The following is a 56,351-nucleotide window of genomic DNA, read 5'->3' as shown; positions in this document are numbered from 1 at the left end:
TGCGGTGGGCAAGCCAGAGAAACCCCGGGTGGAGCACTTGGCTGCGCTTATGACGCCCACCTTGATTGTGCAGGGCGAGCGCGATGCCTTGGGCAATCGTGCGGCGGTGCAGAGTTATGACTTGTCAGAGAGCATTGAGGTGATGTGGTTGGCGGCGGGGGACCATGACTTGAAGCCGCTGAAGGCTTCGGGGTTTAGCCATGAGCAGCACTTGGAGGCGGCGGCGGTGCAGGTGGCTGAGTTTCTCCGGACCTGTTAGCGCCCTATCGGGGGCAAGCCCCCTCCCACATTGGGCTGGGTTCACCTATTTCTATCGGTGAATACCGTCCAGTGTGGGAGCTGGCTTGCCTGCGATAGCAGTTTATCGGTTAAAACGCTCTACCAGCGAATACTGGGTATTGGCGGTATGCGTCAACTCTTCACTCAGTTGCGCCGAGTTCATCGCCTGCTCCGAGGTCTGGTCCGCCAACAGCGCAATGGTGCTGATGTTGCGGCTGATCTCCTCGGCCACCGCACTTTGCTCCTCGGTTGCGGCTGCGATCTGAGTGGTCATGTCGGTGATATTGGCCACCGCCTCACTGATACCCACCAAGGCCTGGTCTGCTTCCATCACCCGTGCCACACCTTCTTCGGCCTGGCGGTGCCCGGCGTCCATGGTTTGCACGGCCGCAGCCGCGGTGTGTTGCAGCTTGGCGATCAGGGTATGGATCTGCCCGGTGGATTCGGCCGTACGCTGCGCCAGTTGGCGCACTTCATCGGCGACCACTGCAAAACCACGGCCCATCTCACCGGCACGCGCGGCTTCGATAGCGGCGTTAAGTGCCAGCAGGTTGGTCTGGTCGGCAATGCCTTTGATCACATCAACCACGCCGCCGATTTCATCGCTGTCTTTGGCCAGTTGCGTGACGGTCACACCGGTCTCTCCAACGGCTGCCGAAAGACGCTGAATCGCCTCGCGGGTTTCCCCGGCGATATCGCGGCCGCGGCCGGTCAGGCGGTTGGCTTCCTGGGTGGCGTCGGCGGTGCGCTGCACGTGGCTGGCCACTTCTTGGGTGGTCGCCGCCATCTGGTTTACCGCAGTGGCCACCTGTTCGGTTTCCATGCGCTGGCGTTCCAGGCCGCTGGAGCTGTTGTGCGCCAGGGTGTTGGATTGCGCGGCCTGGTCGTTGAGGTGCTCGGCGGTGTCCTGCAGGCGGGTAAGACAGGTCTTCAGACGCGCTTCCTGGCTGAGGATCGACATTTCCAGGCGCGCTTGTGCGCCACGGCTGTCGGTGTACATCTGCGCGATCAACGGGTCGGACGTGGTCTGTTCGGCCAGGCGCAGCAAACGCTTGAGACCGCGCTGTTGCCAGCTCAAGCCCAGCAGGCCCAACGGCACCGACAGCGCCGCTGCCAGGGCAAAGCCCCATTGGGAGGTGAGGGTGGCGCCGATCATGAAGCTTAACTGGCTGACCAGGATAAACGGCAGCCAGTCCTGCAACACCGGCAGCCACTTGTCCCGTTGGGGGACGGCCGACTTGCCTTGGTTGATGCGTTGATAGAGCGCTTCGGCCCGGCGGATCTGCTCGGCGGTGGGCTTGATGCGCACCGATTCGTAGCCGATCACCTGGTTACCGTCGAAGACCGGCGTCACATAGGCGTTAACCCAATAGTGGTCACCGGTCTTGCAGCGATTCTTGACAATGCCCATCCATGGCAAGCCTTGTTTGAGCGTGGACCACATATGCGCGAACACGGCCGGCGGCACATCCGGGTGACGCACCAGGTTGTGTGGCGCGCGCACCAGTTCTTCGCGGGTGAACCCACTGATTTCGACAAAGGCGTCGTTGCAGTAGGTAATCACACCCTTGGCATCTGTGGTGGAGATCAACCGTTGCTGAGCGGGGAAGGTACGTTCGCGCTGGGTAACGGGTTGGTTATTACGCATGATTGTTCAATCCGCAAGGCTTTCAGGGGGTATCGGCCATGCGGGGCATTTATTTAACTTATTTTTGCAACAATCCTGCGAACAGCGTTGCCTCTGTAGAAGGCAGGCTTAGCCGGCGAGCATCGGGTAGGTAAACAACCCGAAGTGCAGCAGATTCAAGCCAAAATGCGTGGCAATCGCCGCGCCTAGCCCGCCGAACCGATACGCCAGGCCGTAGCCCACGCCCGCAATACCCGCCAGCAGCATCCACTGCCAACCCGCAGCAAAATGCACCAGGCCGAATAACAGCGAGGCCAGCAGCAGCGCGAGGTTCTCGCCATAGGGCAGGTGTTTGAAGCGTTGGCTCAGGCCGCCCTGGATATACCCGCGAAACAGCGCTTCTTCGACCAACGTCACCAGCAGCAGGTTATTCAACACCCACAGCCACGCCTCGTCCGGCCACTTGGGCGCCCAACTGATCATCCCCAGCAGGGCCGCGCCACCCAAGGCGGCGATGGCGGCCAGAGTCAGGGCCATGGCTGTGACGCAGATCGACAGGCGCAATGAACGCCGCGCCACAATCCACGGGCAGGCCAGCAACAGCCAGAAGCCGATCAGGGGTTTGTCCTGGTTCAGGTACATCGAGAAGGGCACTGAGTCCGGAGTAAATCGCTGGGGCGCAATACCGCGGCCGTTATAGAAGCCCGGTAGCCAGTGCATCGCCAGGCCCAGGGCCAGGACAATAAACAAGCCGTGGCCAAGGTAGCGTGCCCAAGGGTTGCGTTGCTGGCGTACGGCATACCCGGCCACCAGCAACAGTGCGATGGAGACCGCCGCCAGTACGCCCAGTTGGCCGTAGATCAAAGCCACGACATAGCCAATGGAAAGTAGGGTGAGGTACAGCCAGGGCAAAGCAATCATGTGAAATCCTTGGAAAAAAACTGGGCGGCATTATAGCGAGCGGTCTGCCTGGACGGCATGAAAACTCCTCCACCCACAGGGTGAGGGGAAAGGATTGCAAAATGTATTTGCGGCTGGTTATAGTCATCGCGTCTTCATCCCTTCAAAAAGATCAGCACATGCCAGCTTCCCAGCGCATAGCGGTAGTCGATTCAGCGGTCAACGCTGTGGTCGTGCCGTGCCGTGGCAAGCAGCCTGCGCAGATCAGTCACTACCCCCCCACCTGTCAGTAGCACGCCGGTGTACGCAGTCGTATCACCGCCGGGTGTTGGCATTTCGGGCTGATCAGCGATTCGCTGTTGCCCCGTGCCTGCCTGAAAAAAACCTACTGAAATTCAGTTTTTACTGAGTCGGCTTTTTAGCCTGATAACAGGTGGTAACCATGTCTGTGCTTTCGAAACAATCCGTGGCCGCGGCGGCCTCGACGAGCGTGTTTGTCCTGCTGTGGAGCAGCGGGGCGATCTTCTCCAAGTTGGGCCTGGCCCATGCTTCGCCCTTTGCCTTTCTGCTGATCCGCTTTGCCATCGCCCTGATGGGGTTGGTGGTGTTGGTACCCATCCTCAAGTTGAAGCTGCCTCGTCCCGGCAAACCCTTGCTGTATGCGGCGGCGACGGGCCTGGTTTTGCTGGGGGCCTACCAGATTTTCTATCTGCTGGCCCTGGACCTCAACGTCACCCCCGGGGTGATGGCGACCATCATGGGCGTGCAGCCGATCCTTACCGTGGTACTGATGGAGCGCCAACGCTCCTGGCGCCGGTTGTTCGGCCTGGGGTTGGGGTTGGCGGGCTTGATCATGGTGGTGTACCAGGGCATCGGGTTGGCGGGCATGTCCCTGGCCGGGATGGTGTTCGGGCTGCTGGCGCTGGCGAGCATGACGTTTGGCTCTATCATGCAAAAGCGCATCACCGACAACCCCTTGGGCACGCTGCCACTGCAATACCTGGCCGGGTTGCTACTGTGCGCGGTGTTCGTGCCGTTCCAGCCGTTCCACTTTGAACACAGTGCGCGTTTTTACCTGCCGGTCCTGTGGATGGGGCTGGTGGTGTCCGTGCTGGCGACGTTATTGCTGTACCGCCTGATCGCCCGGGGCAACCTGGTGAATGTCACCAGCCTGTTCTACCTGGTGCCAGCAGTGACGGCGGTGATGGACTACCTGATCTTCGGTAATCGCCTGGCCTTGTTGAGCGTGCTGGGAATGGCGTTGATCATCGTCGGCTTGGTGTTTGTATTCCGTAAGCAATAAACCCACCCCTGTAGGAGCGAGATTGGTCGCTCCTACAGTTTTTGCGGGCGCAGCACCAACCACAACGCCCCGGCAATCAGCACACCGCCATACAGGTGGGCCATGGACAGCGGCTCATCCAACAGCAACGCACCCCACAACACGCCGAACGGCGGAATCATGAAGGTCACGGTCATCGACTTGACCGGGCCGATGGACGACAGCAGGCGGAAGTACAGAATGTAGGCGAACGCCGTACATACCAGCCCCAATCCCAGCAGCGACGACCACACCTGCCAGCCGCCCCAGCTCGCCGGTGGATGGCTGATGGCGCTGTAGGCAAAGAACGGCAACAGAAACAACGTCGCCCCCAACATGCTGCCCAAGGCCGAGAGACGGCTGTCCAACCCGCCGCGCTGGTCCAGCCAACGCCGCGCCAGGAAACCGGCAAAGCCATAGCACGTGGTTGCCAGCAGGCACGCCAGTGCGCCCATCAATAATTCCAGATCAAAGGCCACCGGCCCCGCACGCGTGAGCACGGCAACGCCAAACAGCCCCAGGGCGACCCCTGCGATTTTCGATGGCGTCAGGCGCTCACTGAAGAACAGCCCGCCAATCAGCACGCCCATCAGCGGCGTGGTGGCGTTGAAAATCGCCGAATAACCCGCCGGCAGTACCTGTGCCGCCACCGAGTACATCGTCGCGGGAATCCCCGAGTTGATCACGCCCAGCAACAGGACCGTCTTGAACTTGCCCTTGAAATCCCAGCTCACGCGCATCATCGCCAGGATCACTAATAAGCCCGCGGCGGCAATCGACACGCGGAAAAACGCGGTGGGCACTGTGCCGATTTCCGGGGCGATGATGCGCATAAACAGGAAACTCGCGCCCCAAATGGCGGCCAGCCCCAGCAGATACAGGGTGTCAACAGGTCTCACGGAAAACTCCTACGCCAAATGGGGCGCAGAAGTGTTGCCCAGCGGGCAGGTCGGCACAATGGCTAATTGCAGTCAGTTCACCCCTGCGCAAAATCATTCTTCTCCTGCCTCGGTTCACTGGCTAAGCTCTGGGCTTCCAGATACCCGTTCGAGGTTTCCCGCATGTCGCAGTCCGCCCTCGCTATCGCCCGGATGATCCTCGACGGTTTCGACGATTACCGTGAGCATTTCCGCCAGATCACCGATGGTGCCCGTGAGCGCTTCGAGAAGGCCCAGTGGCAGCAGGGGCAGGCGGCGTCGGCCGCGCGCATCAACCTCTATGAAGAGAAAGTCGCTGAGGTCACGACCCGCCTGTGCGCCAGTTTTGACCCTGCGCCGTTGCAGGACATCGGCCAGTGGCCCCTGGTAAAAAGCGCCTATATCGACCTGATCGACCTGCGCTTTGACGATGAACTGTCCGAGACCTGGTACAACTCGATCTTCTGCGGCCTGTTCAGCCATGACCTGATCAGCGACGGCTGCATGTTCATTCACACCACCCGGCCAAGCCTGCGCCGGGCGCGGGCGGCGCAAACCCGTATCTACACGCCGGCCGGTAAAATAGCGGACATGCTCGCGCAGGTTTTCTCTGACTACCGCTTCAGCGAGCCCTACGCCGACCTGCCCGCCGACCTGCGCCGCCTCGAAGCCCAGTTGCGGGAAAACCTGCCGGATTGGGTGTGCAAGGACCCGGACCTCAAGGTCGAGTTGTTTTCCTCGGTGCTGTACCGCAACAAAGGCGCCTACCTCGTGGGGCGCATCTACACCCGCGACGAACAATGGCCGTTGGTGATTCCGCTGCTGCACCGCGAAGGGCGTGGCATTCAGATCGATGCGTTGATCACCGACGAAGCCGACGTGTCGATCATCTTCTCGTTCACCCGTTCCTATTTCATGGTCGACGTGCCCGTGCCAGCGGAATTCATTGGCTTTCTCAAGCGCATTCTGCCGGGCAAGCACATTGCCGAGCTGTACACCTCCATCGGTTTCTACAAGCACGGCAAATCCGAGTTCTACCGCGCGCTGATCAACCACCTGGCCACCACCGATGACCAGTTCATCATGGCCCCCGGCGTGCGCGGCATGGTCATGAGCGTGTTTACGCTGCCGGGTTTCAATACGGTGTTCAAGATCATCAAGGACCGCTTCTCGCCGTCGAAAAACGTCAACCGCGCCACGGTGATCGAAAAGTACCGCCTGGTGAAAAGCGTCGACCGGGTAGGGCGCATGGCCGACACCCAGGAGTTCGCCGACTTCCGCTTCCCCTTGAGCAAGTTCGAGCCCGAGTGCCTGGCCGAGCTGCTGGAAGTCGCCGCTGGTACCGTCGAAGTGGAGGGCGATACCGTGCTTATCCGCCACTGCTGGACCGAGCGACGCATGACCCCGCTCAACCTCTACCTCGACAACGCCAACCCCGCCCAGGTGCGCGAAGCATTGGAGGATTACGGCCTGGCGATCAAGCAACTGGCGGCAGCGAATATCTTCCCCGGCGACATGCTGCTGAAAAACTTTGGCGTCACCCGCCACGGCCGCGTGGTGTTCTACGACTACGACGAAATCTGCTTTCTCACCGAAGCCAACTTCCGCCATATCCCCGCGCCGCGCACCCCCGAGGATGAAATGGCCTCCGAGCCCTGGTACTCCATCGGCCCGCTGGATGTGTTCCCCGAGGAATTCCCGCCGTTCCTGTTTGCCGACGCCGGCCAGCGCAAGTTGTTCGACGAGTTGCATGGCGAGTTGTACAACGCCGATTACTGGAAGGGCCTGCAGGACGCGATTCGTGCCGGTAAGGTGATCGACGTATTCCCCTACCGCCGCAAAGACCCGCTATAACCTATTGCCCCTGTGGGAGCGGGCGTGCTCGCGAATACGGTGGTTCAGTTGATACATCTGTGACTGACACACCGCTTTCGCGAGCAAGCCCGCTCCCACATTTTGGTTCGGTTTACACCCGTTGAAGCTCAACTGCCTGCCAGATGGGCTGCTTTTCTGCCACACTTGCCGGCCGTGCATAAATAGATGACCGTCGAAATAGCTGATGACAGACCAAGCACCCACCCTCGACCAACTGCTCAAAGCCCTCGATCACGCCATGCTCGCCGACCGCCACCGCTTGCGCCGGCAGTTGCTTGAGCTGCGCAAGAAGCCCGATGAGGACAAGCTGGCGCAGTGGGTGGCGCGCATGCAGGCATCGTGCGCCCAGGTCACGGCGCGGCGCGCCAGCCTGCCGGTGATTCGCTACGACGACAGCCTGCCGATTGCTGCCAAGCGCGATGAGATCAAAGACGCGCTGAACAAGCACCAGGTGCTGATCATTGCTGGCGAGACCGGCTCGGGTAAAACCACGCAGTTGCCGAAAATCTGCCTGGAAATCGGTCGCGGCCAGTACGGTCTGATCGGCCACACCCAGCCACGCCGGATCGCAGCGCGCAGTGTCGCCAGCCGTGTCGCTGAAGAGCTGGCCACGCCATTGGGTGCGCTGGTCGGTTACCAAGTGCGCTTCGAAGACCAGAGTGACTCCAACACCCTGATCAAGCTGATGACCGACGGCATCCTGCTGGCCGAAACCCAGAACGACCGCTACCTCGAGCGCTACGACACGATCATCGTCGACGAAGCCCACGAACGCAGCCTGAACATCGACTTCCTGCTCGGCTACCTCAAGACCCTGTTGCCGCGCCGCCCCGACCTGAAGGTTATCATCACCTCGGCGACCATCGACCTGGAGCGCTTTTCCAAGCACTTCGACGATGCGCCAATAGTCGAGGTGTCGGGCCGTACCTTCTCGGTGGACACCTGGTATCGCCCCCTCACCCTGGAACAGGACGAGGAGGGCAACCGCGTCGAGGACGACCTGACCGTCGACCAGGCGATCCTCGCCACCCTCGATGAAATCGCCGCCTATGAGCGCAGCGAACGGCGCAGCCCTGGCGACGTGTTGGTGTTCCTGCCCGGCGAGCGCGAGATTCGTGATGCGGCCGACATGCTGCGCAAGGCCCAGCTCAAGCACACCGAGATTTTGCCGTTGTACGCACGGCTGTCACCGGCCGAGCAACAGCGCATTTTCCAGTCCCACCCAGGCCGGCGCGTGGTACTGGCGACCAACGTTGCGGAAACCTCGCTGACGGTGCCGGGCATTCGCTATGTGATCGACAGCGGCACGGCACGCATCAGCCGCTACAGCTACCGCGCCAAGGTGCAGCGCCTGCCCATCGAGGCGATTTCCCAGGCCAGCGCCAACCAGCGTAAAGGCCGTTGCGGCCGGGTTGAACCGGGTATTTGCGTGCGCTTGTACAGCGAAGAAGATTTTATCGGGCGCCCGGAATTTACCGACCCGGAAATTCTGCGCACCAACCTCGCGGCCGTGATCCTGCAGATGCTGCACCTGCGCCTGGGCGAGATCACCGATTTCCCGTTTATCGAACCGCCGGATGGCAAGGCCATCAGCGACGGTTTCAACCTGCTGCAAGAACTCTCGGCGGTCGACCGCAACAGCCAGCTCACGCCGTTGGGCCGCCAGCTCGCCCGCTTGCCGGTGGACCCGCGCATGGGCCGCATGTTGCTGGAAGCGGCCAAGCTCGGCAGTTTGCAGGAAGTGTTGATCGTCGCCAGCGCCATGTCGATCCAGGACCCGCGCGAGCGCCCACCAGAGCGTCAACAAGCGGCCGACCAAGCCCACGCACAGTGGAAAGACCCGGATTCGGACTTCGCCGGGTTGGTCAACCTGTGGCGCGGTTTCGAGGAGCAGCGCCAGGAACTGACCGCCAGCCCGTTGCGCAACTGGTGCCGCAAAAACTTCCTCAACTACTTGCGCCTGCGCGAGTGGCGCGACTCCCATCGTCAATTGAGCCTGATCTGCCGCGACATGCAGCTTAGCCTCAACAAAGAGCCCGCCGACTATCCGAAGCTGCATAAAGCGGTACTGTCCGGCCTGCTCAGCCAGATCGGCCAGAAGACCGAAGACGGCGATTACCTCGGGGCGCGCCAGCGTCGCTTCTGGATTCACCCGTCGTCGGGCATCGGCAAGAAGCGCCCGCAATGGCTGATGACCGCCGAACTGGTGGAAACCACCAAGCTCTATGCACGCATGGTGGCGAAGATCGATGCCGACTGGATCGAGCCGCTGGCGGGGCATCTGATCAAGAAAAACCACTTCGAACCCCATTGGGAGAAGAAGCGTGGCCAGGTGGTGGCCTTTGAGCAGATCACCCTGTTCGGGCTGATCGTGGTAGGGCGTCGGCCGGTGCATTACGGGCCGATTGACCCGGTGGTGTCCCGTGAGTTGTTTATCCGTGAAGGCCTGGTGCGCGGCGAGATTCAGTCCCGGGCCAAGTGCCTGACGGCCAACCAGAAACTGCTGGAGCAACTCGACGAGCTGGAAGCCAAGGCCCGCCGTCGCGACATCCTGGCCGACGAAGAAACCCTGTACGCCTTCTACGATGCGCGCCTGCCCGCAGAGATTCACCAGACCGCCACCTTTGACAGTTGGTACAAGGTCAACAGCCAGAAAGACCCGCAACTGCTGATCATGCGTGAAGAAGACGTACTGGCCCGCGAGGCCAGTGAAGTCACCGCCGCGCATTACCCGGACACCTTGCACCTGGGCGACCTGGCCCTGGCCTTGAGTTACCACTTCGAACCCAACCACCCCCGTGACGGCGTGACCCTGCGGGTGCCGGCGCCGTTGTTGCCGGCGTTGCCAGCCGAGCGCCTGGAGTGGCTGGTGCCGGGGTTGATCGAAGCCAAGTGCATCGCTCTGGTGCGCAACTTGCCCAAGGCGCTGCGCAAAAACTTCGTGCCGGTGCCGGACTTCGTCAAGGCTGCGCTGCAACGTATCGAATTCGGCCAGGGCTCGCTGCCCCAGGCGCTGGGGCGTGAATTGCTGCGCATGACCGGTGCGCGGGTCAGCGATGAGGCGTGGGCCGAGGCGGCGCAACAGGTGGAAAACCACCTGAAGATGAACCTGGAAGTGGTCGACGGCCAAGGCAAGTTCCTCGGCGAAGGCCGTGACCTGGCCGAGCTGACCGCACGGTTCGCCGAAGCCAGCCAGGCCGCCTTGGCGGTGCCGCAAACCGCGAAAAGCCAGCAGCCGGTAGAGGCCAAGGTGTTTGCGGCGGTGGCGCAAAAGACCCAGCAGAACATCGCCGGCCTGTCGATGACGGTGTATCCGGCACTGGTGGAAGAGAACGGCACGGTCAAGGAGGGGCGCTTCTCCACCGCTGCCGAAGCCGAGTTCCAGCACCGTCGCGCCTTGCAGCGCCTGCTGATGCAGCAATTGACGGAGCCGGCGAAATTCCTGCGCGGCAAATTGCCGGGCCTGACCGAACTGGGGTTGATGTACCGTGAACTGGGGCGAATCGACGCGCTGGTGGAAGACATCCTGCTGGCCAGCCTCGATACCTGTGTACTTGAAGGCGAAGCCAGCCTGCCACGCGATGGCGCTGGCCTGGCGGCCTTGGCTGAACGCAAGCGCGGCAGTTGGACTGAGCACGCCGAACGCCTGGCGCGCCTGACCCTGGAAGTGCTGAAACTTTGGCACGGCCTGCAAAAACGCTTCAAGGGCAAGATCGACCTGGCCCAGGCCGTGGCCTTGAACGATATCAAGCAGCAACTGAGCAACCTGGTGTATCCAGGTTTTGTGCGGGAAACCCCGGCCCAGTGGTTCAAGGAACTGCCGCGTTTCCTCAAGGCTATCGAACTGCGTCTGGAAAAACTGCCGAGCCAGGTGCAAAAGGACCGCGTGTGGAGCAGCGAATTGGGCGGCCTGTGGGCGCAGTACCAGAACCGCGTGAACAAACATACCCAGGAAGGCAAGCGCGACCCGCAGTTGGAGCTGTACCGCTGGTGGCTGGAGGAGTACCGAGTGTCGCTGTTTGCCCAGCAGTTGGGTACCAAAGTGCCGATTTCCGATAAACGCCTGAGCAAGCAGTGGAGCCAGGTAGAGCCCTGAAGACCTTGCCGCAAGGTGTTTGTTTGGCCTATAGCGCCAAATCCCCGGTGTTGTGGCAAACTTCGCGGTCACAAGATTGAATAAAAGCATTGCCAGTTTGATGCCCGCTGGATGACATCAAACGACTTTAATTTTGGTACGACGGTACCAATATCTTCTGCCTGACAGATTTAGAGGAACGACCGTGCATAACGTCGTCATCAGCGGCACTGGCCTGTACACCCCGGCCAACAGCATTTCCAACGAAGAGCTGGTGCAGTCTTTCAATGCCTACGTACAACAGTTCAACGCCGACAACGCCGCCGCTATCGAACGTGGCGATGTGCAGGCGCTGACCGAGTCGAGCGCGGCATTCATCGAAAAGGCATCCGGCATCAAGAGCCGTTTTGTGATGGACAAGGACGGCATCCTCGATCCACAGCGCATGGCTCCGCGCCTGCCCGAGCGCAGCAACGACGAATGGTCGGTGCTTTGCCAGATGGCCATCGGTGCCGCCGAACAAGCCCTGCAGCGCGCCGGCAAGACCGCCGCCGACATCGACGGCGTGATTGTCGCCTGCTCCAACCTGCAACGCGCCTACCCGGCTATCGCCATTGAAGTCCAGGAAGCCTTGGGTATCCAGGGTTTCGGTTTCGACATGAACGTGGCGTGTTCCTCGGCCACCTTCGGCATCCAGAACGCGGCCAACAGCATCCAGTTGGGCCAGGCCCGGGCGATCCTGATGGTCAACCCGGAAGTCTGCACCGGCCACCTGAACTTTCGTGACCGTGACAGCCACTTCATCTTCGGTGATGCCGCCACGGCGGTGATCCTGGAGCGTGCTGACCTGGCGACGTCCGAACATCAGTTCGACGTGGTGAGTACCAAGCTGCTGACCAAGTTCTCCAACAACATCCGCAACAACTTTGGCTTCCTCAATCGCACGGCGGAAGAGGGCATCGGCGCCCCCGACAAGCTGTTCGTGCAGGAAGGCCGCAAGGTGTTCCGTGATGTCTGCCCGATGGTGGCCGAATTGATCGGCGAGCACCTGGCAGAAAACCAGCTGAGTGTTACTGATGTGAAGCGTTTCTGGCTGCACCAGGCCAACCTGAGCATGAACCATCTGATCGTGAAGAAACTGCTGGGGCGCGACGCGTCAGTAGAAGAAGCACCGGTGATCCTCGATACTTACGCCAATACCAGCTCGGCCGGCTCGGTGATTGCGTTCCACACTTATCAGGATGACCTGCCCAAGGGCGCGGTTGCCGTACTCAGCTCCTTTGGCGCCGGGTATTCGATTGGCAGTGTGATCCTGCGCAAACGCTGAGTATGTGGCCGGACGCGGTCAACTGTGGGAGCTGGCTTGCCTGCGAAGGCATCGGCTCGGTGTGCCTGAATCACCGAGTTGTCTGGATCGCAGGCAAGCCAGCTCCCACATTGAGCGTATTTCCACGGCAAGATTGAGGTAAACGATGGCCGCAGCGGACGATGCGCACCTGCTTGAACGCCTGCTCAAGGGTGAGCAGCGGGCTTATAAGGATTTGGTCAACACGTACCAGAGTGCGATGCGGGCAGTGGCGTATGCCATCGTCGGCCAGCGCCATGCCGATGAGGTGGTGCAAGATGCCTGGCTCTCGGTGGTGCGCAACCTGGCCAAGTTCGAAGGGCGATCTAGCCTCAAGACATGGTTATTGACGATCACTGCCAATTCCGCAAAGAGCCGTTACAAACAAAATCGTCGGGAAGTCCTTCTCGACGATTTACCCTCGCCTCACGGCACTATCGGCGATGACCGCTTCAGCCCGGATGATGGCCATTGGGCTGTCGCCCCTTACGCTTGGCACCAGGACACCCCGGAAGCGCTGCTGACCGAAGATGAATTGCGCAAGTGCCTGGAGCATACGATTCTGAGTTTGTCCGAATTGCAAAGCAGTGTGCTGGTACTGCGTGAACGCCAGGGCCTGGAATTGGAAGAAATCTGTAATCTTCTGACCCTTTCACTCTCCAACGTCCGTGTGCTGTTGCATCGAGCGCGGCTTAAAGTCTTCGCCACGGTGGAGCATTTTGAGGAAACGGGCGAATGTTGACCTGTAAAGAACAAGTAGCGCGTTCCAGTGACTACCTCGATGGGCAATTGACCTTTCGGGAGCGTCTGCTGGTGCGTCATCACTTGATGTTCTGCCCGAACTGCCGGCGCTTTATCCGTCAGATGCGCCTGATGCAGGCAACGCTCAAGCGTATGCCCCAGGAACCGGTGGAGGGGGTTGATGCGCTGGCCGAACAACTGGCCGCCGAGCGGCTTAAAGACATCATGTAGGAGCGAGCTTGCTCGCTCCTACATGTTAAGCGTTAGAACTTGGCTTCAGCATCCAACTGCAAGGTGTTGGTGTCGGCATCGCGCTGGGTCCGGCTGGCAAAGTCAGCCTTGGTCAGGAAGTAGGTGGCGCCGATGGCGAAGTTCTTGTCGATGTCGTAGCTGACTTTCATCTTGTGACCGCGCGAGCCGGTGGTGCCGTTGGCGAAGTCCGAATCGGTGAAGGCGCCGACGACGGCATTACGTTGAACGTCGCGGTAGTTGTAGTCCAGGTTCAAACCGAACACCTTGGACTTGGCACCCAGCAACCAGGCGGTGTCCTGGTCGGTCACCGCATCGTTGTTTTTTACGTACTGGCCGTAGAACGACAGCGGCACGGCCAGGCCACCGATGTCTGCTTGCGCAAAGCCTTCGTACAAGCGGAATTCATTGTTGGCCGAGTTGCCGTTGACCGCCAATGCGCAAGGCGTGGTGGTGGTTGTGCAGCGGCTGTCTTCGTCGTTCTTGTAGGCGTAGATGCTGCCGCCCAAGGTCATTTTCAGGTTGTCGGTGACCGAGAAACGCGTACCCAACTGGCCGGACGTCAGGCGCAGGTCATGGCGAAATTGCACGCCGTCACCGTCGACGTTGTCCTTGAGGTTGTAGTTACCCAGGCTACCGAACAGCTCCGCGCTGCTACCCAGTGGGTATTTGTAGGTGACGGCCAGGCCTTCAGGGTTGATGTCGCTATCCCAGATCACATCGCCCATGTTCACCCACGGCTGCAGCATCTTGCCGCCGATCACGTGCAGGTTCTTGATCTGGTCCGGGTGGTAGTCGATGTAGCCGAGGTCCAGCCAGATCGACTTCTTATCGAAGTAGCCATCCTGGTCCTGGTTGGTGGAGCGTGCATCATCGCCGCCGCCGGTGGCGATACGGATACCGGTGTCCACCTGCGGGTTGATTTCGGTGTAGGCACCCAGGCGGGCACGAATGCGTTGACGGTCCTTGTCACGCCCACCGTTGTTGGGTTCGCCGTCGATCTTTATGGTTTCCTGGCGGAAGCGCACGTCACCCTTGAACTGGGTCTTGGCTGCCCAAGCCAATTTCTGGTCGAAGCTGCTCAGCTCGTTGGTTTTTTTCGCGGTGGCCGCGATCTGCTCGTTGGTCTCTTGTTGAGCCTGGCGTGCGATCTGCTGCTCTTTCTGATCTCTGGCCAGTTCCATTTGCAGTTCGGTGTACTGCGCCGCGGTGATCTGGCCGTTGGCCTTGAGCATGTCGAGCAATTTAGCGTCGACTGCAGCGCTGGCCGGAACGCTCAGTGCCAGCAACAGGCCGCCACACAGGACCGCCGCAGTTTTAGTGGAAGCAAGACGCATATCAATCTCCGAAAGTGAGGAGGGAGGGCAACACCCTCCAGGACACAACCGACCCATGACGGACGGAAAAAATGTCGCCCGGTAGACCCGGACGCTCTAAAAACTGGCGTCAGTATCGCGACCGTTTATGACGGAGTAGTGGCTAAGTGATTTCATCTAGATGACAAATCGTTACGCTACGGAACTAAGGGTTTTGAGCCCTGTCCGCGTGTTTTGAGGATGTGCGCGCGGCTGTGATCAGCGATACTCGCCAGGTTTTCATGCCAAGAAACAATGAGGATGCCGATGCCGCTGCAACGCCTGGACAGCTTGTCCGATATCGCTGCGCACACGTGGGATGCCCTGATGCCACAGGCCCAGCCGTTTATGCAGCATGGGTTTCTGAGTGCGCTGGAAGACAGCGCCAGCATCGGCCCGCATTCGGGCTGGCAGACGGAGCACTTGCTGCACTGGGAAGGCGACCGGTTGATGGCGGCATTGCCGGGTTATCGCAAATGGCATTCTTATGGCGAGTACGTGTTCGATCATGGTTGGGCCGACGCCTGCGAGCGCGCCGGCATCGACTATTACCCCAAGTTGCTGACGGCCGTGCCGTTCAGCCCGGTCGGTGGGCCGCGGGTATTGGCTGCCAGTGCCGCCGACGCTTTTGAGTTGCTCAATAGCCTGCCGGGTTATCTGCAGATCGAAGGCCTGTCGAGCGCCCATATCAACTTTACCGATGCCTTCGCCGATCAAGCCATGGCCCAACACCCCGGCTGGTTGCAACGCTTGGGTTGCCAGTTTCATTGGCAAAACCGAGGCTACCGCGACTTCCAGGATTTCCTCGACGCGCTGAGTTCACGCAAGCGCAAACAGATGCGCAAAGAACGTGAACAAGTGGCAGGGCAGGGTATCGAGTTCGAGTGGTTGCAAGGCCATGAGCTGAGCGAAGCCCAGTGGGATTTTGTCTACGCCTGCTACGCCAACACCTACGCGGTGCGCCGGCAATCGCCCTACCTGACCCGCGCATTTTTCAGCCTGCTGGCTGAGCGCATGCCCGCAGCCATCCGCGTAGTCTTGGCCAAACAAGGCACGCGCCCGGTGGCCATGGCCTTCAGCCTGCTTGGCGGCGACAGCTTCTATGGCCGCTACTGGGGCTGCCTGGCTGAATTCGACCGCCTGCATTTCGAAACCTGTTTCTACCAAGGCATGGATTACGCCATCGCCCACGGCTTACAGCGCTTCGATGCAGGTGCCCAGGGGGAGCACAAATTGATTCGCGGGTTTGAGCCGGTGATTACGCGGTCATGGCACTACTTGCGCCACCCGGGGTTGAAGAGTGCCGTGGAGGATTTTCTTGAGCGAGAGCGGGTGGGGGTTCTGGCGTATGCCGAAGAGGCGAGGGCGGCCCTGCCTTATCGGCACTCTGACGGCACGTGAAACACCCTGTAGGAGCGAGCAAGCTCGCTCCTACAGGGATTGGGTCAAGCTGTTTTTTCTGCACCCAACCATCGGTACGTAATGCCGCCGATCACCGCGCCGAGGATCGGCGCGAGCCAGAACAGCCACAATTGTTGCAGCGCCCAGCCGCCGACAATCAACGCAGGCCCTGTGCTGCGGGCCGGGTTGACCGAGGTGTTGGTCACCGGGATGGAGATCAGGTGGATCAGCGTCAGCCCCAGGCCAATGGCGATGGGCGCGAAGCCTGCCGGGGCTCGACGGTCGGTGGCGCCAAGGATGATCAGCACGAACATCGCCGTCATCACCAGCTCACAGACAAAGCCTGCCGCCATTGAATAACCTCCGGGTGAATGCTCGCCATAACCATTGCTTGCCAGCCCGGACGCTAGCTCGAACCCAGGCTTGCCGCTGGCGATGAAGTACAGCAGTGCGGCGGCGATGGCGCCACCGATCACTTGCGACACGATGTAGGCCGGCAACTCCCTGGCCGGGAATCTGCCGCCGACCACCAACCCCACCGAGACGGCCGGGTTAAGGTGACAGCCGCTGATATGCCCGATGGCAAATGCCATGGTCAGCACCGTGAGCCCAAAAGCCAGGGACACCCCGAGCAGGCCGATGCCAACGTTGGGGAACGCTGCGGCCAATACCGCACTCCCGCAGCCACCCAACACCAGCCAAAACGTACCCAGTCCTTCCGTTACGGAACGTTTGAACAGTGACATGAACACTTCCTTAGATTGCTCTATCTGATTAACGGTCTGTGTGGCTTCCCTGCCGCCTTAAATCAGGGCCCTCCTGGGGCCTGATTGCAGTACAGCAGGATTGTGTCGCAAGACCAGCCAGATAGAGAAAGCTGTCAGAATTGTTCGGAATTGAGCGGGGCTTTACCCAGCGAAATCAGTCTATGCCGACAAAACCCCCGGTCTGATGCTGCCATAACCGCGAATAAAGCCCGCCGTATGCCAGCAACTCGGAATGGCTGCCGCTCTCGGCAATCTGGCCTTTTTCCAGCACCACCAGGCGGTCCATTCGTGCGATGGTCGACAACCGGTGTGCAATTGCGATCACCGTCTTGCCCTGCATCAAGGTTTCCAGGCTCTCCTGGATCGCCGCTTCTACTTCCGAGTCCAGCGCGGAGGTGGCTTCGTCCATGATCAGGATCGGCGCGTCCTTGAGCAGCACGCGGGCGATAGCGATACGCTGGCGTTGCCCGCCGGAGAGTTTCACCCCGCGTTCACCCACATGGGCATCCAGCCCGGTGCGGCCCTCGGAATCCGACAGCAGCGGGATGAACTCATCGGCGCGGGCCTTGTGCACCGCCGCCCAGAGTTCTTCGTCAGTTGCGTCGGGCTTGCCATACAGCAGGTTGTCGCGGATCGAGCGGTGCAGCAACGAGGTGTCTTGGGTGATCATGCCGATCTGCGCGCGCAGGCTTTCCTGGGCCACTTCGGCGATGTCCTGGCCGTCGATGAGAATGCGTCCGCCCTGCAGGTCGTACAGGCGCAGCAGCAGGTTGACCAGCGTCGACTTGCCCGCGCCGGACGGGCCGATCAAGCCGATCTTTTCCCCGGCCTTGATCTCAAGGTTGAGGCCGCCAATGATTCCGCTCTTCTTGCCGTAGTGGAAGTCCACCTGCTCGAAGCGCACCTGGCCGTGGGGCACCGTCAGGCGCGGAGCGTTTTCACGATCGACCACGGCCAGTGGCTGGGCGATGGTCTTCAGGCCGTCCTGCACGATACCGATGTTTTCGAAGATGCCGTTGACCACCCACATGATCCAGCCGGACATGTTGACGATGCGGATCACCAGGCCGGTGGCCAGGGCAATCGCGCCCACGGAAATCAGCGACTGTGTCCACAGCCACAGGGCCAGGCCGGTGGTGGTGACGATCAGTAGGCCGTTCAGAATACAGATTACGGTGTCCATGCTGGTGAGCACGCGGGCGGCCAGTTGGGTTTTTTCGGTCTGCTCGATGATCGCTTGCTTGGCGTATTCCTGTTCATTCTGGGTATGGGCGAACAGCTTCAAGGTGGTGATATTGGTATAGCCGTCAACAATTCGGCCCATCAACTTGGAGCGCGCCTCCGAGGAGACCACCGAGCGTTCTTTCACCCGAGGCACGAAGTAACGCAAGGCCAGGCTGTAGCAAACGATCCAGGTGATCAGCGGAATCATCAGCCGCCAGTCGGCCTCGGCAAACAACACCAGGGCACTGATGGCGTAGATCGACACGTGCCAAATAGCTTCTGCGGTCGCCACCGCCGAGTCACGCAAGGAGTTGCCGGTTTGCATGATCCGCTGGGCGATGCGCCCGGCAAAGTCGTTCTGGAAGAAATTCAGGCTCTGTTTGAGCACGTAGCTGTGGTTCTGCCAGCGAATCAGGCTGGTCATGCCGGGATTGATGGTCTGGTGCACCAGCAAGTCATGCAGGCCGTTGAAGAGCGGGCGCAACAACAGGGCCACCACGGCCATCCAGATCAGCTCGGCGCTGTGGATCTGGAAGAAATTCGCCGGTGGCGTGCCCTGGGCCAGGTCGATGATGCGGCTCAGGTAGCTGAACAACGCAACTTCGATCAGGGCTCCGACCAGTCCCACTACCAAGAGCGCGGCGAAGCACGGCCACACCTGACGCAGGTAATAGAGATAGAAGGGCAGGACTTTTTCGGGAGGGGCCGCGCTGGGGGCGTCGCGGAAAATATCGATCAGTTGTTCAAAACGACGATAGAGCATTAGGTTTGACGCCCGCCGGGCGGGCTCTCCTTTCAAAGGTGCACGGTGCCATGCGGGCACCGTGCAAAGCTGCCTGCGGACCTCAGTCGATGCGCTTGGCCGACTTGATGATCACAGGATCGATAGGCACGTTCTGCATGCCTTGCTTGGTGGTGGTCTGGGAGTTGACGATGATGTCGACCACGTCCATGCCCTTGACCACTTTGGCGAACACGGCATAACCGGCATCGCGGCCCGGATCGAGGAAGGCATTGTCGGCCACGTTGATGAAGAATTGGCTGGTGGCCGAGTTCGGGTCATTGGTGCGAGCCATGGACAAGGTGCCACGCACGTTATGCAGGCCATTGCTGGCTTCGTTCTTGATCGGTGCTTCGGTCGGCTTTTGTGACATTTGCTGGGTGAACCCGCCGCCCTGGACCATGAAGCCCGGGATCACGCGGTGAAAGATCGTATTGGTGTAGAAGCCCTTGTCGACATAGGCCAGGAAGTTCTTGGTGCTGATCGGCGCCTTGACCGGGTCCAGTTCGATTTCAATCTGGCCGTTGGTGGTGTCGAGCAAAACATGTGGCGCCTTGGCCGGCTCAGCTGCCATCAGGTTGGCAGCAAACAAGGCGGAACCGGCAAAGAAGGCGATTTTTTTCAGCATGGGTCAGTGGTCCTGGGTAGTGGTTTCGACGGTCTTTAGAAAGTCGAGCAAGGTCGCGTTAAAGACCTCGGGTTGATCCAAGGGCGTGGCATGGCGGGAATCTTCGATGACCACCAGCCGCGCATCGGGCAGCAGTTTTACATAGATTTCTTTCTGCGCCACGGGGGTGTAGTCATGGTCGGCGCTGATGACCAGGGTTGGACAGGTAATTCTCGACAGTTGTTCCTGCACGCCCCAGCCCACAATGGCGTCGAAGCTGGCGAGATAAGCACGTTTGTCGTTTCTTGCCCAGCGCTCGGCCATCTTGCGGCGCAGGTCGGCCTGCTCAGGTTTGGGGAACAGCCGATCGCCCAGGGCCTTGCCGATGGTGCCCAGGCTGAGCACACGGGCCAGGGTCCAGCGTTTGGCCCACTGCCAATAGTCATCGGCACTGCGCACCTTGACCTCAGGCGTGCTGTTGACGATGCACAGGCTCTTGACCCGCCGGGGTTCATCCACCGCCAGTTGGAAGGCGATCATGCCGCCCATGGATAAACCCACCACGTGGGCCGCTGGCAGGTCGAGGTGTTCGATCAGCGCGATCAGGTCGAAGGTAAACCCCTTGATGCTGTAGCGCTCCCGGGGTTTGGCCGAGCGACCATGGCCGCGCACGTCAACCACGATCAGGTGGTAGTGTCGGGCGAGTACCGGTACTTGCAGTTCCCAATCCTGGCTGCTGGAGCCCAGGCCGTGGATCAGGATCAGCGGGTTGCCATGGCCATATTCTTCGTAATGCAGGCTGCAGCCTTCATGGTCGAACCAGGCCATGGATGAACTCCGTTTCAGGCTTGTTGAGGAGCGGCGAAGGGCGCGTCCAGGGGAGCGGTGTCAAAGGTGCGCAGCAATTCCACGAGGATCTGCGTGGCGGGCCCCAAGGGTTTGTCTTTGTTGGAGTACAGGTAAAACGTCGGGTTGCGACTGCCACCTTTTTCCAGGGGAAGCTGCTTGAGCACGCCCTCCTTGAGTTCGCGCTCGATCATGTGCCGGGGCAGCCAGGCAAAGCCCAGGCCGCTGGCGACGAAGGTGGCCGCGGTAGCGAGGCTGCCGACGGTCCAGCGCTGTTCGGCGCCGAGCCAGCCGACGTCGCGCGGTTGTTGGCGGCCGGAGTCACGGATCACCACCTGCATCTGGCTCTCCAGGTCGTGGAAACTCAGCTCACGGTTGAGGCGATGCAGCGAGTGATCGGGGTGGGCCACGGCGACGAACTCCACATCGCTCATTTCCGTGCCCAGGTAGCCCGGGATGATAAAACCGCAAATGGCCAGGTCCGCCATGCCGTCGAGCAGCAACTCTTCGACGCCGGACAGTACTTCTTCGCGCAGGCGCACCCGGCAGCCACGGCTTTGCGGCATAAAGGCGGTTAATGCGCGAACGAGACGTGCGCTGGGGTAGGCGGCGTCCACCACCAAGCGCACTTCGGCTTCCCAGCCCTGTTCCATATGATGAGCGAGGTCTTCCAGCTGGCTGGCGTTTTTCACCAATTGGCGGGATCGGCGCAGCAGCACCTCACCGGCCTCGGTCAGCACCGCCTTGCGCCCGTCGATACGCAGCAAGGGGACGCCGAGTTGGTCCTGCATGCGCGCCACGGTGTAGCTCACTGAAGATTGCGAACGATGCAGCGCTTCGGCGGCTTGGGCAAAGCCGCCATGGTCGACCACGGCTTGCAAGGTGCGCCATTGATCGAGGGTAACGCGGGGCGCTTTCAAGATGAGCTCCTCTTGTCCTAAGCTGGCGGTCCTTATTGGAGACTGCCGAATGAGAAAATTGTGTTGTGTGTTGCTGGCGCTGCTGCCGATGAGCGCGTTTGCCTATCCTATCGACGTGACGAAAAAGATCGATGGCGTGAGCATTGATTACACCGCCTCCGATGTGGACGGCGACATCAGTTCGATCCAGCTGAACAACTACGGCGCCCAGGACGCGGTGTGCAAGGTCACCTTTACCAACGGCCCGGAATCGCCACGCCGTCGTACCGTGACCGTGCCTGCTGGCAAAAGCACTAACACCACGGTCAAGTTCAACCGCGCCATCATCAAGATGCGTATTGCCCTGGACTGCGCGCCAAAATAAAGCAACAGCGGAGCGTGCTCACAGGAATACTCCGCTTATAAACAAATTTCTAGATGGGTTGTAGCAGTTTTTTGCGCTTTTTTATCGAATAGGCCCTGGTTAACCTTCTCTCCATCGACTTACAGCAATTACCGATGGAGCCTACGAAGCCATGTCCAATGTCCTGATCATCGAAAGCAGTGCGCGCCAGCAGGATTCCATTTCCCGCCAGCTCACCCAACAGTTCATCAGCCAATGGCAAGTCGCCCATCCGGCAGACCGCATCACCGTGCGCGACGTAGCGCTCAATCCGGTACCCCATCTGGATGCCAACCTGCTGGGCGGCTGGATGAAACCGGCGGAGCAGCGTAACGACGACGAACAGGTGTCCCTGGACCGCTCCAACGAGTTAACTGACGAACTGCTGGCCGCCGACGTGTTGGTGATGGCCGCGCCGATGTACAACTTCGCCATTCCGAGCACCCTTAAAGCCTGGCTGGATCACGTGTTGCGGGCGGGTGTGACCTTTAAATACACCGCCACCGGGCCCCAGGGTCTGTTGACCGGCAAGCGCGCTATCGTGCTCACCGCACGCGGTGGTATCCACACTGGCGCCACCTCGGATCACCAGGAACCGTACCTGCGCCAGGTCATGGCATTTATCGGCATTCATGACGTTACCTTCATTCACGCCGAAGGCGTCAACCTGGGCGGCGACTTCCAGGAGAAGGGCGTCAATCATGCCAAGGCGCAACTGGCCCAGGTCGCCTGAGGCGTTAATCGTCAGATAATCCCGTGCTGCTTATATAGCGCCACGCAAACCCTTCAAGTACGCGTATCGAACCTCCCTTTGCACTTTTGCTCCTGAGTGCTCCCGCCCGACTGCCGCTTTAGCGAGGTCGGGTTTTTTTTGCGCCGAGTTTCTTCAAAAACCAAAAAGCTTTAATGTCGCGCCCATTCGAAACGAGGCGCGCATGGGCTATCTACTGGTTGTCACCCTGATTCAGGCATTTTCCTTCAGCTTGATTGGCGAATACCTCGCCGGTCACGTCGACAGTTACTTTGCGGTGCTGGTGCGCGTGGTGCTGGCCGGGCTGATCTTTATTCCGCTGACGCGCTGGCGCTCGGTGGAGCCCGCGTTCATGCGCGGCATGTTGGTGATCGGTGCATTGCAGTTCGGCGTGACCTACGTATGTCTGTACCTGAGCTTTCGTGTGCTGACGGTGCCGGAAGTGCTGCTGTTCACCATCCTCACGCCGCTGCATGTGACCCTGATCGAGGACGCGCTTAATCGCCGCTTCAATCCCTGGGCGCTTGTGGCGGCCCTGGTGGCGGTGGGCGGTGCGGCGGTGATTCGTTTCGATCAGATCACCCCGCATTTCCTGATGGGGTTCTTGCTGCTGCAATTGGCCAATTTCACCTACGCCGCCGGGCAAGTCATGTACAAGCACCTGGTGGCGCGTTATCCCAGTGACCAGCCGCACTTCCGGCGTTTCGGTTATTTCTACCTGGGCGCCTTGATGGTGGTGTTGCCGGCGTTCCTGCTGTTCGCCAAGGCTGACTTCCTGCCGCAAGCGCCGCTGCAATGGGGCGTGCTGGTGTTCCTAGGAGTGGTCAGTACCGCGCTGGGCATGTACTGGTGGAACAAGGGCGCCTGCCTGGTCAATGGCGGCACCCTGGCGGTGATGAACAACCTGCATGTGCCGGTGGGGTTGCTGCTGAACCTGCTGATCTGGAACCAGCACGAACCGCTGGGTCGTTTGGCCCTGGGCGGTCTGGTGATTCTGGGGGCGGTGTGGATCAGCCGGCTGGGTGTGCGTCGGGCGGTGCCGTCTCCATCGTGATCACCACTTTGCCTTTGGCACGGCCTTGTTCGACGTAGTCCAGGGCCGCGGCTGTGGATTCGAAAGGGAAGGTTCGGTCGATGACCGGCCGGATAATCCCCGACTCGACCAGCGTGGTGATTTCATCCAGTTGCGCGCCACTGGCGCGCATGAAGACAAAGTCATAGCTCACGCCTTGCTTGCGCGCTTTCCTGCGGATACCGCTGCTCAACACGCCCACGACCAGGCCCAATACCCAGGGCAGGTTCTGGGCGCGGGCGAAGGCGGGTGTCGGCGGCCCGGAGATGGAGATGAGCTGACCGCCGGGCTTGAGAATCTTCAGTGACTTGGCCAGCGCATCTGGGCCCAGGCTGTTCAGCACCACATCGTAATCCCGCAGCACGGTCTCGAAGGCTTGCTGTTTGTAGTCGACCACCACATCTGCGCCCAACGCTTTGACCCACTCCACATTGGCGGTGCTGGTGGTGGTCGCGACAAAAGCGCCCAAATGCTTGGCCAACTGGATGGCGATACTGCCCACCCCGCCTGAGCCCGCATGAATGAACACTTTCTGGCCTTTCTTCAGCTTCGCGGTTTCCACCAGCACCTGCCACGCCGTGAGCGCGACCAGGGGCAGGGCCGCGGCTTGCTCCATGGTGATGTTGTCGGGTTTGCGCGCCAGTGCGTCTTCGTGCACGGCAATCCGCTCGGCGAAGGTGCCGATACGTTGCTGGGGCGGGCGAGCGTAGACTTCGTCCCCCGGCTTGAAGCGTCGTACCGCCGCGCCGACGCTGAGCACCACGCCGGCCAGGTCATTGCCCAGTGTCAACGGCAACGCATAGGGCAGGATCAGTTTGAATTCGCCCTTGGCGATCTTTGCATCCAGCACATTGACGCTGCTGGCCCGCACCTGAACCAGCACGTCATGCTCACCCACAACAGGCGCGGGGGCCTCGGTGAGGCGGCCGGGCTGTTTGCCGTACCGTTCGATGGAAAATGCCTTCATGGTTCAACGCTCGTTGCTTCGGTGAGAAGGGGCAGGCGCGCAGCACGCCTGCTACCGGTTGTTCAGGCGTTGGCCAGGTAACGCTCGGCAACCTCGGACTGCTTGATCTGTGCCAGCAAGCCTTGCCGCGCAGCCTGCAACGCGTCCCAACGGGCGCCGTCCTGCAACGGCGGAATCGTCACCGGCTCGCGGCGATCAAAACCCACCAACGCCGCGTCCACCAGATCGCCCACTTCCATCACGTCCGTGAGGGTGTTGATGTCAATGCCCGCCCGCTCCCAGATCTCGGTACGCGTGGCGGCGGGCAGCACGGCTTGCACGTACACGCCTTTGGGCGCCAGCTCCAGGCTCATGCCCTGGGACAGGAACAGCACGAACGCCTTGGTCGCGCCGTATACCGTCATGCCGAATTCCGGGGCCAGGCCCACTACCGAGCCAATGTTGATGATAGCGCCGTTGCCCGCTGCCGCCAGGCGCGGGGCGATGGCACTGGCCAGGCGCACCAGTGCAGTGGTGTTGAGGGCGACCAACTGCGCGACGCTGTCGGTGGACTGTTCGATAAAACCGCCAGACTGCGCGGCGCCGGCATTGTTGACCAGGGTGCCAATGTTGGCGTCCTCGCGCAGGCGCGCTTCAACTGCTGCCAGGTCAGCGGTCTGGGTCAGGTCGGCGGGGAGGATATCAATGCTGACGGCATGCTGTTCGCGCAGTCGGGCAGCGAGCGCTTCCAGGCGCGTGATGTCACGGGCGACCAGTACGAGGTCGTGGCCGCGTGCGGCAAAGCGTTCGGCGTAGGCGGCGCCAATGCCGGTCGAAGCGCCAGTGATCAGAACGGTGTTGGAAGTACTCATGGTGTGATGCTCTGTGAGTGCGAGGAGGTTTTATGATGTCGATCATAATCAAAGCTGTCAACGGTTTTGATTATGATCGACATCATAGTAATATGCCTATCTCGCACGCTGTCAGGACCACAGACATGAAGATCACCAAGGCGCAGTCACAGAGCAATCGGGCCCATATCGTCGCGACAGCTTCCGAGTTGTTTCGCGAGCGGGGTTTCGATGGGGTGGGCGTGGCCGAGTTGATGGCTGCGGCCGGTTTTACCCAAGGCGGCTTTTACAAGCACTTCGGTTCCAAGGCGGACTTGATGGCGGAAGCAGCCGCTAACAGCCTGGCGCAGTCACTGGCCGACAGCGCGGAGAGGGAGGTGGAGCAGTTTTTCGAGGTTTACCTGTCCAGGCAGCACCGCGACCATCGCGGCGGCGGATGCACATTGGCGGCGTTGTGTGCCGATGCCGCCCGTCAGTCGGACACGCTGAAGGCGACCTTTGCCGAGGGTTTGGAAAATACCCTGCAGGCCCTGGAGGCAAAGTACAACGCGGCTCATGACGGGCCAAAAGAAGACGTGCGGGCGAAAATGCTCGACAGCATGGCCCATGCCATCGGCGCAATCATGTTGTCGCGGGCGTGCCCGGATGATTCCGCCCTGGCCGATGAAGTGCTTGAGGTGTGCCGCAAGGAGATTACGGCATCACTGCCGTAATCCCGCGTGCATCACCTCATGCCGTTTCGGCCACGGGTACCTGAGTGGCCCCGGCCAATGCAGGCAGCACGCCGGCCCGCAGGTCGTTGCCGCTCGGTTGTTGATACAGGCTCAGCCCGAACTCCGGCAACACTGCCAATAGATAATCGAAGATATCGCCCTGGATCCGCTCGTAATCGCCCCACGCCGTGGTGCGGGTAAAGCAGTAGATCTCCAGCGGCACGCCCTGGGCGGTGGTTTGCATCTGGCGCACCATGCAGGTCATGTTCGGCTGGATGTCCGGGTGGCTTTGCAGGTACGCCAGGGCGTAGGCGCGGAAGGTGCCGAGGTTGGTCATGCGCCGACGGTTGGCCGACAGTTGCGCGCTGTGGCCCTGGGCCTCGTTCCAGGCCTTGAGTTCGGCCTGTTTGCGGCTGATGTAGCCGCTGAGCAAGTGCACCTGGGTCATGCGCACTTCTTCCTCATCGTTCAGGAAGCGTACGCCGCTGGCGTCGATGTACAGGCTGCGCTTGATACGGCGCCCACCGGAGGCCTGCATGCCACGCCAGTTCTTGAACGACTCGGACATCAGGCGCCAGGTGGGGATGGAGACGATGGTCTTGTCGAAGTTCTGCACCTTCACCGTGTGCAGGGTGATATCCACCACATCGCCATCGGCCCCGACCTGGGGCATTTCGATCCAGTCACCGACGCGCAGCATGTCGTTGCTGGTCAATTGCACACTGGCGACGAACGACAGCAGGGTGTCCTTGTACACCAACAGAATCACCGCCGACATCGCACCCAGGCCTGAGAGCAGCAACAGTGGCGAGCGGTCGATCAGGGTGGCGACGATGATGATCGCGCCGAACACGAACAGCACCATTTTCGCCAATTGCACATAGCCCTTGATCGAGCGGGTGCGTGCGTGTTCGGTGCGTGCGTAGATATCCAGCAGCGCGTTGAGCAGGGCACTCATGGCCAAAACCATGAACAGAATGCTGATCGCCAGGGCGACGTTGCCGATGAACAGGATGGCGGTCTTGCTCAGGTCCGGCACCAGGTACAGACCGAACTGGACCACCAGCGACGGCGTCATTTGCGCCAGGCGATGGAAGACTTTGTTATGCCGCAGGTCGTTCAGCCAGTGCAGGGCCGGCTGCCGGCCGAGCAATTTGACCGCGTGCAGGATGAGGTAACGGGCGACCCGTCCCACCACCAATGCCACCACCAGCAACACCAGCAAGCCGAGGCTGGAATGCAGGACCGGGTGTTCATCTAGGGCGCCCCAAAGGTCTTGGACGTTGAGCCAGAGCTGTTTGATATCCATGCGTGAACCGATTCTTCTGTAAGACAACACGGGGCGATTAGAGCATTTAAGTGCAACAAAGTTGACGCTCTGGACAAAATCGCTGACAAAAAAGCAGCTGATTAGCCCCGTTCGCGTAAAGAAACTCGGTTTGGGCGCCCGAAACCGGTAACCTATGCAGCTGATATTTGTATTTCTTCGAGGTAGCACCCGTGTTTTCCCAATTCGCCCTGCACGAACGCCTGCTTAAAGCCGTGGCCGAGCTTAAATTTGTCGAGCCTACGCCTGTGCAAGCAGCGGCCATCCCGCTCGCGCTGCAAGGGCGTGACCTGCGGGTGACGGCGCAAACCGGCAGCGGCAAGACCGCCGCTTTCGTCCTGCCGGTACTTAACCGCCTGATCGGCCCGGCCAAGGTGCGCGTCAGCATCAAGACCCTGATCCTGCTGCCGACCCGCGAGCTGGCCCAGCAAACCCTGAAGGAAGTCGAACGCTTTTCGCAGTTCACCTTCATCAAGTCCGGCATCATCACCGGTGGCGAAGACTTCAAGGTCCAGGCCGCGATGCTGCGCAAGGTGCCGGACATCCTGATCGGCACCCCAGGGCGCATGATCGAGCAACTCAACGCTGGCAACCTTGATCTCAAGGAAGTCGAAGTGCTGGTGCTCGACGAAGCCGACCGCATGCTCGACATGGGCTTTGCCGATGATGTGCAACGTCTGGTCGGCGAGTGCGTCAACCGCCAGCAGACCATGCTGTTCTCCGCCACCACCGGTGGTTCGACCCTGCGCGACATGGTCGCCAAGGTGCTGAACAACCCTGAGCACTTGCAGGTCAACAACGTCAGCGACCTGAACGCCACCACGCGTCAGCAGATCGTTACCGCTGACCATAACGTGCATAAAGAACAGATCCTGAACTGGTTGCTGGCCAACGAGACCTACCAGAAGGCCATCGTGTTCACCAACACCCGTGCCGCCGCCGACCGTATCTACGGGCGCCTGGTTGCGCAGGAATACAAGGCGTTCGTGCTGCACGGCGAGAAAGACCAGAAGGACCGCAAGCTGGCCATCGACCGTCTCAAGGCGGGCGGCGTGAAGATCCTGGTGGCCACCGACGTTGCCGCGCGCGGCCTCGACGTGGACGGCCTGGACCTGGTGATCAACTTCGACATGCCCCGCAGCGGCGACGAATACGTGCACCGCATCGGCCGTACCGGACGGGCCGGCAACGATGGCCTGGCCATCTCGCTGATCTGCCACGGCGACTGGAACCTGATGTCGAGCATCGAACGCTACCTGAAGCAGTCGTTCGAGCGCCGCACCATCAAGGAAGTCAAAGGCACGTACACCGGGCCGAAGAAGGTCAAGGCGTCGGGCAAGGCCGTTGGCGTGAAGAAGAAAAAGACCGACGCCAAGGGCGACAAGAAAAAAACCGCCGCCAAGTCACCGACCAAGCGCAAGATCGCCAACCGGCCGAAGACCGACAACCTGTCGCTCGTCAGCAAGGACGGCATGGCCCCGCTCAAGCGCCGCAAGCCAGAAGCTCCGGCTGCCGAATAAGCAGGCGGGCCTAAAAAAACCGGACGATGTCCGGTTTTTTTTCGCCATCAGCGTCGCGCTGTGCTCAACGCTTCCCCGCAGCTTCTCTGAGCTCCTTGAGCCGCGCATCGATCAACTGGCACTTGTCGGGAAACTCGGCGCTTTCGGTATCCAGGTCCATCTTCTGTAACTGGTCATTCATCTCCTTGGCCTTGGTCGGGTTCTGCTCGGTGAGCTTGGTCACTTCCTTGGCCAGTTCCTCCCGCTTGGCCGTGGCCTCCTCGGGCGTGCAGCCCCAGGCGGGCAGGGCGCTTATCAGCGTGGCGGCGAGAGTCAGCTTCATCAAGGTTTTCATGGTCGGACTTCCTTGGCAGTGATGTGCAGTTGAGGTGGCAAACCTCTGCAAAGTTCAGAGAAATGACGCCCGTCCGTTTGGTTGAACGGCCCGTGCCGGAACGTGTCACTCCCTAAGACGGGCTAACTCCATCGGCCTGCAGGAGGAATCAGGATGACGACTTACAATTGGGATCTGATCGAACGTCTGCTGCATGAAGTGCAGAACGGCGAGGGCAGCTTTGCCCCGCGCAAATACGCCGAACAGGAAGCGGCCGAGAAGGCGACGGCCGGCGAGGACACTGGCAACCTGGACGCGCTGAAGAAGACCGCTGCCGACTACGAGGCGCTGCTGTTCAAGCGTGGCTTTATTGAGTCGCGGCCTGAGGAAGAGGGCGGCAATGGCGAGAACTTCATCCTGACGGCGCTGGGGGCGCAATTGCTGGCGCTGATCGACAGTTCGATTCCGGGCAATGATCATCCGCGTCAGGTGTTGGATGAACAAGCGGATGCGCTTGATCCGGCAACGTTCGCGGAAGTGGCCTCAAAAGCCCAGATCGCCTGATCCTCTTATGCCCCCGGCGCCCCTGAGGGTGCCGGGTGAACCTGTCGAATCGGTAATCTGCCGCTAAGGTTGCTGACAGCCGGCGACTCCTAATCTGCTGCCATTCAACTCACGGACTTGAATCGGCATGCACTCCACAACCTCCAGACGCACATTCGTCAAAGGCCTGGCCGCAGGCGGCCTGTTGGGCGGGCTCGGGCTTTGGCGCCCCCCTGTGTGGGCACTGATCAGCCCCGGCCAGCCCACGGTGCTCGCCGGCAGCGAGTTTGACCTGTTTATTGACCAGACCCCGGTCAACCTGACAGGCCAACCGCGCACCGCGTTGACCGTCAACGGCAGCCTGCCCGGCCCGCTGTTACGCTGGCGGGAGGGCGACACCGTGACCCTGCGCGTGAAAAACCGCCTTGGCGAGCCCACTTCGATCCACTGGCACGGCATCCTGTTGCCATCGACCATGGACGGCGTGCCCGGCCTGAGCTTCAAGGGCATCGAACCGGGCGGCCTTTACGTTTACCAGTTCAAGGTCAAGCAGTACGGCACCTACTGGTACCACAGCCATTCCGGGCTTCAGGAGCAGCAGGGCGTGTACGGTCCGCTGGTTATCGATCCCAAGGAACCCGAGCCTTATAGCTACCAGCGCGATTACGTGGTGATGCTGTCGGACTGGACCGACGAAGACCCCGTCGCCCTGATGAAAACCCTCAAGAAGCAGTCCGATTACTACAACCTGCACAAACCCACCCTGGGCGATTTTATCCGGGATGTGGGCAAGCAGGGCTGGTCGGCCACGGCTGCCGACCGGCTGATGTGGGCGCAAATGAAGATGAACCCCACCGACCTTGCGGACGTCAGCGGCGAGACCTACACCTACTTGCTCAACGGCCAGCCGCCTGGACAGAACTGGACCGGAGTGTTCAAGGCGGGGGAAACGATTCGCCTGCGTTTTATCAATGGCTCGGCGATGACCTATTTTGATGTGCGCATTCCAGGGTTGAAAATGACCGTCATCGCCGCGGATGGTCAGCCGGTAAAGCCGGTAAGTGTCGACGAGTTCCGTATCGCCGTGGCGGAAACCTACGACGTGCTGGTCGAGCCTGTGGCAGAGGCTTACACCCTGTTTGCTCAGTCCATGGACCGCACAGGCTATGCCCGTGGCACCCTCGCCCGGCAGATGGGAGCGACCGCCTCAGTTCCACTGCTTGATCCGCGCCCGTGGCTGACCATGGAGGACATGGGCATGGGCGGCATGGACCACGGTGCCATGGCCGATATGCCGGGCATGGAAGGCATGGATCACAGTGCCATGGGCGCGATGGCCATGCAGAAACACCCCGCCAGCGAGCAGAACAACGCGCTGGTAGACATGCAGGCGATGAACCCGGTGCCCAAGCTGGACGACCCTGGAATCGGCCTGCGCCACAATGGCCGCCGGGTGCTCACCTATGCCGACCTGCGCAGTACCTTCGAAGACCCCGATGGCCGCGACCCCTCCCGCACCGTCGAATTGCATCTCACCGGGCATATGGAAAAGTTCGCTTGGTCGTTCAATGGCGTGAAGTTTTCCGATGCCGAGCCCTTGCAACTGACTTATGGCGAGCGCGTGCGGGTGGTGCTGGTCAACGACACCATGATGGCCCACCCGATTCACCTGCATGGCTTATGGAGCGACCTGGAGGACGAAAACGGCCAGTTCCTGGTGCGCAAACACACCATCGACATGCCACCGGGCTCCCGTCGCAGTTACCGCGTCACCGCCGATGCCTTGGGGCGCTGGGCCTATCACTGCCACCTGCTGTACCACATGGAAATGGGCATGTTCCGCGAGGTGCGCGTGCATGAATAAGGAAGCGAGCATGAACCGTTGCGTCTCGTCCCTTTGCATCGCTTTCGCCACGCTGGGGTTCGCCCCATGGGCGTTGGCGGCCGAGGATGAACTTCAGGGCATGAGCCCGGCGACGCCAGCGCTGGCGCAAAGCCGTACGCCGATTCCGGCGCTGACCGACGCAGACCGCGCAGCGGTCTACAACGCGCCGGGAGGGCATCAGGTGCACGACGGCGGCGTCAACTCGATGCTGCTGGTCAACCAGTTGGAATGGCAGGGTGGCGACGGCAACGCGCAGAGTTGGGACATCAAGGGTTGGGTCGGCGGTGACATCGACCGGTTGTGGCTACGCAGTGAAGGCGAACGCAGCGCCGGCCGCACTGAAAGCGCCGAAGCCCAAGCGTTATGGGGGCACGCAATCAGCCCGTGGTGGGATGTGGTCGGCGGCGTGCGCCAGGACTTCAAGCCCGGTGCTAGCCAGAGCTGGGCGGCCTTTGGCCTACAAGGCATGGCGCTCTACAACTTCGAGGCCGAAGCCACGTTGTTTGTCGGCGAATCGGGGCATACCGCCGCACGCCTTGAGGGTGACTACGACATTCTGCTCACCAATCGCCTGATCCTGCAGCCGACCGCCGAACTCAACTTCTATGCGCAGAACGATCCGCAACGCGGCGTTGGTTCGGGCTTGGCGGAAAGTGAACTGGGCCTGCGCTTGCGCTACGAAGTTCGCCGCGAGTTTGCGCCATATGTCGGTCTCAGCTGGAACCGCACTTATGGCCAGACCGCGCAATACGCACGGGACGAAGACGAAGACATCAATCAACTGCGCTGGGTCGTCGGCGTGCGCTTGTGGTTCTGACGGGTTTCCCTTTTTATTATTCGCCGCCTGGCGCGGCCTGGAGTCTTGCATGTCTATGTTGAAAACCACGCTGCTGGGTGCTGCGCTGTGGGTAGGTTTAAGTCTTAGCCTGCCCGCTTCGGCCCACCCCAAGCTGCTGTCATCCATTCCGGCGGCAGGCGCACAGGGCGCCGCTCCCGCAGTGATTGAATTGCATTTCTCAGAAAACCTGCTGACCCAGTTTTCCGGGGCCAAGTTGATCATGACCGACATGCCGGGCATGCCCAATTCGCCGATGCCGGTGAAGGCCAGCGTGTCGGCGAGCAGCGACCCCAAGGTGATGTTGATCAAGCCGGTCTCCGCACTTACCACCGGCAGCTATCGGGTGGATTGGCGTGCCGTGTCGTCCGATACACATCCGATCACCGGTAATGTGGTGTTCAGCGTGCAGCCATGAGTGAGCTGATCTCCATCGCATTGCGCTTCGCGCTCTATCTCGACCTGATGATGCTATTTGGATTGGGACTGTTCGGCCTTTATGGTCTGCACGCTGAGCAACGTAGATGGCTCAATCTAAGGGCATGGATGGGATTGACGGGCGGCTTGGGGCTGGCGTTTTCGGTGGCGTCGCTATTGGTCATGACCCAATCCATGAGCGGCGCCACTGATTGGCAGGCGCTATGGCCGCATGTGCAGATGATGCTGTGGCAGACCGACTTGGGGCTGACGTGGTGGGTGCGTATCGCGGCGCTGGTCCTGGCGGCACTGAGCACTCATCTGGCGCTGGCCACGCTGTCGGCTGGCGTGGCGTTGGCCACCCTGGTGTGGACAGGGCACGGCGTAATGCACGAAGGCGTGCAAGGTGTGTGGCATATCGTCAGCGACAGTGCACACCTGTTGGCAGCGGCGGGTTGGGTGGGGGCGTTGGCGGCATTCGGTTTGTTGTTGATGCCTGCGCCGTTGCCACAGGATGATCGAGTGCAGGTTCTGGCCAGCGCATTGGCAGGCTTTGAGCGCATTGGCGCGGGATTTGTCTTGGTGCTGATCGGCACTGGCGTTGCCAATTATCTGTTTGTTGTCGGGCCGAATCTGGGGGGCATCAACGGCGGAGTCTACGCGGTGCTGCTATGCCTGAAGCTGGGGTTGTTCGGCGTGATGCTGGCCTTGGCGGCGCTCAATCGCTTTCACCTGACGCCGCTTCTGCAACAATCTATCGCGGCGGGCGATTATAACGTGGCGATCCGTGCGTTACGGCGCAGCATGGCCCTGGAGTTTGGCGCTGTGGTGCTCATCCTTGGCCTGGTGGCCTGGCTGGGCACCTTGGCGCCTGACTAAGACTGTGCGCTTTTCAGGCATTTAAGCGTCTGGAAGTCGCTGCGGACCTTGTCGATTTTCTGGGTGAGTTTCACGCGCTGCGCTGGGGAGCTTTGGGCCATCACGTCCACGAGCAAGCCGCGCGCGGCGGCTTCGGTCTGTGCGTAGGCGGCGCGGTATTGCGGGGTCCACAGGCTTTCGCGATCCACCAGCAGTTGCTGGATTTTCTGCGGGAAATCGGCATTGTGGCGTTGTTGCAGCGCCTCGATAAATTGCGCCTGCCAATGGGCGCGGTTGCCGATCCACGCTTGGTTTTGCGCGCCCAACTCGGCCGACCAGGCCGTGACGCGGTTTTGCTGGCCTGGGCTCAACGGGCCGATCCAGGCGTCCAGGCGCTTGCTCATACGCTCGGCGCGTTCCTTGATTTGTTGAGCCAGTGGTGGCTTGAGGTATTCGTCCTGGCGCTTGCGCAGGTCCTTGGCCAGAGCATCGCTCATGTCTTTGACCTGCTGATCGTCCAGGCCTTGCAGCAATTGCACAGCTGAGGGCGTGATTTCCCGAGCAATCTCGGCAATTGCCTGTTTGGCTTCGACAGTACGGGTTTGCAATGCGGCGTCGGTGACCTGGTTACTGTCGACCATCTGCTGCAGGCGGTCGAGCCAGTCCAGGTAGCCAGGCAATTGCGTGGTGCAGTGCCAGGCCAGGTGTTCCTTGAGGGTGTCGTTGAACCAGCTCTTTTGCCCGGCATTCATGTCCAGGTAGTCGTTGAGGGTCCAGGGGATGATCACGTCGAGGTTACGGTAGGCCAGGCCCAAGCGATTGCAGCCGGCGAGCACCAGGCTCAGGGTCAGCAGTACCATCAGGAGTTTGAGCCGGCGCAACATGGGCAGGTCCTTGCATGGAGGGCGTTAATGCATGTGAACCTGCGCGGGGTGCGACAGTTCAGCCCATCAATAAAACGACCGCGCGGCCTTCAAGGTCAACAGCCCATCACATTGCGAGTTGTGTCCGGAGTAGGCCGAGCAGTCACTGCCGCTGAGGCTGGAGCCGCTGTAGATCAGGTCCAGGTCAATGCCTTTCCAGGCCCGGGAAAACTGCACCGACCAATCGCTGAAACTGCTGATGGCGCCGTTCTCTACCGAGACCGGTGTGCCCAGTTGATGGGTGGTGTACTTCATGCTGACGCCGATGCCGAAAGGCTGGGTACCGCCCAGGTCGGCAAACAGGGTACTGTCCTGGCGGTCGGGGTCGTTGCTGAAGGACACGCCAAAGCGGTTGCCCAACAGGTTCAGCCCGCCGTAGAACTCCTGGCTGTCGAGGGGGCTGACCTTGGGGTAGCTGTAGTGGATCAAGCCGACTTCGTAGCCCAGGGTCTGGTCGAACGGACGCTTGAAGCCCATGTAGGAGTCGACTTCAAGGTTATTGGCCGACGACAGGCCCATGTTTGGGGAAAACTGGCCGAAATACAGGCCGCTGTCGTGGGTAAGGTCCAGGCCACCGTGGAACGAGTCGCTGCCAGGGGCGGTCGGCTTGACCAGGCCCTGGGCCATGGTGCGGCTGGGGGTTGTACCTAATTTCAGGTCGAAGTCACCCAATTCGCGCTGGAAGATATGCGCTTGGGCCAAAGGGCTGGCGACCAGGAGGCTGACCACGAAAATACAGCGTTTAAGCATGCTTCACTCCATGAAAAGCGAGGAGCAGTAACGGAAAGATTCAGGCAGATGCCCGTGCTAGACGTGTGCAAGGATACCGGCGAATGCCTGGCGTTGAGGCCCGTTCGTCGATTAGCTGCGTATTGAAGGTGTGAGGCGGGGGTTGCAACTCTAGTCCTAGCGCCTTGAAGGCAAGACGCTTAGGGACCAGATGCAGTGCGAGGGTATGACTATTACTTCTTGCCCAGGCTGATCTGCTTGGACGGGCCGAAAGTCTGGCCGCTCACGCCCTTGGCAATTTGCTGGATTTCGCCGCCGGACTTGAGGAACGCAGCAATCTGGCTATTGATCGATTCGCTGGTTTCAACGGCGGGAGCTGGCTTTGCTTTGCTGTTGGATGCTTTTACACGCATGGCGGCCACTAACCTGTAGAAAATTAACTTGGCCAGGCATCGTACAGGAAATACTTGACAATTGCTTGGCAAATATCCCTCAGGCTTAATACGCAGCGCTGGAAATAGCCGAAGTTCAACGCCGAAATAAAGCGCTAACTTACTGTTTTAGCTGGAAACCACAGGCCGGGTGGCCCGCTGGTGGCCTGCTCAAAGTGAACCGAACGATCAGACGAGTGGGGCGCTGCCATTGGAACGCCATGCCAGCCCGCGATTTTTCAGGCGCGCGCGCGTGCAGGGCCCAACTCGGGTAGAATGCCGCCCACGCAATGAGGGTATTGGAAATGGCTTTAGTCGGGCGCTACAACAGCTTGCAAGTGGTCAAGCACACTAACTTTGGTTTGTACCTCGATGGTGCGCAAGATGGGGAAATCCTCTTGCCTAATCGGTATATCCCTAAAGATATTCCCAGTGAAGATGAAGACTGGCTCAACGTTTTCATTTATCTGGACAGCGATGACAAACTTATCGCCACCACCGAAAAACCCAAAGTTCAAGTCGGTGAATTCGCCAGTTTGAAAGTTGTGGAAGTCAACAGCATTGGCGTATTCCTTGATTGGGGTTTGCCCAAGGATCTGCTGCTGCCGTATTCGGAAGAAAAACGCCAGCTGACCGCAGGTGAGTATTGCGTGGTGCACGTCTACCTCGACAAGCACACCAAGCGCATCACCGCCACCGCTCGCCTTGACCGTTACCTGGACAAGACGCCAGCCAACTACCAGGTGGGCCAGGAAGTCGACCTGCTGGTGGCCGAAGCCACCGACATGGGCTTCAAGGCGATCATCAACAACAAGCACTGGGGCCTGATCCACAAGAACGAAGTGTTCAAGTTCCTGCGTCCGGGCAAGGAAGAGAAGGGTTTCATCAAAGAGATCCGCGCCGATGGCAACATCAGCCTGAGCCTGCAACCGGTGGGCCAGGAAGCGGCCTCCAGCCTGAACTCGAAGATCCTCGCCAAGTTGCGTGACAACAACGGCACCCTGCCGGTCAGCGACAAAAGCGACCCGGCGGTGATCAGCAACTTGTTCGGCGTGAGCAAGGGCAACTTCAAGAAGGCCATTGGTGCGCTCTACAAGCAAGGGCAGATCGTGATTCATGCGGACCGCATTGAACTAAGCTGAGTACGCTTCGCTCTCCTGTAGGAGCGAGCTTGTTGTGGCGAGGGAGCTTGCTCCCGCTCGACTGCGTAGCAGTCGCAAGCTTTTTTGGGGGCGCTTCGCACCCCAACGCAAGCAAGCTTGCTCGCCACAACAAGCTTGCCTTCACAGTAGGGCTTGCTCATGTCCAGAAAGTCGTTGTATGCCTACCTCGGCACCTTGCTCGCCTTCCTGGTCCTCGACGGCCTCTGGCTTGGCGTGCTCATGGGCTCCACCTATAAATCCCTGCTCGGCACGCTGATGCTTGATCAGCCACGCCTGTTGCCTGCGATATTGTTCTATCTCCTGTATGTCCTCGGTTGCGTGGTGTTGGTGATCTTGCCCAGCGCCAGTTGGCAGCGCGCTGCGCGTTTGGGCGCCTTGCTTGGCTTGGTGGCCTATGGCACCTATGACCTGAGCAACTGGGCCACGCTTCAAGGCTGGTCCGCCGGGTTGGCGCTGATGGACATGGCGTGGGGCACGTGCCTAACCGCCATTTGCTGCACCGCTGGCCACTTGTGTGCAAATCGGCTGCGGCGGTAGAGGGCGGTTGATCAGTACTGAACCGGCTAATAACAACCCGGTACCGGCAGCGACCAACGCCGGTTGCAGGCCGCCACTGAGGTGGCTGCTGACCGACGCCAATAGTGGCCCGCTCAATTGGCCGACGGCGAAGCTGGCGGTCAGCAGCCCCGTGCTGCGTTGGTAGCCATGGGGTGCGACCTCCCTTAATCGCGCCATCACCAACTGCATGCAGGCCAAAAATGGCGCACCGCACAGCAACACGCCCAGCGCCAAGCCCCAGCCATTGCCCAGCAGGCAGGCAAATACCCCGGCCGCTTGCAGCCATAAAGTCGCCATCAGCCAGCGACGGGTGGTGTTCGGGTGCTTGCGGCGCAGGCTGGCCACCCCCACTCCCAGCGCGGCCGCCAGGCCAAAGCAGGGCCAGAACAGATCGGCCTGCCAGGCCCCGTTGAATTGAGCGCTGGCCATCTGCGACAGAAAAGTCGCCGGGATGATGTAGCCCAGGCCGTACAGGAAATAAATCCAGCACAGGTGCGCGATGCTGCCGTTGCTCCCCGCGCTGGAGACCTGGGTAACAGTGACGGCCGGCTTGGGTAAAAACGGCAGGATCGCCAGCAGCATCACCAGCGCTACCGTCCCGTAGAGCAACCACAGCGTGGCAGAGCTTTGCCCTAATAGGTTGGAAACCAACGCCAGCAGCCCCGTCAGCACAATCCCCAACCCCGGCCCTGCAAACACCAACGCACCCAGGCGCGGGCGGCCGGCGGCAGTCGCCAGTGGCTGGCTCAGGCTGGTAATCATCACCAGGGCCCAGGCACTGGCGACCCCGGTGCCAAAGCGCAGCAACAAGTGCGGCCAGAACCCGTTAGCCCAGTAGGACGCCAGGGTCAGCAATACGCACAGCCACAACCCGCCGTAGAGGCGCCCGCGCACATGCTGATGGCTACGGGCAAAGATCGAGTCCACCGCGCCGACGAAATAACCCAGGTAATTGGCGGCAGCGAGCAGGCCGGCGCCGGTCAGGTCGATCTGGCCTTCACTGAGCAAATGCGGCATTTGCGGAGTCAGGGCGAAGCGGCCAATGCCCATGGCCATCATCAGGGCGACGGAGCTGGCGAGTAAACGAATCAGCGGGGACATGTTCAGGTTTCCTGCAAAGAAGCGAATGCCTTGCAGGCTAAGACGGATTGACTTTCTGTAAAATTGAATAATAGTGAGTAACTTGTTCAGTTTTGGAGAAAGTAATGGAGTTCAGTCAATTGCGCATTTTCCAGGCTGTGGCGGAAGAGGGCTCCATTACCCGTGCCGCCGAGCGCCTGCACCGCGTGCCGTCCAACCTGTCGACCCGGCTTAAACAAATGGAAGAGCAATTGGGTGTCGACCTGTTCGTGCGCGAGCGCCAGCGTTTGCAGCTTTCTCCGGCGGGCAAGGTACTGCTGGACTACAGCACTCGCCTGCTGGCGCTGCATGATGAAGCACACGGCGCCGTACAAGGCGGGCAACCGGCCGGTGATTTCGTATTGGGCAGCATGTACAGCACCGCCGCAGTTCATTTGCCGAAGCTGCTGGCGCGCTATCACAAGACTTACCCCATGGTGAACCTTCAGGTGCAGTCGGCACCCAGTGGGGAGTTGCTGGAAGGGCTGATTACCGGGCGCCTGGACGCAGCCTTCGTCGACGGCCCGCTGACCATCGCCACCCTGGATGGCGTACCGCTATGCGAAGAGCGCCTGGTGCTGATTTGCGAGGCCGATCATCCGCCGGTGCGTGGCCCCCAGGATGTGGCGGGCCGTGCGGTGTTCACGTTCCGGCGCAGTTGCGCCTACCGCACGCGCCTGGAAACCTGGTTTTCCCATGAGCGAGTGGCGATGGGGCGGGCGATCGAGATCGAGTCCTACCAAGGCATGCTCGCTTGCGTGATCCCAGGTTCCGGCGTGGCGTTGATGTCTGAATCCATGCTCGCAAGCCTTCCCGGCAAGGACAGCGTGTCCGTTCATCCGCTGACCGGGCCTTTTGCCACTGCGACCACCTGGCTGATGTGGCGAAAGGGTATGCTCGGCGCTAACCTCAACGCATGGATCGACCTGCAGCAAGACGGCAACCCACTGTGCGTGCAAGACACTCGCGCGATTGCTTGAACGATCCGTCAGGATTCGGATCAATTCAGTAATAGTTCGTTGTGGTTTCCTTCAAGCATTACCTAGGACTTAGGGCTACTATCACTGTAGGAAACGGCGACAGAACTCACGCCGGCCAGCACTACCCTCAAAGGGGGCAATCATGAAAGAGAAAATCCAAAACTGGCTCCACGACCTTGGCGTTGCGTTGGGCTTGATCGAGCCTCCGCTGCAACCGGTGCCGATTCGCACGGATGACGAGCAACGTCGGCCCCGTCGCCGCTAAAAAATGTGGGAGCGGGCTTGCTCGCGAAAGCGGTGTATCAGCCAACGGAAAGGTTGAATGACACACCGCTTTCGCGAGCAAGCCCGCTCCCACAGTTGTATTGCACTAGGCGAAAAAAACGGGCGCGACCTCCGACGTCGCGCCCGCTGAAGAAAATATCCTCGTCCCTGTTATAGCTCAAACCACCGCAGCCGCCACCTTGGCCGGCCGACGCGACAGCAAACTCACCAGTACAAAGCTCACCAGCGCCACTGCCAGGCTGTAGTAGATCGGCGTGTTTGCATCCAGCCCATCCTTGAACATAAACACCAGCGCGGTCACAAAGCCCAGGCTCATGGACGTGATTGCGCCCGAGGTGGTCGCGCGCTTCCAGAAGATCGCGCCGATCAAGGGTACCAACATACCGCCCACCAACAGGTTATAGGCCAGGGTCAGGGCGCTGATCACATCGTTCACCACCAATGCGATACCCAGCACGGCAATGCCGGTCAACAGGGTGAACAGCCGGTTGATGCGCAGGCTCGACGCCTTGCCGCCGCGCAGGCGGGGCAGCAGGTCTTCGGTCAACACAGTGGAGGCGGCGAGCAGGCCGGCGCTGGCGGTGGACATCATGGCGGCCAGCGCGGCGGCGATGACCAGGCCGCGAATGCCGTCCGGCAGCGAAGCTTTGACGATCGCGGCGAAGGCATTGTTGACGTTGTCCAGGTCCGGGATCAGCACATGGGCGGCCATGCCGATCAGCGCACAGGCCAGGCCGTACAGGATGCAATAGAAGCCGGCGAAAGTGCCTGCGTACTGGGCGACCTTTTCGTCACGGGCGGTGAACACCCGTTGCCATATATCCTGGCCGATCAGGATGCCGAAGAAGTAGATCATGAAGTAGGTGATGATCGTGTCCCAGCCGATCGCGGTGAAGCTGAAGTTCGACGTCGGCAGCTTGGCCACCAGCTCATCCCAGCCACCGACGCGGTACAGGCAGATCGGCAACAGGATGAACATCAGACCGACGGTCTTGATCACAAATTGCACAATATCGGTGAGGGTCAGCGACCACATGCCACCGATGGTCGAATACACCACCACCACGCCGCCGCCCACCAGTACCGACATCCAGAACGGCAGGTCGAACAGCACTTGCAGCACGGTGCCGATGGCCAGGATCGAGGTCACGCCGATCATCAGCGCGTAGGCCAGCATGATCACCGCGCTGGCCTGGCGGGCCATGGGGTTATAGCGTTTTTCCAGGACCTGGGTGACGGTGAAGATTTTCAGCTTCAACAGGGGCTTGGCCAGGAACAGGTTCAGGGCAATGATGCCCGCGCCGAGTGCGGCGCACAGCCAGAAACCCGAAATACCATGCACATACCCCAGGCGCACGGTGCCGACGGTGGAGGCACCGCCTAGTACCGTGGCGGCCATGGTGCCCATGTACAGGGACGGGCCGAGGTTACGGCCGGCGACCAGGTAGTCTTCGTGGGTCTTGGCGCGACGCATGCCGTAGTAGCCGAGCACCAGCATGCCGGCGGCGTAGATGAGTACGACGAATAAATCCAAAGCCATGACGGCGGTTCTCCGATTATATTTTTTATGGGCGATCAGGCGGCAGCTGGCTCGGTAAACACGCGAGCGAAAGTCAGGTACATCGTTGTGGGGACCTGTTAGATCCCCTTGATTGTTAATGTGGAGACGCTGTATCAGCGATGCGCGACGCCAGGCAGTACGCAGAGCATCTCGTACAGCAAGTTGGCGCCCAGCAGCGAGGTGTTGCCGGTGGTGTCGTAGGGCGGCGACACTTCTACCAAGTCGCAACCAATCAGATCGAGGCCCTGGCAGCCGCGGATGATTTCGATGGCCTGGATGGTGGTCAGCCCGCCGATTTCCGGGGTGCCGGTGCCGGGCGCCCAGGCGGGGTCGATGCCATCGATGTCGAAGCTCAGGTACACCGGGCCGCCGCCGACTTTTTCTCGCACTTCGGCCATCAGCGGCGCCAGGGAGTGATGCCAGCATTCTTCGGCCTGGACCACGCGAAAGCCTTGCTTACGGCTCCAGTTGAAGTCTTCGGCGGTATACCCCTGGGCACGCAAGCCGATCTGCACCACGCGGTCGCAATCGAGCAAGCCTTCTTCCACGGCGCGGCGGAAGGTGGTGCCGTGGGCAATTTTCTCGCCGAACATATGGTCGTTGACGTCGGCGTGGGCATCGATATGCACCAGCCCGACCTTGCCATGTTTTTTGTGGATCGCCCGCAGGATCGGCAGGGTGATGGTGTGGTCGCCACCCAGGGTCAGGGGGATGACATTGTGCTCGAGGATCTCGTCGTAGGCTTCTTCGATGATGCGCACCGCGTCGAGCAGGTTAAAGGTATTGATCGCCACGTCGCCGATATCGGCCACCGACAATGAGTCGAAGGGGGCAGCGCCGGTGGCCATGTTATAGGGGCGGATCATCACCGACTCGGCACGGATTTCCCGTGGGCCGAAGCGCGTACCGGCGCGCAGCGAGGTGCCGATATCCAGAGGCACTCCGACGAAGGCGGCGTCCAGGCCCTTGGCGGTTTGCAGGTGGGGAAGACGCATCATGGTGGCGATGCCTGCGAAGCGCGGCATTTCGTTGCCGCCCAGTGGTTGGTGGAAAATCTTGTCCACGGGATTGCCTCATCGTTGTTTTGTTTGTTGATGGCCGATTCTGCGAAAAGCCTGGCTTAGGAAGAATCGGCAGAGGCAAATACTTAGTTCAGATTTTTCTAAACTAAAGCCTGGGGTAAACTCCATTCAAATGTGGGAGCAGGCAAGCCAGCTCCCACAATTTAGTGTGCCCCCCCTGGAGCCCCCATGGCCAACGCCTTGCCCGACCTGAAACTCCTGCGCATCTTCGTCAGCGTCGTGCGCCACCAAGGGTTTGCCAACGCCCAGCACGAGCTCAACCTGTCGACGTCGGCCATCAGCACCTACATGAGCCAACTCGAGTCAGCCTTGGGCCTGGTGCTGTGCCATCGTGGCCGTGGCGGCTTCAGCCTGACCAGCAAGGGCGAGCTGTTTCATCAGGAAACCCTGCGCCTGTTGGGCGAACTCGAAGGTTTCGAGCAATACGCCGCTGCGTTGAAAGGCGAATTGCGCGGCACCCTCAAGCTCGGGGTGCTCGACTCCACCGTCAGCGACAAGGCCTTGCCGTTCGCCGAAGTGATTGGCGCCTACAGCCTGGAGCACCCGGCGGTGCATTTACACCTGTCGGTGATGAGCCCCTACGAATTGCAACTGGGGGTCCAGGACAATCGCCTGGACCTGGCCATCGGTGCGTTCTCCAACCGCATGAGCGGGCTGGTCTACATGCCGCTGTACCGCGAACAGCACTGGTTGTATTGCAGCAACCGGCACCCATTGTTCAACGAGCGGCGCATCCCGGAACAAGTGATCACCCAGCAACGCATGGTCGGGCGAGGTTACTGGAGCCAGGCCGAGCTGGCGCGCCACGGCTTCAAGCACAGCGCTGCCACGGTGGAAAGTATGGAGGCGCAACTGATTCTGGTGCTGTCGGGCGCTTATATTGGCTACCTGCCCGAACACTACGCCCAGGCCTGGGCTGACAAGGGCGACCTGCGCGTTTTGCTGCCGGCCACCTTCGGCTACCAGGCGCCGTTTTCGCTGATCATGCGCCGTGGCCGCAGCCGCGAGCCCCTGATCCAGACCTTCCGCGATTTGCTCAAGACCCAGCTCAACCAGGCCTGAACACACCATGTCCCGACCCCATTGCCCGCGCTGCCTGCGCCCGACCACGCACTGCCTGTGTGCGCTGATCCCCCACCTCGACAGCCGCACCCGCGTGTTGGTGTTGCAGCACCCGAGCGAGGTCGGCCATGCGCTCAATACTGCGCGGTTGGCGGCGTTGGGCCTGAACAACGCGCAGTTGGTGGTGGGGGAGGTGTTTGATGACCTGGCGACGCTATTGAACCCGCCTGGCTATCGGGCACGCCTGTTGTTTCCGGCGGATGAAGCCGAGCCGCTGCACGCCTACGCACCTGACGATCAGCCACTGCTGCTGGTGGTTCCCGATGGCACCTGGCGCAAGGCGCGCAAACTGCTGCACCTCAACCCCTTGCTGGCGGCGTTGCCCCGGGTGACATTGGCCGAAGGCGGCGTTTCCCGCTATCGCTTGCGCAAGGCGCCGGGGCCTGGCGCCTTGTCGACGGTCGAAGCAATCACGCAAGCGTTGCAGGTATTGGAAGCGCCGACGTCGTTTGAGCCACTGCTCAAACCCTTTGAAGCGCTGATCGAAGGGCAGATTGCTGCGATGGGCGATGAAGTATTCCAGCGCAACCATGGCGACCCGACATAAACCCGGCTTATGCCTTTAAGCCATAAGCACCACACTTTGCGTGATATGGCCCGCCGGCCTTTCCCGGTATGATGTGCGCCCCGCAGTCTGGATTGCGAATACGCCATGACCTTGCAGTACCCAACAATCGCCGATTGTGTCGGCAACACGCCCCTGGTCCGCTTGCAACGCATGGCGGGTGAAACCAGCAATACCCTGTTGCTCAAACTCGAGGGCAACAACCCGGCCGGCTCCGTCAAAGACCGCCCGGCACTGTCGATGATCGCCCGCGCCGAGTTGCGTGGGCAGATCAAACCCGGCGACACCCTGATCGAAGCCACCTCCGGTAACACCGGGATCGCCCTGGCCATGGCCGCAGCGATCAAGGGTTACAAGATGGTGCTGATCATGCCCGACAACGGCAGTGCCGAGCGCAAGGCGGCGATGACCGCCTATGGTGCCCAACTGATCCTGGTGACTCAGGAAGAAGGCATGGAAGGCGCCCGCGATCTTGCCGAGCGCATGGCCGCCGAAGGCCGTGGCGTGGTGCTCGATCAGTTCGCCAACGGCGACAACCCCGAGGCGCACTACACCAGCACCGGCCCGGAGATCTGGCGCCAGACCCAGGGCACCATCACCCACTTCGTCAGCTCCATGGGCACCACCGGTACCATCATGGGCAACTCGCGCTACCTCAAGGAGCAGAACCCAGCGATTCAGATCGTCGGCCTGCAACCGATGGAAGGCGCGGCCATCCCGGGTATTCGTCGTTGGCCCGAAGAATATTTGCCGAAGATCTACAACGCCACGCGGGTAGACCGCATCATCGACATGGCCCAGCGCGAAGCCGAAGACACCACGCGCCGCCTGGCCCGTGAAGAAGGCATCTTCTGCGGCGTGTCCTCCGGTGGCGCCGTGGCCGGTATGTTGCGCTTGTCCAAAGAAGTGGAAAACGCGGTGATCGTCGCGATCATCTGTGACCGAGGCGACCGTTACCTGTCGACCGGCATTTTCGACGAACCCAACTGATGGCCAAGCACGAGAGAGGCTTGCGCTTCCAGCCAACGGGCGGCAGCCGGGCCCCGCAGATCCCGGTGGGCAAGAAACAACGCCTGACCATCGAGCGCCTGGCCAATGATGGCCGAGGCATCGTGTTCTTTGAAGGCCGCACCTGGTTTGTGACTGGTGCGTTGGCCGGCGAAGAGGTGGAAGCACGGGTGCTGGGCGCCCATGGCAAAGTGGTCGAGGCGCGCACCGAGCGGGTGTTCCAGGCGAGTGAGCTGCGGCGCCCTGCGCCCTGCGCTCATGTTGGCCGCTGTGGCGGCTGCAGCGTGCAGCATCTGCCTCATGACCAGCAACTTGCCCTGAAACAGCGCATGCTCGCCGAGCAACTGTCGCGGGTGGCAGGTGTCGAACCGCAAGAGTGGGCCGCGCCGTTGAGCGGGCCGGAGTTCGGTTATCGGCGCCGCGCCCGCGTAGCCGTGCGTTGGGACGCCAAGGCGAAGCAACTCGAAGTGGGTTTTCGCGCCGTGGCCAGTCAGGACATCGTCGCTATCGATGATTGCCCGGTGCTGGTACAGGCCTTGCAACCGATCATGCAGCGTTTGCCAGCGATGCTGCGTCGCTTGAGCAAACCGCAGGCGTTGGGGCATGTCGAGTTGTTCAGCGGTTCGTCCATCGCCGTGTTGCTGCGGCATATGGCGCCGTTGTCCGAGGCTGACCTGCAGATCCTCAAGGAATTCTGCACCTTCCATGACGCCCAATTGTGGCTGCACGGGGAAGGGCAGCCGGAGCCCGTCGAGCCGGGTCAGGCCCTGGGCTTCCGTTTGGAGGCGTGGGATCTGGAGCTGGCGTACCGTCCGGGCGACTTTGTGCAGGTCAACGCCGGGGTCAACCAGGCGATGGTCGCCCAAGCCCTGCAATGGCTCGCGCCACAAGCCGACGAACGGGTACTGGACCTGTTTTGCGGCCTGGGCAATTTCGCCCTGCCACTGGCTCGCCACGTACGCGAAGTGGTGGCGGTGGAGGGCGTACAGGCCATGGTGGACCGTGCGGCCCTCAATGCCGTCAGCAACCATTTGCATAACGCACAGTTTTTTCAGGCCGATTTGTCCCAGCCTTTGACCGACGCAGAATGGGCCAAACAGGGCTTTTCTGCGGTACTCTTGGACCCACCCCGCGATGGTGCCCTGGAGGTTGTGCGCAAACTCGCCGCCTTGGGGGCCAAGCGCCTGGTGTATGTGTCCTGCAACCCAGCCACGCTGGCGCGGGACACGGTTGAGTTGGTCAAGCAAGGCTACCGGCTAAAGCGTGCCGGGATCCTCGACATGTTTCCGCAGACCGCGCATGTCGAGGCCATGGCGTTATTTGAAGCGGGCTAGGATGCCCGTTTAATCCGACTGGCCTGCGTTCTCCAGGGCCTGAACACTGCCACGGAGCTCGCAGTAAAAGTCGGCGATGATTTTGGCGCATCGAAGGTGCGTCGTAGGGAAGGTAAGCAAGATGGTACAGGTGAGAGCACACCAGCCGATCAACACCGACGGCAGTATCAATCTCGAGGCATGGCTGGATCATGCCGTCAGTGTCGACCCGGCACTGGACCGTGAAGCCTTGAAAGCAGCCTGCGAGTTCGCTCGTGAGTCTGAACAGCAAGACAATGCGGCCAAGAACCTATGGGCCGAAGGCACTTCAAGTTTTCGCACTGGCCTGGAAATCGCCGAGATCCTGGCCGATCTCAAGCTGGACCAGGATTCGCTGATCGCCGCCGTGCTCTATCGCGGCGTACGCGAAGGGCATATTCCGTTGGCCACCGTTGGCCAGCGTTTCGGTTCGGTGGTGGCCAAGCTGATCGACGGCGTGCTGCGCATGGCGGCCATTAGCGCCAGCCTCAGCCCGCGGCAGTCGATGGTGCTGGGCACCCAGGGCCAGGTAGAGAACCTGCGCAAAATGCTGGTAGCGATGGTCGACGACGTACGCGTCGCCCTGATCAAGCTGGCCGAGCGTACCTGCGCGATCCGTGCGGTGAAGACCGCCGATGACGAAAAGCGCAACCGTGTGGCCCGCGAAGTCTTCGACATCTACGCGCCGCTGGCCCATCGCCTGGGCATCGGCCATATCAAGTGGGAGCTGGAGGATTTGTCCTTCCGCTACCTGGAACCTGACCAGTACAAACAGATCGCCACGCTGCTGCATGAGCGGCGCCTGGACCGCGAGCGCTTTATCAGCGACGTGATGGGCCAGTTGCGTTCGGAGCTGCAGGCCACCGGCGTGGACGCGGACATCAGCGGCCGCGCCAAGCACATCTATTCCATCTGGCGCAAAATGCAGCGCAAGGGCCTGGCCTTCAGCCAGATCTACGACGTGCGTGCGGTGCGCGTGCTGGTGCCGGAAATGCGCGACTGCTACACCGCGCTGGGTATCGTCCACACCCTGTGGCGCCACATCCCCAAGGAATTTGACGACTATATCGCCAACCCCAAGGAAAACGGCTACCGCTCGCTGCACACCGCCGTGATCGGCCCTGAAGGCAAGGTGCTGGAAGTGCAGATCCGCACCCACGCCATGCACGAAGAGGCCGAGCTGGGGGTGTGCGCGCACTGGCGCTACAAGGGCACCGACGTCAAGGCCGGGTCCAACCAGTACGAAGAGAAGATCTCCTGGCTGCGCCAAGTGCTGGAATGGCACGAAGAACTCGGCGACATCGGCGGCCTGGCCGAGCAACTGCGGGTGGATATCGAGCCGGACCGGGTCTATATCTTCACGCCTGACGGCCACGCCATCGACTTGCCCAAGGGCGCCACGCCGCTGGACTTTGCCTACCGCGTGCACACCGAAATCGGGCATAACTGCCGCGGCGCCAAGATCAACGGGCGCATCGTGCCGCTCAACTACAGCCTGCAAACCGGTGAACAGGTCGAGATCATCACCAGCAAGCACGGTACGCCGAGCCGCGACTGGCTGAACCCGAACCTGGGTTACATCACCACTTCGCGGGCGCGGGCGAAGATCGTCCACTGGTTCAAGCTACAGGCACGTGACCAGAACGTCGCCGCCGGCAAGACCTTGCTTGAACGCGAACTGGCGCGCCTGGGCCTGCCTCAGGTGGACTTCGACAAGCTGGCCGAAAAGGCCAACATGAAGATCGCCGAAGACATGTTTGCCGCCCTCGGCGCGGGCGACCTGCGCCTGGCGCAACTGGTCAACCTGGCCCAGCAACTGGTCGAGCCTGAGCGCGGCAACGAACAGCTGGAGCTGATCCCGCGCAAAGCCACTGGCTACAAGCCGGGCAAGCGTGGCGATATCCAGATCCAGGGCGTGGGCAACCTGATGACGCAAATGGCCGGCTGCTGCCAGCCGTTGCCGGGCGACGCCATCGTCGGCTACATCACCCAGGGCCGTGGCGTGAGCATTCACCGCCAGGACTGCGCCTCGGTGCTGCAGTTGGGCGGGCGCGAACCGGAGCGAATCATCCAGGTCAGCTGGGGGCCGGTGCCGGTGCTCACGTATCCGGTGGACATTATCATCCGTGCCTACGACCGTTCCGGCTTGCTGCGTGACGTCTCGCAAGTGCTGCTCAACGAGCGGATCAACGTGCTGGCGGTCAACACCCGTTCGAACAAGGAAGACAACACTGCGTTGATGTCCCTGACCATCGAGATTCCGGGGTTGGACGCACTGGGACGGTTGCTGGGGCGGATTTCCCAGTTGCCGAACATCATCGAAACCCGGCGCAACCGCACCCCATGAATAGCTGGATGGGCGCGAACTGAATTGTGTTAGCTGCTTCATGTGGGAGCTGGCTTGCCTGCGATAGCATCACCTCGGTTTAACTGAAGCACCGAGTCGCGAGCATCGCAGGCAAGCCAGCTCCCACATTGGATTTTCAGCGGAAAGAGATACGATGTATTCAATCGAAGACCTGCTGCACCTGATGAGCCGCCTGCGCGACCCGCAATACGGCTGCCCGTGGGACATCAAGCAAACCTACGCGACCATCGTCCCGCACACGCTGGAGGAGGCCTATGAAGTGGCCGACGCCATCGAGCGCGGCGATTTCGATCACCTGCAAGGTGAGTTGGGCGACCTGCTGTTCCAAGTGGTGTATTACAGCCAACTGGCGCGGGAAGAAGGGCGCTTCGAATTTGCCGGCGTGATCGACGGCATCACCCGTAAGTTGATTCGCCGGCATCCTCACGTGTTCCCAACCGGCGACCTGTACGCACCGCTGGATATCCCGCAGTTGAGCGAAGAACAGGTCAAGGAACGCTGGGAGCAGATCAAAGCTGAGGAGCGCGCAGAAAAGTCCGACGCTCCCGAGCAACTCTCCCTGCTCGATGATGTGCCCACCGCCTTACCGTCGTTATCCCGTGCGGCCAAATTACAAAAGCGCGCCAGCCAGGTCGGTTTCGACTGGCCGTCCGCGTTGCCGGTGGTGGATAACGTGCGCGAAGAGTTGGACGAAGTGCTCGAAGCCATGGCCGATAACGACTCGGCAGCCATCGCCGATGAAGTCGGCGACCTGCTGTTTGCCGCGGTCAACCTGGCCCGTCACCTCAAGGTCGACCCGGAAACCGCCTTGCGCGGTGCCAATGCCAAGTTCGAACGACGTTTCCGATTTATCGAACAGGCATTGCGCGATACGCACCAACCCATAGAAGATTGCACCCTCGAAGAGTTGGACGCCCTGTGGGGCGAAGCCAAACGCCAGGAAAAGAATGTGTCCAGCTGCGGTTGAGCAGCTGCCTAAGTGAGTAAGCACCATGAGCCTTTCCCTTCGCGACCAGTTGCTCAAAGCAGGTCTGGTCAACCAAAAGCAGGCCAAACAGGTCGGCAAAGAGAAGCAGAAACAGCAGCGCCTGGTCCACAAGGGCCAGGCCGAAGTCGATGATACTCAGGCGCGCCTGGCCGCTGAGGCACACGCCGAGAAGGTCAAGCGTGACCAGGAGCTGAACCGTCAGCAGCAGGAAAAAGCCGAGGCCAAGGCGCGTACCGCCCAGGTCAAGCAACTGATCGAGACCTCGCGCCTGCCCAAGCTGACCACCGAGGACTACTACAACTTCGTCGATGACAAGAAGGTCAAGCGCCTGTCGGTCAACACGCTGATGCGCAACAAGCTGAGCAACGGCTCCCTGGCGATCGTGCACCACGGTGGCGGCTACGAGGTGATCCCGCGCGAAGCGGCGCTCAAAATCCAGGAGCGTGCTCCGGAGCGTATCGTGCAGCTCAACATCCTCACCGAAAGCCAGGTGCCGGATGAAGACGATCCGTACGCCGCTTACCAGATCCCTGATGATCTGATGTGGTAAGCCGCTAGAAACGACAAACCCCGCCAAACGGCGGGGTTTGTGTTTTAAGCGTGCAGCCTGTTACCAATCCACTGCGTAACTCAGGCTGAAGGTACGACCTTCGGCATTCGGGTACGGTGCGCGGGCGTTGGCCTGGGCGAACATGTTCTGGTAGTTGCGGTTCGTGAGGTTGTACACCGCACCTTCGAGGCGGCCTACCGGTAGCCTTACCGAGCCCAGCAAGTCGACCAGGGTGTAGCCCTGGATATCGCGGCCGTTGTTGTCTTTGGCCGCCGCGTCATAATTGGCCAGGCGCATACCCTGCAAGCGCAGGCTGTAGTCGTCACGCTCATAGCCGACAAAGGCTGTGGTCTTGGCGGGGGAGATGCGGGTGGCAGGCAGGTCGATCCACTTGCCGTTCTGCTGGGTCTCGCCTTTGGCGTAAGCGTAAGTACCGCCGACGGACCATTGGTCGCTGATGTTATAGGTCAGGCCGGTTTCGACGCCACGTACGCGTTCTTTCTGATTGATCAGGCGCAGCACACGATCATTGGCATCATAGAACTGTGTGACATCCGAGGTGTTTTCGTACGCGGTGACACTGGCCTGCCACTTGTCCCAGTCGCCACGCCAGCCCAGCTCGTAACTATCGACTTTCAAGGCCTGGGCATTGAGGTCCTGGATATCGTATTGGCTGTTCACGTCACGCAGGAAGCGCTGGATATCCGGTAGGGAAAAGCCCTGGCTGAAGTTGACGAACACATCCTGGTTGTCGGTCAGGTGGTACACCGCACCGAGGTTATACAGCGTGTCATCGTATTTGAGCGTGCCACCGGGCAGTGTCGCGCGGTTGCCGGTCTGGACGATTTCGCCATACGCGATGCTGTCGGAGACTTTACTCTCAATCCATTCGCGACGTACGCCACCGCGCAAGGTCCAGTTGTCGATGTCGTAGGAGAGCTGGCCAAAGATGGCTTTGGTGGTGGTCTCGATATCTGGACCCAGTTCGAACGTGGTACCGGTTTTCGTGTAGGTCAGGCCATTGACCCGGTATTGGTCGCCACGCTGGCGTGAGGTTTCATGGTCGTAGTCCGCGCCCCATACCAGGTTGCCCGTTGCCGGGCCGATGTCCGGCATCTGGGTCTCGATCGCCGCACGCAGGCCGTAGACGTCCTGCACGCTGTTGTTATCTGACACGCCTGCCCGGCCTCGGGACAGGTCTGGAAAGAACAGGGCGTCGGCCCGCCGCCAGTAGCTTTCGATCTGCAGGCCCTGGCCGTAGAAATCCTTGTCGGCGTAGTTGAGGTTGACCGCCTGGTTGTGGGTGTAGGGCTGGTCGCCCAGGTCCAGGCCTTTTACGGCGACTGCGTTGCTGGTGATGCGGGGGTTCTTGGTGTAGCGGGTGTCTTGTTCGTCCTTGTAGTCTTGCAGCGACAGGCTGATCTTCTTGTCGTCATCAAGCTCATAGCCGAAGCGACCTTGCAGGTCGTAGGTATCGGTGTCCATGTTGCTGCCCTGGGACGTGTCCTGGGGAATGCGCTTGCCATTACCGTCGAACTGATCGTTGCGCTGCACGGTGTTGCCCGAGAGGTACCAGTCCACCGGGCCCTTGCGCCCGGTGGCGCTTTGGAACGCCTGGTAAGCGAACCCCTTGTGGCTGAGGTTGTTACCGGCGGTCATGCCGATCTTGCTGCTGAACGCCAGGTCTTCACCTTGGTTGCGTTTGGTGATGATGTTGATGATGCCGCCCGATGCGCCTGCGCCGTAGACACTGCTGGCACCGGAGATCACTTCGATACGCTCGATGCTTTCCGGTGCCACGCTGTTGAGCTGGCGGAAGTTATCGCGCGTGGCGTTTTGTGAAACCCCATCGATCAGGATCAGGGTATTACGCCCGCGAAGCGTCTGGCCGAAGTTGCTCATGCCGCCGCTGGAAGGGGCAATGCCAGGCACCAGTTGGCCGAGGATATCGGCGACCCGACGTCCTGCCCCGGTCTGCTGGCGGATTTGCGCTTCATTGATCACCTGCACTGAGCCTGGAATCTGCGCAATGCTGGTTTCGCTGCGCGTGGCCGATACGACTGTTGCCTGTAATTGCAGGCTGGTCGGGGCTGCCTGTGTCTGTTCTGTCTGATCGGCCCAGGCGGGCGCACTCATCGAGCCGAGAAGCGGCAGCAGAACGGCCAATTGCGATTTATTCATGGTTTGTCTCAGAGTTATTAGAAGTATTGACAGAAAAATCGGGTGTCTCAGGCGCTCGCGTATATGAACGGATCGCGCGGATACTCACTGCGGCCAATGCATAGGTCAGTGCGACCAGCCAGAAGCTGTGCGCCAGGCCCACCCACCCCATGCCGATACCGCCTATCAAGGCGCCGCACAGCGCACCTGCTTTGGCGGCGCTGTTACCCATGCCCAGGGCAAAACCCTGCTGGCTGGACGCGACGGTATTGGCGATCAGCGTGTAGGCCACGGGCAGCAAAGCTCCCTGCCACACGCCCCACAGCAACCGGCTGGCGATGAACCCCAACCATTCACTGGCCAGCGCCGTGCAGGCCAGCGTGAGGGCGCAGGCCCAGGTGACCCATTCGATGATGCGCAGCGTATGTGCTGGCTGATGTCGATCGAACAGGCGGCCCCATAACGGCGCAGACAGTGCCAGGGTCAAGGCGCTGGCGCCATAGCTGGCGCCGATCAGCCACGCGGGCGCCTGCAAAACCTCGGCAACATATAAAGCGTAAAACGGTTGCGGCATCATCCTGGCTGCCTGGATCAGTACGATGATCCCCAACATCGCGCCAAGCCAGCCTTTGGGCAGTGCGACAGGCTTCGATGGGCGGGCAGGTCTGGATCGTGGTGAGTCGCTGGGCAAGAACGCGCTGATTATCGCGCACAACAGGCAGACGGCGGTGGCGCTGTAGCACAGCAATGCGAAACCGGATATGTCCATGAGCCAGCCGCCCAATACCGGCCCGGCCAGGGAGCCTACGGCAGTGGCTGATTGCAGCCTGGCAAGAATGTGACCCCGTCCGCCGTCGCCGCAGCAGGCCAGTGCGTAGGCTTGGGCAGCTGCAATGAAGCCGGCCAACGCACCTTGCACCACGCGGATGACCACCAGCCACCACGGATCAGGCGTTATCGCAGCCAGCGCCTGACACACCGCCAGTGCCAGCAACGCGCGGATGATCATGGGCTTATGGCCGGTACGGTCGCCCAGCTTCCCCCACATGGGCGTGAGGATCATCGCTGCCATCATCGGCCCGGCATACACCAGCGAAGACAGCAGGCCGGTGTACTGAGCATTGGCAACGCCCAACAGCTTCTGGATTTGCAGCGGCCAGAACGGGCCGCTCATTTCCATCGCCCCCATCGACACCAACTGAATCACCACCAGCAGCCGCAGCGCGGTGTTGTTAGTCGGCATTGGCGGCCGCGCTCAACGGGTTGGGCAGGCGCCCGACGATATCGGCATGACTCTCCAGCAGACGCATGCGCATGAACGACTTGGCCGGCCACGCGTGCTCCAGCAGTGCTTCGCGCTCGGTGGCCCAGCGCTGCGGATCAACCTGCGAGCGCAGGTCGTCAAAACACTGGCTGACCTGAGCCGACAGTTCATTCCAGAGCAGCGCCTGGGGGATGTCGAAGTGGCGCGCGGCAAGCAGGATGAGCTCGCCCAGATGGCACATGAATACGGTGTGCAGCAGCTTGTCCCTTACGAAACCTGCGTCGTCGTACAGCGTCATCTTCGGGTCGTGCAGTTCAATGTCCAGGCCGTGGGCGTGCAAGGTTTTGCGGTCGATACGGATATCGCCGAAATCGCGTAACAGCAGGCGGCTCAATTGCCGGTCTGCGGCCATGACCATAAAGGAGTTCTGCTGATGGGCCTCGAATGCAACGCCGTAGCGCAAATACATGCCCAGCAGCGCCGGCACACTGATCGCCGCGTACTCATGGAAGAAGGCGAGCATGGCCGCCGCGTCATCCTTGCCTTGGCTCAGGCGCACCCATTGGCGCAGCAGCGGCTGGCCGTGTTGATCAATGGCAAACAGGCTGCCCACCGGCACGGCCATTTCCCCGGGCTGGAGCTGGCTATGGGGATTGTCGCGATAGAGCACCGCCAGGTGGCGGGAGTGCTCGTCATTGGCCGGCTGTGGCTTGAAATGCACACCGATACGCTCGGGAACGATGCTGAGGATTTTCTGAATCGCAGGCTCGCGCTCCAGAATGGCCAGCAGCAAATGGCTGATCCGTGGGCCCATGCGCGCCGAGCGCGGTGAGACGGTGCGCTGCACGCTGGTCAGTCGCAGCGACACGGGCAATTTGACCATAGGCGCATCGCAACGCCCTTCAGGCAATACGGTTCTGAATGACATGGTGGGGTGGGCGGTAAACGCGACGATATCGGTCAGCACCAGCAGTTTGTCGCCGATTTCGTTGGCGAACAGTTGGGGCAGTTCCTGGCGTGCCTGCCAAGGGTGGGCGGGCAATGGCAGATAATCGCCTGCCTGAAGGCCTTGTGCTTGCAGGACTGCGGTCAATTGCTGTGCCGCTTGCGGGAAGTGCTCGCTCCACCACTGCCAGTAATCGGCGGTACCGGCCAACTTTTCGACATGGGCAAATTGGCGATGCAGCGCGCACAGCAATACCGGAAAGCGTGCTTCGAATTCCGGCGAGTAGTCGATGACTTGCTCGGTATTCAGGCCTAGCTTGGTCTTGTAGTTGGGGTGCCATGGGTGACCCAGTGTTCCCCACTGTTCAAGCACGGAAGTCGGGTTGATAACGCTCGGGCTGTTCTTGAGATGACTGAGGAGATTGTCTTGATACACCGGGTCCATGGACGCATGCAGCTTGAGCGTCCATTGCTCATGGAAGGCCAGGCACAAGGTGTCGTTGATGAAGCTGTCGTCGATCTCGACGTTGAGGCGGTTGAGCACTTCCCGGTCAGCAGGCGACTCAAGGCTGGCGTTAAGTAACGTCAACAATTGTGAGGGGAATTGGATTTTCTGTTCGGGCTGGCCTTCGCGCAACAGGATGACTTCGCCGCGCAGGTCCCAGCTTGCCATGCGGCCAGGACGCAAATGTTCGAAACGTAGTCGGGCTTGGCAAGGTAGTGTCAGCGAGCAATGCCCCTGTTCGTCATAAAGGAGGGTGCTGGGGGCCAGCAGGCTTTCACGAAACAAAGCTTGGATCAGGCGTTGGAAGCTACGTTCGGCGGCGGGTGCCAGCGTATTGATCAGGGCTTGGAGGCTGACGTGGCTGGCCTGAAATTGCGCAGTGGCAAGTGCTTCGCTCCAGCGTTCCAGTAACGCGTTTTCTGGCTTGCTGCTATTTCCATGCATCTAATTGATTCCCTGATTCGTGAGCCTGAATGAAAAGCGAACGAATGATATCGAGAATCATTATTTGTGTGTGTTTTTGTTACATTAATTTATGGCGATTATTGACAAAAAAACCGCGCTCCAAAGGCGCGGTTTCTCGTAAACGGCCCGGCTGCGTGGGCCGGGCGTCCACATGATTTCAGAGCTTCAGGAGCTTTTTGCCTGGCGTTGCAGTTCGAGAGTTTCGAGCTCGTTTTTATAGTTGTGGGCGTCGCTCTCGTTGTGAAACATGCCGACCAATACGTCTTGCTGATGGACATCCCAGATGTGAATCCCGTGGCCTACTGCTTCATGGGACATATGTTCATCGTCGCGTTCAGTTACTTTTACAGTCATCTGCTTGCTCCAATCTCTGGTTGATCTGCGGCAAGTCGTCGCAGGCCTCTGTTATATGATTTGTTAGCTTGCTAAGTAAACTGATTTTGCGCGCAATAATTCATTGCGGGGAACGCAACAATGCTGCAGGCCTTGTAAACCAAGGCATTGCGTCGCCAGCGCAGCGGCTTTATGACAAAAGTTTCATGTTCAGGTCGGCTAGGTTGACCTCGGCACCGCTATCGCAGGCAA

At 60.6% G+C, this 56,351-nt stretch carries 52 protein-coding genes (1 of these 52 cut by a window edge); 29 read left to right on the top strand and 23 right to left on the bottom strand.

The window, feature by feature from the left end:
* On the top strand, positions 1–259 hold the 3' portion of the coding sequence (locus AC4PS6_RS21725; protein WP_019820480.1) for an alpha/beta family hydrolase. The gene continues 434 nt to the left of window position 1, outside the view; the window shows 259 of its 693 coding nt (coding positions 435–693); its start codon lies off the left edge, out of view; its stop codon occupies positions 257–259.
* Between the two features lie 102 nt (positions 260–361).
* On the opposite strand, the gene AC4PS6_RS21720 is transcribed toward AC4PS6_RS21725, so the two are convergent.
* Positions 362–1,927, bottom strand: coding sequence for a methyl-accepting chemotaxis protein (locus tag AC4PS6_RS21720; protein WP_336826935.1), 1,566 nt, complete (start codon positions 1,925–1,927; stop codon positions 362–364).
* Positions 1,928–2,035: 108 nt separating this feature from the next.
* Positions 2,036–2,827, bottom strand: coding sequence for a CPBP family intramembrane glutamic endopeptidase (locus AC4PS6_RS21715; protein ID WP_019820478.1), 792 nt, complete (start codon positions 2,825–2,827; stop codon positions 2,036–2,038).
* A 421-nt stretch (positions 2,828–3,248) separates the two neighbouring features.
* Between AC4PS6_RS21715 and AC4PS6_RS21710 the strand changes: the two genes are divergently transcribed.
* The gene (locus AC4PS6_RS21710; protein WP_014719438.1) at positions 3,249–4,109 is read left to right on the top strand and encodes a DMT family transporter; all 861 of its coding nucleotides are present in this window, start codon (positions 3,249–3,251) and stop codon (positions 4,107–4,109) included.
* Positions 4,110–4,141: 32 nt separating this feature from the next.
* On the opposite strand, the gene AC4PS6_RS21705 is transcribed toward AC4PS6_RS21710, so the two are convergent.
* Positions 4,142–5,026, bottom strand: a complete 885-nt coding sequence (locus tag AC4PS6_RS21705; protein WP_014719437.1) for a DMT family transporter — start codon at positions 5,024–5,026, stop codon at positions 4,142–4,144.
* 162 nt (positions 5,027–5,188) lie between these two features.
* Here AC4PS6_RS21705 and aceK point away from each other — a divergent pair, with 162 nt between their 5' ends.
* The 5 genes from aceK (at position 5,189) to AC4PS6_RS21680 (ending at position 13,311) form a co-directional block, all read left to right on the top strand.
* On the top strand, positions 5,189–6,898 hold the full coding sequence (gene aceK, locus AC4PS6_RS21700; RefSeq protein WP_336826936.1) for a bifunctional isocitrate dehydrogenase kinase/phosphatase: 1,710 nt from the start codon (positions 5,189–5,191) through the stop codon (positions 6,896–6,898).
* Positions 6,899–7,103: 205 nt separating this feature from the next.
* Positions 7,104–11,015 (top strand): ATP-dependent RNA helicase HrpA, encoded by a 3,912-nt coding sequence (hrpA, locus tag AC4PS6_RS21695; RefSeq protein WP_336826937.1) that lies wholly within the window; start codon positions 7,104–7,106, stop codon positions 11,013–11,015.
* A 184-nt stretch (positions 11,016–11,199) separates the two neighbouring features.
* A complete protein-coding gene (locus AC4PS6_RS21690) occupies positions 11,200–12,321 on the top strand; it encodes a beta-ketoacyl-ACP synthase III (protein ID WP_003193141.1) in 1,122 nt (373 codons plus the stop codon).
* A gap of 145 nt (positions 12,322–12,466) precedes the next feature.
* Positions 12,467–13,081, top strand: a complete 615-nt coding sequence (locus AC4PS6_RS21685) for an RNA polymerase sigma factor (RefSeq protein ID WP_014719433.1) — start codon at positions 12,467–12,469, stop codon at positions 13,079–13,081.
* Positions 13,075–13,311, top strand: coding sequence for an anti-sigma factor family protein (locus AC4PS6_RS21680; protein ID WP_020302662.1), 237 nt, complete (start codon positions 13,075–13,077; stop codon positions 13,309–13,311). The genes AC4PS6_RS21685 and AC4PS6_RS21680 overlap by 7 nt, the downstream gene beginning before the upstream one ends.
* Positions 13,312–13,343: 32 nt before the next feature.
* On the opposite strand, the gene AC4PS6_RS21675 is transcribed toward AC4PS6_RS21680, so the two are convergent.
* Positions 13,344–14,666, bottom strand: a complete 1,323-nt coding sequence (locus AC4PS6_RS21675; RefSeq protein ID WP_003193136.1) for a putative porin — start codon at positions 14,664–14,666, stop codon at positions 13,344–13,346.
* A gap of 285 nt (positions 14,667–14,951) precedes the next feature.
* Between AC4PS6_RS21675 and AC4PS6_RS21670 the strand changes: the two genes are divergently transcribed.
* On the top strand, positions 14,952–16,085 hold the full coding sequence (locus tag AC4PS6_RS21670; RefSeq protein WP_336826938.1) for a GNAT family N-acetyltransferase: 1,134 nt from the start codon (positions 14,952–14,954) through the stop codon (positions 16,083–16,085).
* Between the two features lie 44 nt (positions 16,086–16,129).
* Here the strand turns inward: AC4PS6_RS21670 and aqpZ are convergent, their stop codons facing one another.
* The 5 genes from aqpZ to AC4PS6_RS21645 form a co-directional block, all read right to left on the bottom strand.
* Positions 16,130–16,831: an aquaporin Z gene (gene aqpZ, locus AC4PS6_RS21665; RefSeq protein WP_019820470.1), complete on the bottom strand. Its 702-nt coding sequence runs from the start codon at positions 16,829–16,831 to the stop codon at positions 16,130–16,132.
* A gap of 175 nt (positions 16,832–17,006) precedes the next feature.
* Complete coding sequence (locus AC4PS6_RS21660; RefSeq protein WP_003193125.1) at positions 17,007–18,839, bottom strand: ABC transporter ATP-binding protein; 1,833 nt, start codon at positions 18,837–18,839, stop codon at positions 17,007–17,009.
* 82 nt (positions 18,840–18,921) lie between these two features.
* Complete coding sequence (locus AC4PS6_RS21655; protein ID WP_014719428.1) at positions 18,922–19,485, bottom strand: peptidylprolyl isomerase A; 564 nt, start codon at positions 19,483–19,485, stop codon at positions 18,922–18,924.
* Positions 19,486–19,488: 3 nt separating this feature from the next.
* Positions 19,489–20,292, bottom strand: coding sequence for an alpha/beta fold hydrolase (locus AC4PS6_RS21650; RefSeq protein WP_032903108.1), 804 nt, complete (start codon positions 20,290–20,292; stop codon positions 19,489–19,491).
* A 14-nt stretch (positions 20,293–20,306) separates the two neighbouring features.
* Positions 20,307–21,230 carry a PA3225 family LysR-type transcriptional regulator gene (locus tag AC4PS6_RS21645; protein ID WP_014719426.1) on the bottom strand — a complete coding sequence of 308 codons (924 nt, stop codon included), beginning with the start codon at positions 21,228–21,230 and terminating at the stop codon, positions 20,307–20,309.
* A 49-nt stretch (positions 21,231–21,279) separates the two neighbouring features.
* On the opposite strand from AC4PS6_RS21645, the gene AC4PS6_RS21640 reads away from it, so the two are divergent.
* The 3 genes from AC4PS6_RS21640 to AC4PS6_RS21630 all read left to right on the top strand — a co-directional run bounded on the left by AC4PS6_RS21640 (position 21,280) and on the right by AC4PS6_RS21630 (position 23,417).
* On the top strand, positions 21,280–21,594 hold the full coding sequence (locus AC4PS6_RS21640) for a 3-phosphoglycerate kinase (RefSeq protein WP_014719425.1): 315 nt from the start codon (positions 21,280–21,282) through the stop codon (positions 21,592–21,594).
* Between the two features lie 151 nt (positions 21,595–21,745).
* On the top strand, positions 21,746–22,345 hold the full coding sequence (locus AC4PS6_RS21635) for an FMN-dependent NADH-azoreductase (protein WP_014719424.1): 600 nt from the start codon (positions 21,746–21,748) through the stop codon (positions 22,343–22,345).
* Between the two features lie 202 nt (positions 22,346–22,547).
* Positions 22,548–23,417: a carboxylate/amino acid/amine transporter gene (locus AC4PS6_RS21630; protein ID WP_014719423.1), complete on the top strand. Its 870-nt coding sequence runs from the start codon at positions 22,548–22,550 to the stop codon at positions 23,415–23,417.
* Here AC4PS6_RS21630 and AC4PS6_RS21625 read toward each other — a convergent pair.
* Together AC4PS6_RS21625 and AC4PS6_RS21620 are read right to left on the bottom strand one after the other, a co-directional pair.
* A complete protein-coding gene (locus tag AC4PS6_RS21625) occupies positions 23,374–24,402 on the bottom strand; it encodes an NADP-dependent oxidoreductase (protein WP_032903109.1) in 1,029 nt (342 codons plus the stop codon). The two genes, AC4PS6_RS21630 and AC4PS6_RS21625, sit on opposite strands and share 44 nt — an antisense overlap.
* Before the next feature lie 62 nt (positions 24,403–24,464).
* Positions 24,465–25,253, bottom strand: a complete 789-nt coding sequence (locus AC4PS6_RS21620; RefSeq protein WP_020302667.1) for an SDR family NAD(P)-dependent oxidoreductase — start codon at positions 25,251–25,253, stop codon at positions 24,465–24,467.
* A gap of 125 nt (positions 25,254–25,378) precedes the next feature.
* Here AC4PS6_RS21620 and AC4PS6_RS21615 point away from each other — a divergent pair, with 125 nt between their 5' ends.
* Positions 25,379–25,945: a TetR/AcrR family transcriptional regulator gene (locus AC4PS6_RS21615; protein WP_014719420.1), complete on the top strand. Its 567-nt coding sequence runs from the start codon at positions 25,379–25,381 to the stop codon at positions 25,943–25,945.
* 16 nt (positions 25,946–25,961) lie between these two features.
* On the opposite strand, the gene AC4PS6_RS21610 is transcribed toward AC4PS6_RS21615, so the two are convergent.
* The gene (locus AC4PS6_RS21610) at positions 25,962–27,254 is read right to left on the bottom strand and encodes a mechanosensitive ion channel family protein (RefSeq protein ID WP_014719419.1); all 1,293 of its coding nucleotides are present in this window, start codon (positions 27,252–27,254) and stop codon (positions 25,962–25,964) included.
* Positions 27,255–27,445: 191 nt separating this feature from the next.
* Between AC4PS6_RS21610 and AC4PS6_RS21605 the strand changes: the two genes are divergently transcribed.
* Positions 27,446–28,792 (top strand): DEAD/DEAH box helicase, encoded by a 1,347-nt coding sequence (locus AC4PS6_RS21605; protein WP_014719418.1) that lies wholly within the window; start codon positions 27,446–27,448, stop codon positions 28,790–28,792.
* Between the two features lie 64 nt (positions 28,793–28,856).
* On the opposite strand, the gene AC4PS6_RS21600 is transcribed toward AC4PS6_RS21605, so the two are convergent.
* Positions 28,857–29,126, bottom strand: a complete 270-nt coding sequence (locus tag AC4PS6_RS21600; RefSeq protein ID WP_032903111.1) for a hypothetical protein — start codon at positions 29,124–29,126, stop codon at positions 28,857–28,859.
* Between the two features lie 153 nt (positions 29,127–29,279).
* Between AC4PS6_RS21600 and AC4PS6_RS21595 the strand changes: the two genes are divergently transcribed.
* The 5 genes from AC4PS6_RS21595 to copD all read left to right on the top strand — a co-directional run bounded on the left by AC4PS6_RS21595 (position 29,280) and on the right by copD (position 33,664).
* Positions 29,280–29,669: a hypothetical protein gene (locus AC4PS6_RS21595; protein ID WP_014719416.1), complete on the top strand. Its 390-nt coding sequence runs from the start codon at positions 29,280–29,282 to the stop codon at positions 29,667–29,669.
* Positions 29,670–29,796: 127 nt separating this feature from the next.
* A complete protein-coding gene (locus AC4PS6_RS21590; RefSeq protein ID WP_038451094.1) occupies positions 29,797–31,512 on the top strand; it encodes a copper resistance system multicopper oxidase in 1,716 nt (571 codons plus the stop codon).
* Between the two features lie 10 nt (positions 31,513–31,522).
* Positions 31,523–32,350 (top strand): copper resistance protein B, encoded by an 828-nt coding sequence (locus AC4PS6_RS21585; RefSeq protein ID WP_336826951.1) that lies wholly within the window; start codon positions 31,523–31,525, stop codon positions 32,348–32,350.
* A 49-nt stretch (positions 32,351–32,399) separates the two neighbouring features.
* Positions 32,400–32,786, top strand: coding sequence for a copper homeostasis periplasmic binding protein CopC (copC, locus tag AC4PS6_RS21580; protein ID WP_003193103.1), 387 nt, complete (start codon positions 32,400–32,402; stop codon positions 32,784–32,786).
* Positions 32,783–33,664: a copper homeostasis membrane protein CopD gene (copD, locus tag AC4PS6_RS21575; protein ID WP_003193101.1), complete on the top strand. Its 882-nt coding sequence runs from the start codon at positions 32,783–32,785 to the stop codon at positions 33,662–33,664. The genes copC and copD overlap by 4 nt, the downstream gene beginning before the upstream one ends.
* Here the strand turns inward: copD and AC4PS6_RS21570 are convergent.
* The 3 genes from AC4PS6_RS21570 to AC4PS6_RS21560 form a co-directional block, all read right to left on the bottom strand.
* Complete coding sequence (locus tag AC4PS6_RS21570; protein ID WP_336826939.1) at positions 33,661–34,527, bottom strand: DUF6279 family lipoprotein; 867 nt, start codon at positions 34,525–34,527, stop codon at positions 33,661–33,663. The genes copD and AC4PS6_RS21570 overlap by 4 nt on opposite strands.
* Positions 34,528–34,593: 66 nt before the next feature.
* Positions 34,594–35,316: a TorF family putative porin gene (locus tag AC4PS6_RS21565; RefSeq protein WP_019820453.1), complete on the bottom strand. Its 723-nt coding sequence runs from the start codon at positions 35,314–35,316 to the stop codon at positions 34,594–34,596.
* A 212-nt stretch (positions 35,317–35,528) separates the two neighbouring features.
* The gene (locus AC4PS6_RS21560; RefSeq protein WP_003193095.1) at positions 35,529–35,708 is read right to left on the bottom strand and encodes a PFL_1563 family small protein; all 180 of its coding nucleotides are present in this window, start codon (positions 35,706–35,708) and stop codon (positions 35,529–35,531) included.
* A 323-nt stretch (positions 35,709–36,031) separates the two neighbouring features.
* Between AC4PS6_RS21560 and AC4PS6_RS21555 the strand changes: the two genes are divergently transcribed.
* Positions 36,032–36,868 carry a CvfB family protein gene (locus AC4PS6_RS21555; RefSeq protein ID WP_019820451.1) on the top strand — a complete coding sequence of 279 codons (837 nt, stop codon included), beginning with the start codon at positions 36,032–36,034 and terminating at the stop codon, positions 36,866–36,868.
* Between the two features lie 159 nt (positions 36,869–37,027).
* A complete protein-coding gene (locus AC4PS6_RS21550; protein ID WP_081036829.1) occupies positions 37,028–37,426 on the top strand; it encodes a DUF2177 family protein in 399 nt (132 codons plus the stop codon).
* On the opposite strand, the gene AC4PS6_RS21545 is transcribed toward AC4PS6_RS21550, so the two are convergent.
* Positions 37,370–38,548 carry an MFS transporter gene (locus AC4PS6_RS21545; RefSeq protein ID WP_014719410.1) on the bottom strand — a complete coding sequence of 393 codons (1,179 nt, stop codon included), beginning with the start codon at positions 38,546–38,548 and terminating at the stop codon, positions 37,370–37,372. The two genes, AC4PS6_RS21550 and AC4PS6_RS21545, sit on opposite strands and share 57 nt — an antisense overlap.
* 104 nt (positions 38,549–38,652) lie before the next feature.
* Here AC4PS6_RS21545 and ptrR point away from each other — a divergent pair, with 104 nt between their 5' ends.
* Together ptrR and AC4PS6_RS21535 are read left to right on the top strand one after the other, a co-directional pair.
* Positions 38,653–39,546 (top strand): putrescine utilization regulator PtrR, encoded by an 894-nt coding sequence (gene ptrR / locus AC4PS6_RS21540; protein WP_492180989.1) that lies wholly within the window; start codon positions 38,653–38,655, stop codon positions 39,544–39,546.
* A gap of 142 nt (positions 39,547–39,688) precedes the next feature.
* Positions 39,689–39,811, top strand: coding sequence for a PA1414 family protein (locus AC4PS6_RS21535; protein ID WP_003193089.1), 123 nt, complete (start codon positions 39,689–39,691; stop codon positions 39,809–39,811).
* A gap of 177 nt (positions 39,812–39,988) precedes the next feature.
* Here AC4PS6_RS21535 and AC4PS6_RS21530 read toward each other — a convergent pair whose 3' ends face one another.
* The gene (locus tag AC4PS6_RS21530) at positions 39,989–41,371 is read right to left on the bottom strand and encodes a sodium:solute symporter family protein (protein ID WP_336826940.1); all 1,383 of its coding nucleotides are present in this window, start codon (positions 41,369–41,371) and stop codon (positions 39,989–39,991) included.
* Positions 41,372–41,505: 134 nt separating this feature from the next.
* Positions 41,506–42,456, bottom strand: coding sequence for an agmatinase (gene speB / locus AC4PS6_RS21525; protein WP_014719407.1), 951 nt, complete (start codon positions 42,454–42,456; stop codon positions 41,506–41,508).
* A gap of 186 nt (positions 42,457–42,642) precedes the next feature.
* Between speB and AC4PS6_RS21520 the strand changes: the two genes are divergently transcribed.
* The 7 genes from AC4PS6_RS21520 to AC4PS6_RS21490 all read left to right on the top strand — a co-directional run bounded on the left by AC4PS6_RS21520 (position 42,643) and on the right by AC4PS6_RS21490 (position 50,427).
* Positions 42,643–43,536 (top strand): LysR family transcriptional regulator, encoded by an 894-nt coding sequence (locus AC4PS6_RS21520; protein ID WP_014719406.1) that lies wholly within the window; start codon positions 42,643–42,645, stop codon positions 43,534–43,536.
* A gap of 7 nt (positions 43,537–43,543) precedes the next feature.
* Positions 43,544–44,143 (top strand): tRNA-uridine aminocarboxypropyltransferase, encoded by a 600-nt coding sequence (locus tag AC4PS6_RS21515; RefSeq protein WP_014719405.1) that lies wholly within the window; start codon positions 43,544–43,546, stop codon positions 44,141–44,143.
* A 105-nt stretch (positions 44,144–44,248) separates the two neighbouring features.
* On the top strand, positions 44,249–45,151 hold the full coding sequence (gene cysM, locus AC4PS6_RS21510) for a cysteine synthase CysM (RefSeq protein ID WP_003193080.1): 903 nt from the start codon (positions 44,249–44,251) through the stop codon (positions 45,149–45,151).
* Positions 45,151–46,503: a 23S rRNA (uracil(1939)-C(5))-methyltransferase RlmD gene (rlmD, locus tag AC4PS6_RS21505; RefSeq protein WP_038451087.1), complete on the top strand. Its 1,353-nt coding sequence runs from the start codon at positions 45,151–45,153 to the stop codon at positions 46,501–46,503. The genes cysM and rlmD overlap by 1 nt, the downstream gene beginning before the upstream one ends.
* 121 nt (positions 46,504–46,624) lie before the next feature.
* Complete coding sequence (relA, locus tag AC4PS6_RS21500) at positions 46,625–48,868, top strand: GTP diphosphokinase (RefSeq protein ID WP_005790193.1); 2,244 nt, start codon at positions 46,625–46,627, stop codon at positions 48,866–48,868.
* 154 nt (positions 48,869–49,022) lie between these two features.
* Entirely contained in the window at positions 49,023–49,856 is an 834-nt protein-coding gene (mazG, locus tag AC4PS6_RS21495; protein ID WP_336826941.1) for a nucleoside triphosphate pyrophosphohydrolase, read from the top strand.
* A gap of 25 nt (positions 49,857–49,881) precedes the next feature.
* A complete protein-coding gene (locus tag AC4PS6_RS21490; RefSeq protein WP_014719402.1) occupies positions 49,882–50,427 on the top strand; it encodes a DUF2058 domain-containing protein in 546 nt (181 codons plus the stop codon).
* A 60-nt stretch (positions 50,428–50,487) separates the two neighbouring features.
* Here the strand turns inward: AC4PS6_RS21490 and AC4PS6_RS21485 are convergent, their stop codons facing one another.
* The 4 genes from AC4PS6_RS21485 to AC4PS6_RS21470 form a co-directional block, all read right to left on the bottom strand.
* The gene (locus AC4PS6_RS21485) at positions 50,488–52,608 is read right to left on the bottom strand and encodes a TonB-dependent receptor (protein WP_014719401.1); all 2,121 of its coding nucleotides are present in this window, start codon (positions 52,606–52,608) and stop codon (positions 50,488–50,490) included.
* Positions 52,601–53,830 (bottom strand): MFS transporter, encoded by a 1,230-nt coding sequence (locus AC4PS6_RS21480; protein WP_032903119.1) that lies wholly within the window; start codon positions 53,828–53,830, stop codon positions 52,601–52,603. Before AC4PS6_RS21480 ends, AC4PS6_RS21485 begins: the two co-directional genes overlap by 8 nt.
* Positions 53,820–55,745 carry an IucA/IucC family protein gene (locus AC4PS6_RS21475; RefSeq protein ID WP_032903120.1) on the bottom strand — a complete coding sequence of 642 codons (1,926 nt, stop codon included), beginning with the start codon at positions 55,743–55,745 and terminating at the stop codon, positions 53,820–53,822. The genes AC4PS6_RS21480 and AC4PS6_RS21475 overlap by 11 nt, the downstream gene beginning before the upstream one ends.
* A gap of 186 nt (positions 55,746–55,931) precedes the next feature.
* Positions 55,932–56,120, bottom strand: coding sequence for a hypothetical protein (locus AC4PS6_RS21470; protein WP_003193064.1), 189 nt, complete (start codon positions 56,118–56,120; stop codon positions 55,932–55,934).
* Positions 56,121–56,351 lie beyond the last annotated feature (231 nt).

This window comes from Pseudomonas sp. DW-iso17 (genome assembly GCF_058725345.1).
This window is presented reverse-complemented; position numbering and strand designations above follow the sequence as displayed.

Excerpts from the sequence above, each read along its gene's own strand:
- AC4PS6_RS21660 (WP_003193125.1), bottom strand. The coding sequence starts at position 18,839 with ATGCTCTATCGTCGTTTTGAACAACTGATCGATATTTTCCGCGACGCC.
- aqpZ (WP_019820470.1), bottom strand. The coding sequence starts at position 16,831 with ATGTCACTGTTCAAACGTTCCGTAACGGAAGGACTGGGTACGTTTTGG.
- AC4PS6_RS21675 (WP_003193136.1), bottom strand. The coding sequence starts at position 14,666 with ATGCGTCTTGCTTCCACTAAAACTGCGGCGGTCCTGTGTGGCGGCCTG.
- AC4PS6_RS21615 (WP_014719420.1), top strand. The coding sequence starts at position 25,379 with ATGAAGATCACCAAGGCGCAGTCACAGAGCAATCGGGCCCATATCGTC.
- AC4PS6_RS21720 (WP_336826935.1), bottom strand. The coding sequence starts at position 1,927 with ATGCGTAATAACCAACCCGTTACCCAGCGCGAACGTACCTTCCCCGCT.
- AC4PS6_RS21565 (WP_019820453.1), bottom strand. The coding sequence starts at position 35,316 with ATGCTTAAACGCTGTATTTTCGTGGTCAGCCTCCTGGTCGCCAGCCCT.
- AC4PS6_RS21680 (WP_020302662.1), top strand. The coding sequence starts at position 13,075 with ATGTTGACCTGTAAAGAACAAGTAGCGCGTTCCAGTGACTACCTCGAT.
- rlmD (WP_038451087.1), top strand. The coding sequence starts at position 45,151 with ATGGCCAAGCACGAGAGAGGCTTGCGCTTCCAGCCAACGGGCGGCAGC.
- AC4PS6_RS21620 (WP_020302667.1), bottom strand. The coding sequence starts at position 25,253 with ATGAGTACTTCCAACACCGTTCTGATCACTGGCGCTTCGACCGGCATT.
- copD (WP_003193101.1), top strand. The coding sequence starts at position 32,783 with ATGAGTGAGCTGATCTCCATCGCATTGCGCTTCGCGCTCTATCTCGAC.
- AC4PS6_RS21595 (WP_014719416.1), top strand. The coding sequence starts at position 29,280 with ATGACGACTTACAATTGGGATCTGATCGAACGTCTGCTGCATGAAGTG.
- AC4PS6_RS21520 (WP_014719406.1), top strand. The coding sequence starts at position 42,643 with ATGGCCAACGCCTTGCCCGACCTGAAACTCCTGCGCATCTTCGTCAGC.
- AC4PS6_RS21515 (WP_014719405.1), top strand. The coding sequence starts at position 43,544 with ATGTCCCGACCCCATTGCCCGCGCTGCCTGCGCCCGACCACGCACTGC.
- AC4PS6_RS21475 (WP_032903120.1), bottom strand. The coding sequence starts at position 55,745 with ATGCATGGAAATAGCAGCAAGCCAGAAAACGCGTTACTGGAACGCTGG.
- AC4PS6_RS21480 (WP_032903119.1), bottom strand. The coding sequence starts at position 53,830 with ATGCCGACTAACAACACCGCGCTGCGGCTGCTGGTGGTGATTCAGTTG.
- ptrR (WP_492180989.1), top strand. The coding sequence starts at position 38,653 with ATGGAGTTCAGTCAATTGCGCATTTTCCAGGCTGTGGCGGAAGAGGGC.
- AC4PS6_RS21655 (WP_014719428.1), bottom strand. The coding sequence starts at position 19,485 with ATGCTGAAAAAAATCGCCTTCTTTGCCGGTTCCGCCTTGTTTGCTGCC.
- AC4PS6_RS21685 (WP_014719433.1), top strand. The coding sequence starts at position 12,467 with ATGGCCGCAGCGGACGATGCGCACCTGCTTGAACGCCTGCTCAAGGGT.
- AC4PS6_RS21590 (WP_038451094.1), top strand. The coding sequence starts at position 29,797 with ATGCACTCCACAACCTCCAGACGCACATTCGTCAAAGGCCTGGCCGCA.
- AC4PS6_RS21535 (WP_003193089.1), top strand. The coding sequence starts at position 39,689 with ATGAAAGAGAAAATCCAAAACTGGCTCCACGACCTTGGCGTTGCGTTG.
- AC4PS6_RS21715 (WP_019820478.1), bottom strand. The coding sequence starts at position 2,827 with ATGATTGCTTTGCCCTGGCTGTACCTCACCCTACTTTCCATTGGCTAT.
- AC4PS6_RS21470 (WP_003193064.1), bottom strand. The coding sequence starts at position 56,120 with ATGACTGTAAAAGTAACTGAACGCGACGATGAACATATGTCCCATGAA.
- AC4PS6_RS21625 (WP_032903109.1), bottom strand. The coding sequence starts at position 24,402 with ATGAAGGCATTTTCCATCGAACGGTACGGCAAACAGCCCGGCCGCCTC.
- AC4PS6_RS21640 (WP_014719425.1), top strand. The coding sequence starts at position 21,280 with ATGAGAAAATTGTGTTGTGTGTTGCTGGCGCTGCTGCCGATGAGCGCG.
- AC4PS6_RS21545 (WP_014719410.1), bottom strand. The coding sequence starts at position 38,548 with ATGTCCCCGCTGATTCGTTTACTCGCCAGCTCCGTCGCCCTGATGATG.
- AC4PS6_RS21710 (WP_014719438.1), top strand. The coding sequence starts at position 3,249 with ATGTCTGTGCTTTCGAAACAATCCGTGGCCGCGGCGGCCTCGACGAGC.
- AC4PS6_RS21560 (WP_003193095.1), bottom strand. The coding sequence starts at position 35,708 with ATGCGTGTAAAAGCATCCAACAGCAAAGCAAAGCCAGCTCCCGCCGTT.
- AC4PS6_RS21610 (WP_014719419.1), bottom strand. The coding sequence starts at position 27,254 with ATGGATATCAAACAGCTCTGGCTCAACGTCCAAGACCTTTGGGGCGCC.
- hrpA (WP_336826937.1), top strand. The coding sequence starts at position 7,104 with ATGACAGACCAAGCACCCACCCTCGACCAACTGCTCAAAGCCCTCGAT.
- AC4PS6_RS21670 (WP_336826938.1), top strand. The coding sequence starts at position 14,952 with ATGCCGCTGCAACGCCTGGACAGCTTGTCCGATATCGCTGCGCACACG.
- aceK (WP_336826936.1), top strand. The coding sequence starts at position 5,189 with ATGTCGCAGTCCGCCCTCGCTATCGCCCGGATGATCCTCGACGGTTTC.
- AC4PS6_RS21550 (WP_081036829.1), top strand. The coding sequence starts at position 37,028 with ATGTCCAGAAAGTCGTTGTATGCCTACCTCGGCACCTTGCTCGCCTTC.
- copC (WP_003193103.1), top strand. The coding sequence starts at position 32,400 with ATGTCTATGTTGAAAACCACGCTGCTGGGTGCTGCGCTGTGGGTAGGT.
- AC4PS6_RS21635 (WP_014719424.1), top strand. The coding sequence starts at position 21,746 with ATGTCCAATGTCCTGATCATCGAAAGCAGTGCGCGCCAGCAGGATTCC.
- AC4PS6_RS21600 (WP_032903111.1), bottom strand. The coding sequence starts at position 29,126 with ATGAAAACCTTGATGAAGCTGACTCTCGCCGCCACGCTGATAAGCGCC.
- AC4PS6_RS21570 (WP_336826939.1), bottom strand. The coding sequence starts at position 34,527 with ATGTTGCGCCGGCTCAAACTCCTGATGGTACTGCTGACCCTGAGCCTG.
- cysM (WP_003193080.1), top strand. The coding sequence starts at position 44,249 with ATGACCTTGCAGTACCCAACAATCGCCGATTGTGTCGGCAACACGCCC.
- AC4PS6_RS21585 (WP_336826951.1), top strand. The coding sequence starts at position 31,523 with ATGAACCGTTGCGTCTCGTCCCTTTGCATCGCTTTCGCCACGCTGGGG.
- mazG (WP_336826941.1), top strand. The coding sequence starts at position 49,023 with ATGTATTCAATCGAAGACCTGCTGCACCTGATGAGCCGCCTGCGCGAC.
- AC4PS6_RS21650 (WP_032903108.1), bottom strand. The coding sequence starts at position 20,292 with ATGGCCTGGTTCGACCATGAAGGCTGCAGCCTGCATTACGAAGAATAT.
- AC4PS6_RS21490 (WP_014719402.1), top strand. The coding sequence starts at position 49,882 with ATGAGCCTTTCCCTTCGCGACCAGTTGCTCAAAGCAGGTCTGGTCAAC.
- AC4PS6_RS21630 (WP_014719423.1), top strand. The coding sequence starts at position 22,548 with ATGGGCTATCTACTGGTTGTCACCCTGATTCAGGCATTTTCCTTCAGC.
- AC4PS6_RS21555 (WP_019820451.1), top strand. The coding sequence starts at position 36,032 with ATGGCTTTAGTCGGGCGCTACAACAGCTTGCAAGTGGTCAAGCACACT.
- relA (WP_005790193.1), top strand. The coding sequence starts at position 46,625 with ATGGTACAGGTGAGAGCACACCAGCCGATCAACACCGACGGCAGTATC.
- AC4PS6_RS21485 (WP_014719401.1), bottom strand. The coding sequence starts at position 52,608 with ATGAATAAATCGCAATTGGCCGTTCTGCTGCCGCTTCTCGGCTCGATG.
- AC4PS6_RS21530 (WP_336826940.1), bottom strand. The coding sequence starts at position 41,371 with ATGGCTTTGGATTTATTCGTCGTACTCATCTACGCCGCCGGCATGCTG.